The organism is Shewanella sp. FeAMO, assembly GCF_053653955.1.
In genome coordinates this window covers 2,476,224-2,532,894 of record NZ_CM132201.1, presented here as the reverse complement: position 1 = coordinate 2,532,894, position 56,671 = coordinate 2,476,224, and the positions used below count along the sequence as shown (strand labels likewise).

Below are 56,671 nucleotides of genomic sequence, written 5' to 3'. Positions count from 1 at the left end.
CGCCCATATAACCACTGGTGGCGTTTAATACCCCGGGCACTTGACGAAAGAAATACTCCACCCCCCAAAAACAACCGCCACCGAATGTTGCTACCGCCATTAAATTTACCTCTAGATGTCCAGATGGCCAAAATTATGCGTGATAAGTTTTTCCGGCGCAAGTGGTGTATTTGTCGGAGTGGCTTTTTTGCTCCTTAGTTAGATAAGAACTATCTGAAACCAGTTCGCAAGCCTGGCATTGGATAGCTTTGGTCACATAACCAATTTAATAAGCTGTGGTACTATGAAACCTTGCTCTCTGGCGCTGGTCTCAACAAGCAAACGCATTGCAACAAGTTCCCAGGAGACAGCGTTAATGGAAACAACAGCCAAATCGGCAATAAGAAGGAGTATTTCGTGTTACAAGCCCTGAAGGATAATCCTGACTTCCTGTCATTGACTCTGAATAACCCCAATTCATTGGAGAGTATTAGTGGCACGCTTGGCGACCACACCCGGATAGCGATTTGGGACACAGGAGTCTTGCTGTTTGAACCTCTGAACAACCAGAGTGATAAAGATATCGTGCTGTCATCCGGGGTACACGGCAATGAAACTGCACCTATCGAACTGTGTAATGGCATTATCAAGTCGCTGTTAAAGCAAGAAATACGGGTAGGGCAGCGAGTACTGTTCATGTTCGGTAACCCGGCGGCAATTAACCGTGGCACTCGTATTGTCGATGAAAACCTCAACCGGCTGTTCAGTGGCGAGCATTCAAATCCCCCCGGGCTGGTGAACCCGGAGCGGATCCGCGCCAAGAAATTGGAAACTTATGTCACACGTTTCTTCGAAGACGCACCACAAGGGGCAAGACAGAGGATCCATTACGATCTGCACACCGCCATTCGCGGCTCCAAGCATGAAAAGTTTGCCATCTATCCCTATCGACCGGGTAAGGCTTACAGCCGCGAACAATTGATGTTCCTGGAGGCGGCCGGAGTCGATACCGTGTTGCTGCATCACGAACCCACAACTACTTTCAGCTATTTCTCGTCAAATCAGTTTGGCGCCGACGCCTTTACCATTGAACTTGGCAAGGTTTACCCCATGGGACAAAACGATATGACACGTTTTATCGCCACCCGGGAGATGCTGAGCCGTTTGATCTGCAAGCAATCGCTCGAACTCGAGGAGCAGGCGCTTGAGCGGGTCAATATCTATCAGGTCTGTAGGGTCATCAATAAGCAGGCCGACGACTTTGAATTTACCTTCGCCAGCGATGTGGAAAACTTCACAGCTTTCCCCAAGGGATATGTGCTGGCGCGGGAAGCGGGCCGGGATATTCGAGTAGAGCAGGACTCGGAAGCCGTGGTGTTTCCCAACGCCAAGGTGCCCATTGGCCAACGTACAGTGATCTGCCTGGTTCAGGCCACAGAGGTGCCATTGGCCTGAATTGTAAACCAATATATACGCGCCGATCCCATGCTAGTTGGCAAAGCACCCAAGGCGGGAGTTGCTTGCTAGTTTACGTTAACGTAATGTTCGAGGCGCGTACTGAAAAAATCGGTAGGGCCGGTTTCGAGCCGGACAAACCCAGAGATAACAAGAGCACACTATGAGCAACGCAACAAAGATGAATGAGACGGTGCATCGGGTGAGTTTTTTGAACAAGGACTCGCTGCATATCCCTGTACTCAAAATACTTCAGGCCGACGGCACCACCTATGAAGAGGCAGTATTGCCCGTCATAGATGAAGCCCTGTCACGCAAGATATTCGATACCTGTGTCTTTACCCGTGTCCTGGACGAACGTATGTTGGGCGCCCAGCGTCAGGGAAGGATCAGTTTTTACATGACCTGTATCGGTGAAGAAGCCGCCGTTATCGGCAGTGCCGCCGCGCTGGATGACAAGGATGTGATCCTTGCCCAGTACCGCGAACATGCCGCATTGCGTTATCGCGGCTTTACCACTGAGCAGTTTATGAACCAGATGTTCAGCAATGAGAAAGATCTGGGCAAAGGCCGGCAGATGCCTATTCACTACGGCAGCCGTGAACTCAACTATCAAACCATCTCTTCACCGCTGGCGACTCAGATCCCGCAGGCATCCGGCGTAGGTTACTCGCTGAAGATGCAGGGCAAGCGTAATGTCGCTATCTGTTACTTCGGTGAAGGTGCCGCCTCTGAAGGTGATTTCCATGCCGGTCTTAATATGGCCGCAGTTCACAAAGCGCCGGTCATCTTCTTCTGTCGCAACAACGGCTACGCCATCTCAACCCCTACGGAAGAGCAGTACGCCGGTAACGGCATAGCCAGCCGCGGCGTTGGTTATGGCATGCACACCATCAGAGTCGACGGTAACGATATGCTGGCGGTTCTGGCCGCAACGCAGCAAGCCAGAGCCTACGCGCTTGAAAACAACGCGCCTGTGCTGATTGAAGCCATGACCTACCGCCTGGGTGCCCACTCATCTTCCGACGACCCATCCGGTTATCGCTCCAAAGAGGAAGAAGCCAAGTGGCAACAGCACGACCCTGTGAAACGCTTCAAGTTGTGGCTTATCAACAAAGGCTGGCTCAAGGAAAGCGACGAGACCGAGCTGTATGAGAAGTATCGCGAGGAAGTGCTGGCCGCGGTAAAAGTGGCCGAAAAGGTTCCGGCACCAGCCATAGACGCCATCATAGAAGACGTTTTTGATCAGCCGACAGCGGCGCTCAAGCAGCAATTAACCGAGCTTAAGGCCCACGTTGCCAAGTATCCGAAAGCCTATCCTAAAACAGCAGGGAGATCATAAGCGTGGCACAGATGAATATGTTACAGGCCATCAATAATGCCCTGACCATAGCGATGGAAGCCGACGAAAAAATGCTGGTTTTCGGTGAAGACGTAGGCCATTTCGGCGGTGTGTTCCGGGCAACTTCCGGTTTGCAGGAAAAGTTTGGCCGTGAGCGCTGTTTCAATACTCCACTTACAGAACAGGGGATTGCCGGCTTTGCCAACGGCCTGGCTTCCAACGGCATGACGCCGGTAGCGGAAATCCAGTTTGCCGACTACATCTTCCCGGCGTTCGATCAAATCGTCAACGAAGCGGCCAAGTTCAGATACCGCAGCGGCAACGAGTTTGATGTCGGCGGCCTGACCTTCAGAACCCCCTATGGCGGCGGCATTGCCGGCGGTCATTACCACTCCCAGTCACCGGAAGCCTACTTTACCCAAACACCCGGTCTTAAGGTGGTGGTTCCCCGTAACCCATACCAAGCCAAGGGTTTGCTGCTGGCCTCCATTCGCGATAAGAACCCAGTGGTCTTCTTCGAACCCAAGCGCCTGTACCGCGCCTCTGTCGGCGATGTGCCGGAAGGCGATTATCAACTGGAGCTGGGTAAAGCCGAAGTGGTTCGTGAAGGTAAAGATATTACTCTGCTTGCCTGGGGCGCGCAGATGGAAATCATAGAGAAAGCAGCCGATATGGCCAAAGAGGAAGGTATTGACTGTGAAGTCATCGACCTTCGTACTCTCGCGCCTTGGGATGTGGAAACCGTGGCCGAGTCGGTGAAAAAGACCGGCAGATTGCTCATCAACCACGAAGCGCCGCTGACCGGTGGTTTTGCCGGTGAAATTGCCGCTACCATCCAACAGGAATGTTTCCTGTACCTGGAGTCGCCCATCAGCCGGGTCTGTGGTCTGGATACGCCATATCCATTGATCCACGAAAAAGAATATATGCCGGATGCGCTTAAAACCTTTGAAGCCATCAAGGCCTCGGTGAATTTCTAGGAGAGCCAGGATGATTAAAGATTTTATTTTGCCCGACATAGGCGAAGGTGTTGTCGAGTGTGAACTGGTGGAATGGTTGGTGACTGAGGGCGATAGCGTCGCCGAAGATCAACCCGTTTGTGATGTGATGACAGACAAGGCACTGGTGCAAATTCCTGCGCCTTTCCCCGGTGTTATCAGTAAGCTTTATTACGCCAAGGGTGAAATTGCCAAGGTGCATGAGCCTTTGTATGCCGTGGAAGTGGACGCTGTAGACAGTGAAGCGCCAGCAGCCAATGTGGCCGGCGCCGATACCGCTGCATCGCCTAGCACTAACGCTGCGGCTAGTGTCGGTAGCCAGGTGGAAGACTTTATGCTGCCGGATATCGGCGAGGGCATAGTCGAGTGCGAACTGGTGGAGTGGCTGGTCGCAGAAGGCGACACTGTGGTTGAAGATCAACCCATCTGCGATGTAATGACAGACAAGGCACTGGTGCAAATCCCGGCGATGAAGGCCGGTAAAATCGTCAAGCTGCACTACCGTAAGGGGCAGTTGGCCCAAGTGCATCAGCCACTGTTTGCCATTGAAGTTGCCGCTGAATCCGCCAGTGCACCTGTGGCTCAAACCGCTGCAGCAAGTGCATCATCTGGCTCAACCTCTGCCGCCTCTCAAGCCCAGACTCAAGCCCATAGCGGTTCGCAAACTGCTGGCAGCAGTATGGTGCCCCAAGGTAAGGCGCTGGCGAGCCCAGCGGTAAGACGTATGGCTCGCAGCCTGGATGTCGATATCGCCAAAGTGCCTGGCAGTGGTAAAAACGGCCGGGTCTACAAAGAGGATATCGAGCGTTTCCTCAAGGGGGCGACTCCTCAGGCACAACCCCAAACTTTGCCACAGGGCCAAGTGCAAACCGGCACAGCGGCAACTGCAAACGACAGGGTAGAGCCTATCAAGGGCGTTCGCGCTGTGATGGCGCGGATGATGACGGAGTCAGTTTCCAGCATTCCGCACTTTACTTACTGCGAAGAGCTGGACTTGACCGAGCTTATCGCCCTTCGTGAAGCGATGAAGGCCAAGTACTCCAATGACGAGCTTAAGCTGACCATGATGCCTTTCTTTATGAAGGCCATGTCGCTGGCGCTGACCGAGTTTCCGGTGATCAACAGCCGAGTGAACGCCGATTGCACTGAGCTCACCTATCTTGGCCGTCATAACATAGGTATGGCCGTTGACTCCAAGGTTGGCTTGTTGGTGCCCAACGTCAAGGATGTGCAGGATAAGTCGATTCTGGATGTCGCCGCCGAAGTTACCCGTCTGACCCAGGCAGCGCGCTCGGGTAGAGTCGCACCGACCGATCTTAAAGATGGCAGCATCTCTATCTCCAACATAGGCGCTCTGGGCGGCACTGTGGCGACACCTATCATCAATAAACCTGAAGTGGCGATTGTGGCCTTGGGTAAGGTGCAAACCCTGCCGCGTTTCAATGCCAAGGGTGAGGTCGAAGCCCGTAAACTGATGCAGGTCAGTTGGTCAGGTGACCACAGAGTAATAGATGGCGGCACTATTGCCCGCTTCTGTAATCTGTGGAAACAGTATCTCGAGCAGCCGCAGGAAATGCTGCTGGCGATGAGATAATCATAAAGGCCCTGCAATGCGGGGCCTTGTTTTAGGTGTACTTCGGGAGCATCACTATTCTTGCCTTCTTAAGGCAATGGCTTTATTTGATCCCAAGCACAAAGTGGTTACGATTTGATGGCAGATTTCGTATAATCGCCAACAGTATTAGTCGCATTGGGTCTGTTATGAGTCAGGTAGCACCAAGCATAGAACACATTCAATATCCTTTCCCGCCAAAACCGGTTCCCTTGTCTGAACAGGAAAAAAGCGAATACAAAGCCAGGATCAAGCAACTGCTCAAGGAGCAGAATGCCGTGCTGGTTGCCCACTACTATACGGATCCTGAAATTCAGGCACTGGCCGAGGAAACCGGTGGCTGCGTTTCCGACTCGTTGGAAATGGCGCGTTTTGGTCGCGATCATCCTGCCAAGAAGCTCATCGTTGCCGGGGTTAAGTTTATGGGGGAAACCGCCAAGATCCTTAGCCCGGAAAAAACCATTCTGATGCCGACTCTGGAAGCCACCTGTTCTCTGGATGTTGGCTGTCCTATTGAGCAGTTCAGTGCCTTCTGTGATGCGCACCCGGATCACACTGTTGTGGTCTATGCCAACACGTCGGCTGCGGTCAAAGCCCGGGCCGATTGGGTGGTGACTTCCAGCATAGCGCTGGAAATCGTTGAACACCTGGATAGTGAAGGCAAAAAAATCATCTGGGGGCCAGACCGTCACTTGGGCAGTTATATTGCCAAGCAAACCGGTGCCGAGATGTTGATGTGGCAGGGCGAGTGTATCGTTCACGATGAATTCAAGGCCAGGGCCTTGCGTCAATTAAAGGCGCAGCACCCGAACGCCGCGATTCTGGTTCACCCTGAATCTCCGGCGAGTGTGGTGGAAATGGCCGATGCGGTAGGTTCAACCAGCCAGTTGATCAAAGCCGCCCAGACCATGGACAATGATACCTTTATCGTGGCCACTGACAGAGGCATCTTCTACAAGATGCAACAGGCAGCACCGGGCAAGACCCTGATTGAAGCCCCAACCGGCGGTGAAGGCGCCACTTGCCGCAGCTGTGCTCACTGCCCCTGGATGGCAATGAATGGCCTCAAGGCGATAGCCAGTGCGCTGGAAAGTCAGGACAACAGCCAGCATGAGATCTTTGTCGATGAAGAGCTGCGTCAAGGGGCTCTGGTGCCTCTGACCCGGATGCTGGATTTTGCCAAGACCCTCAACATGCAAGTCAAAGGCAACGCCTGATAAACCCGCAAGAGTTTGAACCAAGTCAAAGAGCCTGCAAATGCAGGCTCTTTTTCCATTTACACTCGGTTTCATCGACTATACTTGCCGACGTATGCTAAAAATTGTATTTCATAGCAATAAATTAGTAAGTTAGCTGCTTAAAGGATGCATCAATGAAATGGCAATGGATTGAAAATCTTCCTCTGAAACACAAATTTCTCTTGGTTATCCTGCCGCCTTTCATTGCGGCAACCCTGTTTGGTATTTTGTTGTTCAGCGATCGGCTGTCGCTCGCCAATGGCCTGGAAGAAGTGCTGGATCTCAGTGAACTGGCGGTGGTTAACTCGGCGCTGGTGCATGAGCTGCAAAAAGAGCGCGGCATGAGCGCCGGTTATCTCGGCTCCAAGGGCAAGAGCTTTGCCGACAAACTGCCGGGCCAGCGGCAACTCACAGATAATCAACTCCAACAATTCAATGATTTCTTGAATAATCATCAACTGCCCGCCGATTTTGCCGCTGATTTAACCGAGGCAAGGAACAGCATCGCCCGCTTGAGAGAAATTCGCAGCCAGGTTGATAGACAAGGGATAAGCGTTGCTGAAGAAGTGGCGTTTTACACTCAGCTGAATAAATTATTGTTGTCGATTGTCGATCTCAGTGTACAGAAGGGCGGCGATCAACAAATTGCCATGCAAGCTGCAGCATTCTCGGCCTTTTTGCAGATGAAGGAACGCGCCGGTATCGAGCGAGCCGTACTGAGTTCAACCTTCGGCCAAAGTGAGTTCAAACCTGGTGTCTATCGCAAATTTATCACTCTGGTTTCCGAGCAGGACGCTTATCAGGAAAGGTTTGTGGCCTTGGCTGATGAAACCGCACTCAAGAATTTACAGGTATTGCAAGCCCAAGCCGCAGTGGCTGAAGTGGCTCGCTTGAGGGAATTGGCCTTTGGTCAGAAAGCCGAAGAGCTCAAGTCTCAATCTCCCGAAACCTGGTTTGCCCAATCCACTGCCCGTATCGATCTTCTGCATAAGTTTGAGCAGCAGCTGTCAGACAAACTGCTGACAGAGACTCTGAGTAAACAGCAAAGCGCAGCCAATCAGACCTGGCTTCTACTTGGGATCATGGTGATAGGTCTGATCATTGTCAGTCTGGTCTCCAGCATCATACTCAAGTATCTGCACGGCAGCTTGAGGGAGTTACATCAGGGCGTAACCCGAGCCAGGGCTCACTATGACTTAAGCGTGCGTTTGCCCCATACGGGCAAAGATGAATTTGGCGAGCTGGCCGAGTCTTTCAACAGTATGATGACTGACTTTGAACAGGTAATACTGCGCGTCCGCTCCAGCAGCAAGACCCTGCTTGGAGTGGTGCAACAGATGGAACAACACTCGACCCAGATGCAGGCCGATGTGTCTGTTGGCTACAGTGAGACAGAACAAGTGGCTTCGGCGATGACAGAAATGAGCTCAACCGTACAGGAAATTGCCTCCAATGCGGTACGGGCTTCGGAAGCATCCAATCAAGCCAGCACTGAGGCCAGGGAAGGGAGCCTGGAAGTGGGGCGAACGGCATCGGCCATCAATGAACTGGCTGAAGAGATTAGTTATGCCGCCGATGCAATATCCAAACTGGATAAAGATATTCACGGCATTGTCAGTGTACTGGAGGTCATCAGTGGCATAGCCGAGCAGACCAATCTCCTGGCTCTGAATGCCGCCATCGAAGCCGCCCGGGCCGGCGAAATGGGCCGCGGCTTTGCCGTGGTGGCCGATGAGGTGCGCAATCTGGCGCAGCGGGCACAATCTTCCACCGAAGATATTCGTAATATGACAGTAAGGCTCAAACAGGGCGCCGAAGTGGCGGTAGCCGCCATCACCAAAGGCAAGACGCAGGCGGGTACCAGTGTCGATGAGGCCAATCGCGCCGGTGAGGAACTAAGACGCATAGTTGAGCACGTGGAGGTTATCGATAGCATGAATGAACAGATAGCTGCCGCGACCCATGAGCAATCGGCCGTATCAGAAGAGGTGAATCGCAACGCTATGAAGATTAGCGATATTTACCGTAATACTCAGGATATCGCCAATGAGCTTGGCAAACTCAATGAGCTGTTGATTAAAGACGCCAACAAGATGAGCGATGAAGTGAGTAAATTCCGCCTCAATGAACATTGATTGCAGCATTTTTCACCCGCTTTGTTCAGCAAACGCGCAAACGGATATTATGGCGGATTTTTGCTTGACCGGCATTCGCCTTTTGCGTAAAGTACCGCTCCATCAAGGGGATAGAGATATCTCTTGCTGAATGTGTTGATACGCACAGTAAATAGTATCGATGCGGTGAGGTGTCCGAGTGGCTGAAGGAGCACGCCTGGAAAGTGTGTATACGGCAACGTATCGAGGGTTCGAATCCCTCCTTCACCGCCAGATTTAGACGACGGGGTTCAGTTTAGGCTGAACCCCGTTTTCGTTTATAAAGCCCAGGGGATGATAGGGGAGTTATCTTAGGCTGTTCTGTCCTTCAAGGCTAAAAACCAAGCGAACGGATGATAATGCGTGATAAAGCATTGACCCGGCCTTTGGAGTTCTCTATAGTAGCGCCCCGTTGAGACGCAATGTCCAACGTACGGTGAGGTGTCCGAGTGGCTGAAGGAGCACGCCTGGAAAGTGTGTATACGGCAACGTATCGAGGGTTCGAATCCCTCCTTCACCGCCAGATTCTGATAACGGGACCCAGTATTAACTGGGTCCCGTTTTTCATTTCCGAACCTAACCGACATCACAAACGGGCTGCAGCCATCCGTAGCGCACTTCGTTGTCATATCCATGACAAATTTCCTTTCTGAGTGAATATCCTTCAAATAATAAATTAAATGACTCAGAATCTGCCAAGGATACTATAACCCGGGCGAGGACAATGGTATAAATGGAGCCGATTTGTCCCTACATGTCCAATTACAGGAAAGCTGTCATGATTTTTTCTCAGATTACCGCCGCGCCGGCCGATCCCATTCTTGGTTTAACCGAGGCTTTTAAAGCCGATCCCCGCACGGATAAAGTCAACCTGGGTGTTGGCATCTATAAGGATGAGGCTGGCCAGACCCCGGTACTCAAGTCGGTCAAGTTGGCAGAGGCCAAGTTGCTCGAAGAGGAAAAGACCAAGAGCTATCTCGGTATTGAAGGGGTTGCCCTGTATAACCAGGCGGTTCAACAACTGCTATTCGGTAAAGACAACGCCATAATCGCCGATGGCCGGGCAGTAACGGCTCAGGCGCCGGGTGGTACCGGCTCACTGCGGGTCGCTGCCGAGTTTGTCCTGAGCAACACAGACAGCAAAACCATTTGGATCAGCAACCCAACCTGGGCCAATCATAAGAACATCTTCGAAACCGCCGGGCTTGAGATCAAAGAGTACAGCTATTATCGGGCAGAAACCCATGATCTCGACTTCGATGCCATGATGACAGATCTGCAACAGGCGAGTGAGGGTGATCTTGTGCTGCTGCACGGCTGCTGCCACAACCCGACCGGTATCGATCTGAATATCAATCAATGGCAGCAAGTTGCCAAACTGTGTGCAGAAAAGGGCTTGGTTCCCCTGTTTGACTTTGCCTATCAGGGCTTTGGCACTGGAATTGAAGAAGATGCCCAAGGGCTCAGAGCCGTTGCCGCCTTGGTGCCGGAGCTGCTGGTTGCCAACTCTTTCTCGAAAAACTTCGGGCTCTATAATGAGCGTATCGGCGCCGTGACTCTGGTGGCCAAAGACAGTGAATCAGCTGCCAGGGCTTTCAGTCAGGTTAAGCGTACCATTCGCGCCAACTACTCAAACCCGCCGGCTCATGGTGCCATGATTGTCAGCACTATTCTCAACGACGGTGAACTAAATGCCCTGTGGCAGCAAGAGCTGACTGAAATGCGCCATCGCATAGCCAGCATGAGAACCCTGTTCGTTGAGAGCCTCAAGGCCGAAGGCGTCGATCGCGACTTCAGCTTCATATCTCGTCAAAACGGTATGTTCAGCTTCTCGGGCCTCAACAAGGAACAAGTTGCCAGGCTTAAAGATGAGTTCGGCGTCTACATTGTTGGCTCCGGCCGTATCAGTGTTGCCGGGATGACCAAGACCAATATGCCGGTTATCTGCAAGGCGATAGCCAAGGTGCTCTAAGCCTGTTGGATTTTGCCCAAGCTTAGAAAGGACAGCTGCGGCTGTCCTTTTTACTTATCCGGCCACAAAAACCTGTCTTAAAAATGCTGCTCAGGCAATGAGTTTCTTCGGCTGCAGAGCTTGCACCAGCGCGCTGACCAAGGCGTCTCTGTCGTGACAACCACTCTGGATTGGGTCGGCAAGCGGCGAGCGATAAATCAATCCTTCCTGCGCAGGCTGACCATGACACAGCACAGCATCAATACGCCCTGTGCCTATGAGTTGCTGGCACCAATCCAGTTTGGCATTGAGACTGAGTTCCCCTGCCACTGAAGCCTCGGGCTTCAGATTATCGATAAATACCACTTTAGCGGCGCTGTTTTTAATGGCGGTGGCCAACTCGGGCAACAGCAAAGGCGGCATCAAGCTGGTGAGAAAGCTTCCCGGGCTTAAAATTATCAGTTCGGCAGCCGTCAAGGCCGCCACCGCCTCCTCTGTAGCCCGAACCATAGGTTCAAGATTCATTGCCACGGGCCGCTCTGCCATGCTGTCGACTTCCAGTTCACCAAACACCTTACTGCCGGAGACATCGAGTGCCAGAAGATGTGTGGGTTGTTCCGACATGGGATACAGACGGGTCTCGATTTTGAGTAGGCCACGGATAAGATTGATAGCCTCAAGCGGCCGGACGCAGAGCTGATCCAACGCAGTCAGGATAAGATTGCCCAGGTTATGGCCGCTGAGCTCGTCCTGGCCATCAAATCTGTATTCGAACAACAAGGAGCCAACAGAAGGTTTATGGGCCAGTTGGCTGAGACAGTTACGTAGATCGCCCCAGGCGATACAGTCATTGCTGTTTCTTAACCTGCCAGTGCTGCCGCCATTGTCTGTTGTTGCTACTATGCCGGTGAGGTGGTTACCCAGAAACGCCAAGGCCGACAGGACTCTTCCCAAACCATGGCCACCGCCAATGGCAACAACTTGCCGATATTGACTGAACAACTGCGCTTGCATAGCGGATCCTTGCTGCGGTTTCAAACCCTTACATTCTACATTAGTGGGGGAAAGCTGCCAGCGGCTGATTTTGTGAAAAGAGATATCTGACATATAATGCGCGGACATTTTCCCCGTAACCTTTGGGCAACAGGCAAAAGGAAAGACTGATTGAAAACCGGAAAACTTGGCTCATTTACCCTGGCACTGGCTTTGGTGATCCTGTCGGTATTGGCACTGAGAGTGTATTTGATACCCAGCTTGAAAACCGCCGAGCATACTTCAGCGCCACTGATAAAGAACCAATTGGGCGTCAGCTTGATCCCCGATTTCAGCAGTATCAGTGTTGTCAGCGACAAGAAACAGGCGTTTTTTGACTTCCTGCGTCCGGCTGTGCAAAAACAAAACCGGATTATCGCCGAGGAACGTAAATTCCTCGAACAGGTGCAAAAACATCTGCAAAACCAGCATCAGCTCAATGATGCCGAGCAGTATCGTATTCAACGCTTGGCGGAAAAGTATCAATATGCCATGCGCGCTATTGATAGCGACAGCATCAATAAATTGTTGCGTCGGGTCGATGTGATCCCCGAATCTATGGTACTTATCCAGGCGGCCAATGAGACCGGCTGGGGCAGCTCACGCTTTGCCCGCGAAGGACTCAATTTCTTTGGCCAATGGTGTTTCAAGAAAGGCTGCGGCTTGGTGCCGCAGTCACGCACCGAGGGCATGTCCCATGAGGTTGCGGTATTTAAATCGGTCGATGATTCCGTGGCTTCCTATATGCGCAATCTTAATTCCAATGCAGCCTATTCTCTGTTTCGCTCCATTCGCGCCGATCTCCGTAGCCAGCAAGAACCGCTGACCGCTGAAAAGCTGGTCTATGGTTTGGTCAACTACTCGGAGCGCCAGGAAGCCTATATAGACGAATTGCTCGATATGCTGCGTCACAACGAAGAATATTTGGTGGATAACCATGTCGAAAAAACTGCTGTTTAGTGCACTCTTGTTGCTGTCACCCTCTTTGATGGCGAGCCAGGTATCTTTGAACTACGCCGACTTTTACGCGCGGATGAAAGTGATGAATAAGGGGAATTATCAGCTCATAGATCTGGCGTTTACAGTGCCTGAAACCCAGAACTGTCAGGTGAAAGCCGGCAGTATCAGTACAGAGACTGAGCGCTTTCCGCTGACCTTCGATGCCGGCCAACGGCTATTCATTCCCTTTGATGAAAAACTCAAGAATGCCAGGGCCTTGATTAATCTTGAGATTGCAGGTGAAGGGCAAGGCTGTGGCATTGGGATGCAGCTCAGAGTGCGTAATCCCAAGCAAGAATACAGCGGCGACGAGCTGAGAAACATCAGCAGTCAAATGAATGAAGCGCTGAAGCAGATGCAAGGCTTTCCCATGAAGTACTTCGCCAAGCCTATCTCGGGTTTGAGCATAGAGTTTAGCGGCAGTGAAAATGGTGCTTGGTTCGATGGCCGCCATCAGGCACTGGATAAGCGCTATGAACTCAGTAATGAGGAAATCGCGTTACTTGAGACTCTGAAGTTTGATGCTACACCCAAAGTGATCAGCCCTTGGGTCGCGCCAGGCAAATGACAAACGAGTAACCGCTAAACCCGCTGGGTTTATGGTCAAACAAAGCAGAGCCTCGCATTGCGGGGCTTTTTTATGTCGTATGAAGCACAGGTTCAACATGAAACCGATATATCGCCTCTCCTGCTACATATAGAATAGTGCGGTTAGCATTTTGAGATCGGAAGTAAGATGATTGAATTAAAGCAGGCAATCGCGACTGAGATTGGCCAATTCGTGGTAATGGAACAGTTGCAAAACACGGCCGGCTTTATCATGCCTTATCCGGCGGAAAAGCATCTGGCCGAAATGACGAAGGATACTGTCCACTATCTTTCGATTTATCAAAATGAGTTACTCGCGGGTTTTATGATTTTGGTCGAGGATAAGCCGAAGGAGATAGAGTTCAGAAGAATTGTTGTCGCCCATAAGGGTCAAGGTTTAGGTCAAAGGGCGATGCAATTGATGGAAGAGTATTGCCTTAATGAGTTAAATGCTTCGCGTATCTGGCTCGATGTATTTGATATTAATCAGGTTGGCCGCCATATCTATCAAAAGCTGGGCTATTGTGAATTCGATACTACTGAAATCGATACTACTAAGGTCAATGGCAAGCGTTTGCTGTTTATGCAAAAGTGGCTTTAGTTTTGATAGTGCCTTTAGTTTTGATGAAGTAAGCGGCAGTAAACAGAGCATTTCCGAACAAGCACCAAGTGCTTGTTCGGAATAGTTGTATCAAGGCTGATAGATGCCAACCACTTCGATACGTTGGCTTTGATCTGCATGTTTGGCAGCACTGTCGAGATCGATATGACCGCTGTTGCTGACATCCATAAAGTCAAAGGCGGGTAAATCGGCTTCGGCAACTTCCCCGCTGGCAGGAGCATCCGGATTGCGCTCCAATGCCATAAAGTCAAACACTGTGCGGTCAACACCCTGGGACGGCGCGGTATTTTGCATCGCAGTAAAGATGGTTTCGATGCGCCCGGGGAACTGTTTGTCCCACAATTTGAGCATATTTTTGACCTCGGCGCGTTTGAGGTTTTCCTGGGAGCCGCAAAGGTTACAAGGAATGATAGGGAAGGCTTTCAGTTTGGCGTATTCGGCAATGTCTTTTTCTCGGCAATAGGCGAGGGGACGGATCACCATATTGGCACCGTCATCCGATAACAACTTGGGTGGCATGGCCTTCATCTTGCCACCATAGAACATGTTGAGGAACAGGGTTTCTATGATGTCGTCTCTGTGGTGGCCCAGCGCTATCTTGGTGGCACCTATTCGCTGGGCAAACCCATAAAGGGTACCGCGGCGCAGCCTGGAACAAAGCGAGCAGGTGGTCTTGCCTTCGGGGATCTTATCTTTGACTATCGAATAAGTGTCTTTTTCTAGAATATGGTAGGCCACGCCTAAACTATCCAGATAGGCCGGCAGCACTTCTTCCGGGAAGCCGGGTTGTTTCTGATCCAGATTGACGGCGACAATTTCAAACTGCACAGGTGCACGCTGCTGCAGGTTCAATAAAATGTCCAGCATGGCATAGCTGTCTTTGCCGCCGGAGAGGCAGCACATCACGCGATCGCCTTCTTCAATCATGTTGTAATCAGCAATAGCACTGCCGACTTCACGGCGTAAACGCTTTTGCAGTTTGTTGAGACGAGTGATTTGTTTCTTATCCAGCTCTTGCATAACTTCAGACATAAAAAATAAGCGCCCAGTAACACTATGGTTCAGGGCGCGTATTATTCCAGCTAAAGCCGGTCGGGTAAAGGGGCGACTCAGGCCAGAGGCGACTTATAACCGTCGGGTTTTACCGCCAGCAGATCGCAGTTGACCGAATCTATCACATGTTCTGCCGTGTTGCCGATAAGCGCGGCAGAGAAACCGGTACGACCTACAGTGCCGAGAACGACCAGCTCGGCGTCCAGTTGCTCCGCCAGCTCAGGGATAACATCCTCAGGTAAACCTTCTTTCACGTGGCAGTGGGCGGTATCGACCCCGTAACTGTTGGCCAGATAATTGACTCGCTGCTCATGCTGCATACGAATGGTTTCGTTGTAGGTGTGGGCATCAAAGTCCGGCAGTTCAATCGCCAGGTTGACCGGAGTTCCGGGATAACCGTTGACAAGGTGCACCTCGGCATCGAACTTGGCCGCCAGTTCCTGGGCATGTTCAATGATCTTGCCGTTCAGGGATTGATGCTCCTCATCTTCAGAGGCAACGTTGACAGCGCAGAGAATTTTGCCTTTCACCGGCCAGTCATGCTGTTTTACCAGCAACACAGGCACTGGAGCCTTACGCAACAAGTGCCAGTCGGTGGGGGTGAAAATAACGGCCTTGAGTTTGTCGTGCTCATGGGTGCCTTTGACTATCAGGTCGTACTCTCCCTGAATGGCAAAGTTGATGATGCTCTCGAAGGGGCGGTTATGCCACAGTACTTCGCTGTCCATCTCGAGTCCGGCTTGCTGATGCGGCTTGAGCAGATCGGCAATCCAGGCTTTACGTTGATTGATAACCCCCTGACGCATGGCCTCACGTTCCTGATTGGAAAGAATAGAGGTCATTTCATAGGAGAAATCAAAGATAGACAGAAAGACAGTGATCTTGGCCTTGCTGCGAGTGGCGAGTTCCACCGCGCGGGCAAGGGCAGGCTGTTTTTCCGATGTAGGGTCGACTACGACCAATAGCTTTTGATAATCCCTCATGGCTTTTTCCTTATTCCGCAGGATATACCTATATCATGCGATATTGGCTGTGATTTGTATTGCTTGAGATCAATATATTGAATCGCTTGCTATCTTGCTATCCGGGCGGCTCCAGCCAGCCTGTCGAGCTCTTCAAGATCCAGTATAGTGATATATTTTCCTTTTACTTCAATCAGTCCGGCCTTTTGGAACCGTCCCAGCAAACGACTTATGGTTTCCACTGTGAGACCGAGATAGTTGCCTATATCACCACGGGTCATGGTGAGGCGAAATTCCCTGGGGGAGAAGCCGCGGCTACCGAATCGGGCCGCTAGGTTACTGATGAAGGCCGCCAGGCGCTCTTCGGCATTCTTTTTGCTGAGCAGCAGGATCATCCCTTGGTCACTCATGATTTCATTACTCATCAGGCGCATGATCTGCTGCCTGAGTTTGGGCATGGTGCCGGAGAGTTCGTCCAAAGTATTGAAGGGGATTTCACACACCATAGAGGTTTCCAGGGCCTGGGCAAAACTCTGGTGTGATTGGGCATGGATACCGTCAAAGCCTATGACATCACCAGCCAGGTGGAAGCCGGTGATCTGCTCATCGCCCTGTTCTGTGATGGTATAGCTTTTAATCGTTCCGGAGCGGATAGCATACAGAGATTTCAGCGGATCTCCGGACTTGAACAACTGTTCACCCTTCTGAATGGGTTTCTTGCGCTCAATAATATTGTCAAGCTGATCCAACTCATTGGTGTTGAGCGTAAAGGGAATACATAAGGTCCCCATGCTGCAATCATGACAATGAATGGTACAGCCCCCGGCAGCAGGGCGACGATGCTTGTTATTGTCTATTGTCATAGTCTTTCTCAAGTAAAGCGACTCTTCCCATGTTAAACCAATTCACCGACCCCGGCTAGTCAAGCTGAGCCAGGGCGATATAGAGTGTTTGGATCCCGAAGCCAACCAGGAGTATACCGGCAATCAAGCGTACGGCGCGCTTTTGAGCCCAGTCGGCCAGCGCCTTGGCGGCTACTCCGGCGCTGAGCAAGGCAGGTAATGTTCCCAAACCGAAACAAAGCATGATTAGCGCGCCCTGGCCGGCACTGCCACTGGCCACTGCCCAGGTGAGAGTACTGTATACCAGGCCACAGGGCAGCCAGCCCCAAACCATGCCGGCCACCAAAGCTTGCCCGGGATGAGTTACAGGTAACACTTTTTGGGACAATGGCTTAAGTAAACGCCACAATCCCTGACCAAGACGCTCAATCTGCACCAAACCTGCCCAGATTCGGGCAATGTAGAGGCCCATGGCGATCATCATCACACCGGCAATGAGCCTGAGCACCAAGAGGTAGATATCGATATCAAACAGCATGCCAAGCCCGGCGGCAGAACCGCCCACCAAAGCGCCGGCCAGGCTGTAACTGAGAATACGACCAAGGTTATAGGGAAGCAGAAACGAGAGTTGTTGCGCCAACGGATTCTGGCCTCGATGGGCTGCGGGAAGCTGGCTGGAAAAGGCGCCCACCAAACCGCCGCACATACCAAAGCAGTGTCCGGCTCCCATCAGGCCCACCAAAAAGGCGCCGGTGAGGTTATATTCCATTGCCTCTATCCTGAGGCGCTTGAGTGACTTCAGCTTCAGCCGTTTGAGATTGCTCCTGTTGCGCCTTGTTGTCCAAAGGTTCCTCATCAAACAGAATCGACACACTGTGGCGCTCGAGATCGTCAAATTGATCCGATTTTACCGCCCAGAAGAAGACACCAACAGCAATCAGCACAAACAGCATGGCGATGGGGATTAGTACGTAGATAATACTCATAAGCGAACCCTGAGAAGTCTGAGGCTGTTGCTGACAACGATCAGCGAACTGGCCGACATGCCGATGGCGGCGATATATGGTGCGACATGGCCTGTAACGGCCAGAGGCAGTATAAGAAGGTTATATCCCAAAGCCCAGGCAAGATTTTGGCGAATGATACGATTGGCTTTACGGGCAACCGCTATGGCTTGAGTAAAACGCCATAGATGATCGCCAAGCAAAATCAGATCGGCGCTGTTTTTCGCCAGCGCAGTGCCACTGCCCATGGCGATAGAGAGATCGGCGCCGGCAAGCACAGGGGCATCATTGATGCCGTCGCCGAACATGGCCACCTTATGTTGCTGTTGCAAACGGCGTACATAATCGAGTTTATCTGCCGGGCTCATGTCTGCGTGTACTTCCGCTATGCCCACTTGCCGGGCCAGGGATTCCACATGGGGGCGGGTATCACCGCTGGCAATCGCCAGACGGATATTGTTTGTCTTGAGTGCCTCGACCGTATCCTTGGCGTCTTCCCTCAGCCTGTCCTGCAAAATAAAACTGGCCACCAAGCCTTGCTCATCGGCAAGGAACACTTGTTGCTGTTCACTGGGGGCGAGCTCGATTCCAACAAACTCGGCGTTGCCTATCTTAAAATCGCGACCGTTGATCTTGCCGCTGATGCCGCGAGCCACCTGATGATGCACCTCGTTGGCTTCAAGAGCGCCGGCATAAGGGCTAAAGGCCAGGGCTATCGGGTGCAGTGAACCGGCTTCAAGCGCTGCCGCCACTTGTTGCACCTGCAACTCGCTATACTCAGGCTCACGGCCTATGGTGATGCGGGTTTCCAGCAAGGTCAGATTGCCGCAGGTAAGGGTACCTGTCTTATCAAAGACCACGGCATCAATTTGCGGCAACTTTTCAAACACTCCCGCTTTACGGGTAATCACCCCCAGGCGGGTGAACAGCGCAGTGGCGCAGGTCACAGCCGTCGGGGTTGCCAAGGCCAGCGCACAGGGGCAGGTAGCCACCAACACAGATAGAGTGACCCAGAAGGCGTCTTCGGGCGAGAACTGGTGCCATACCAGATAAGTGATGGCTGCGATGCTGAGTATGGTGCCGGAGAAATAGCGCGACAGCTTGTCGGCCGTCATGGCGACGGCAGGCTTATTATTGGAGGCCAGTTCTTGCAAACGGATGATCTCTGCCACCAGTTGGTCCTGGCCTATGGCGTTCACCCGTACTTTAAGCGGTTGATCCTGGTTGATGGTACCGGCATAAACCTGAGCTCCCGGTAGTTTGCTCTGTGGCATCTGCTCACCGGTGAGCATGGCCTCGTTGACGGCGGAATGGCCTTGCTCTACCAAGCCGTCGGCGGGGATCACTTCCCCAGGGCGCACCAGCACCAGATCGCCTATTTGCAAGCGCTTGGCGGGGATCTCTTCGCTGCTGCCATCATCCCCGATACGCTGTGCAGTCAAGGGCACCAACTTATGCAGGTTACTCGAACTGACCGAGGCTTTTTGCCGCGCCGCCTGCTCAAAATAGCGCCCAAGTAGCAGGAAAAAGGTAAACATGGACACAGACTCGAAATAGACTTCGCCTGTGCCTTGCACTGTCGCGATACAACTGGCGATATAGGCGCCGCAGATGGCAATGGAGACAGAAACGTCCATATTGAGCCTGCCGGCAAGCAGGGCCCGCAGGGCACTGAAATAGAAAGGCTGCGCCGAGTAGAACACCACTGGTGCGGCAAACATCATGCTCACCCAGCGGAAATAGTCGCGATATTCCACCTCAAGCCCGGTAAAGTAACCGGCGTACAGCGCCAGGGCGAACATCATCACCTGCATGGTGGCAAAGCCCGCCAAGCCAAGCCTCAGCAGAAACTTACGGCTGTTCTTTTTACTCTGAACTTCCTGATCATCCAGCTGGTAAGGTGCCGCCTGATAGCCGATGCGGCCGATTTGATTGAGTATTTCAGACAGTTTGATGTCGGCCGGGCGCCAACTGATGAGGGCTCGTTGAGTGGTAGAGTTGACCTGCACCGAGACTATGCCGGGCAACTGCTTGACTTTGTGCTCGATGAGCCAGGCGCAGGCGGCACAGGTAATGCCGTCAATCGATAGCGAGACCGAGGTTTGATTGCCCTGATCGTGCACAAAGTCCTGTTGCACTTCGGGAAGGTCGTAGGCACTGAAGGTCTTGAGCTCATCCGGGACCAGGGCGTTTTGCCTGCTGCCGGGTTCGGAGCGAAATTTATAGTAATTGGTCAGCCCGGCATCCATGATGGCCTGAGCCACAGCCTGACATCCAAGGCAACACATAGGCTGAGCCTGACCATCAATCACTGTACTGAACTGCATGCCCGTGGTGACAGGCTCCCCACAATGAAAACAGACTGTATGTGTCATGACAGCACTCAATTGAGCCAGTAGGTTTTATCCGCTTCTATCTGCAGTCTTTGCTGCAAACGCCATTTACGGTCAAATCCTTCGACTCGTACAACCCAGGCGCCATCTAGCGACTCATTGGGAATATAGCGATATACCTTGGAGGCATCGGCAGTCAGCATTTGGGTAAAATCCTTTTCTGCCAGAGTAGGGTGGTAAAACTCCAGGTTCAGTGCCGCCAGATACTCTGGGCCGCCGTGCTGGGTTATCAGGAGTTCGCCATTGTGCCATTCAAGGGAAAACTGCATTCCCAATTGACGGGCATATTGAATTTTGTGGATGTCCTGGTTAATTGCCTTGCCGTTTTTGTAGTAGTCATCGGCAACCAGGGAGTCTGAGTTGGTGAGGGCAATACGCAGAGTGGCAAAACTGGCTATAACGGCGCACATGGGCAAAACGATAAGAAACCAAGGCCAGAACTGCTTATACCAGGCTTGTGGAGCGCTCATACTGTTTACCTACTATTCTATTTGGGCGGCTATTCTATCGCGAAAGCGGTTTTTTAAAAACAAAGGCCCCGAAATTATCGAGGCCTTTGAAAAGTCAAACGAACTTACTTCTCAGCCTGATGTGACAAGCTATATACGTAAGCTGCAATAACGTGAACTTTCTCTTCACCGAGAACGTCTTTCCACGCCGGCATAACACCGCTGCGGCCGTTCTTGATGGATTCCATAATCACGCCACGGCTGCCGCCGTAAAGCCAGACATTGTCGGTCAGGTTAGGGGCGCCCATCAGCTTGTTACCTTTGGCATCCATACCGTGACAGGCAAAACAGCCCTTCATGAATGAACCTTGGCCCTTGGCGGCCAACGCGGCATCATGTTCACGACCGGACAGGCTCACTACGTATTCAGCCAGACCAGCAATTTCGCTGTCATCGATAGGCAGACCACCTTTAGGCGGCATCATACCGTGACGACCGTTCATTATGGTGGTCTTGATAGTTTCCAGCTCGCCGCCGTACAACCAGTCACCGTCGGTCAGGTTGGGGAAGCCTTTGCCACCGCGACCAGCTGAGCCGTGACACTGGGCACAGTTCTGCAGGAACAGACGGCCACCGACTTTCAGGGCTTCTTCGTTCTTGACCAGCTCGGCCAGTGGCGTTGCTTTGTAAGCTTCGAAGATAGGGCCGTACTTTTCATCGGCCAGCTTCACTTCCTGATCGTACTGAACCCAACGGCCTTCTTCCGTTGCGTCAGCAATCGCCTTGGCGGAGTCGGCCTTGATGCCTTTTTCGGTGCCTATGCTCTGGTTGGAACTGCTCCAGCCAAGCAGGCCTTTGTAGTTACCCAGGCCAGGGTAGAGCACCAGGTAGAGCAGACCAAAGACGATGGTGATATAAAAGAGATAGCTCCACCACTTAGGCAGTGGGTTATTGATCTCCTGAATACCATCATAGCTGTGGTCCATCAGGTCGCCTTCTTTAATCTCCGGCGTGGTGTTTTTGGAGCAGAGCCGTAGCAGAATAAAACATCCTGCGATCACCAGTAAGCTGAGTACGGTGATCCAGATACTCCAGAAGTTACTCATTAACATTATTTGTGTTCTCCTGAGTCCTTCGCATTCTGGTGTTGTTCCTCATCGGAAAACACCAGATTAGCTGCTTCGTCGAATTGCTTTTGACGACGCGAGCTATATGCCCAAGCAAATATCCCGACAAAAACCAGGATCAAAACCAGCGTAATAATCCCTTGCATTGTGCCGTAGTCCATATTTGCCTCCTTATTTCAGTGCGTGTCCCAGCGACTGCAGATAGGCTATCAGCGCCTGCAGTTCTGTCTTGCCTTCAACGGCTTTTTGGGCGCCTTCGATATCTTTATCTTCGTATGGCACACCAAAACCACGCATCACTCCCATTTTCTTGGCTGTGTATTCACCTGAAAGGGTGTTTTCAGCAAGCCAAGGGAAGGCAGGCATGTTGGACTGAGGAACAACGGCACGGGGATCGATCAGGTGAACTTCATGCCATTTGTCACTGTAACGACCACCCACACGGGCCAAGTCGGGACCGGTACGCTTGGAACCCCACAGGAAGGGGTGATCCCAAACAGACTCACCGGCAACCGAGTAGTGACCGTAACGCTCGGTTTCGGCACGCAGCGGACGGATCATCTGGCTGTGACAGTTGTTACATCCTTCACGGATATAGATATCACGGCCTTCCAGCTGCAGGGCTGTGTAAGGCTTGAGACCGGCAACCGGCTCAGTGGTATCTTTTTGGAAGATAAGCGGCGTGATCTGCACCAGGCCACCAATACTGATGGCAATCACAGTGAAGATACCCAGCAGGCCGACGTTCTTCTCAACTATTTCATGATTGAATTTCATCGTTACTGCTCCTTATGCGGCTTTGGCTTCTGCGATGGCAGGCAGAGAGTCTTTAGGGGCATATACAGTGCGCAGCACGTTGTAAGCCATGATCAGCATACCCGTTACGAAGAAACAACCACCCAGGAAGCGGACGAAGTAGAACGGATAAGAGGCTTCCAGACTTTCAACAAAGCTGTAAGTCAGGGTGCCGTCTGCGTTTACTGCGCGCCACATCAGACCTTGCATTACACCGGAGATCCACATGGCAACGATATAAAGTACGGTACCGATAGTCGCCAGCCAGAAGTGCAGGTTCACCAGCTTGGTGGAGTACATGCGGCCATGACCAAACAGCACAGGGATCAGGTGGTACAGAGAACCGATAGACACCATGGCAACCCAGCCAAGTGCACCAGAGTGAACGTGACCAATGGTCCAGTCAGTGTAGTGAGACAGAGCGTTTACTGTCTTGATAGCCATCATAGGACCTTCGAAGGTAGACATACCGTAGAAGGACAGAGACACCACCAGGAAGCGCAGAACCGGATCGGTACGCAGTTTATGCCAGGCACCGGACAGGGTCATGATACCATTGATCATACCGCCCCATGAAGGAGCGAACAGGATCAGTGACATCACCATACCCAGAGACTGAGTCCAGTCGGGCAGGGCAGTGTAATGCAGATGGTGAGGACCGGCCCAGATATACAGGGCAATCAGTGCCCAGAAGTGGACAATCGACAGACGATAAGAGTAAACGGGACGCCCGGCTTGCTTGGGAACGAAGTAATACATCATTCCGAGGAAACCGGCAGTCAGCAGGAAGCCTACCGCGTTATGACCGTACCACCATTGCACCATGGCATCGACAGCACCGCTATACAGTGAATAAGACTTCCACAGGCTGACAGGAACAGCCATGGAGTTCACTATGTGCAGTACGGCGACTGTGATAATGAAGGCGCCAAAGAACCAGTTGGCCACATAGATGTGGGAAGTGGTTCGTTTGATAATGGTACCGAAGAACACGGTCGCATAAGCGATCCAGACTACGGCGATGGCGATATCAATAGGCCATTCCAGTTCGGCGTATTCTTTACTGCTGGTGATACCCAGCGGCAGAGTGATTACGGCCGAGAGAATGATGGCTTGCCATCCCCAGAAGGTGAATGCAGCCAGTTTAGGTGCAAACAGACGGGTCTGACAGGTGCGTTGAACGACATAATAGGATGTGGCGAAAAGGGCTGAAGTGCCGAACGCAAAGATCACAGCATTGGTATGTAACGGTCTTAAACGACTGAAAGTTAACCAAGGAGTCTCAAAGTTCAGCTGTGGCCAGATTAACTGAGCCGCGATAAGTACACCTAATGACATACCAATAATGCCCCACAAAACTGTGGTTAAGGCAAATTGGCGGACAACGGTGTAATTGTAATCAGCGCCTGTTGGCTGGGAATGGTTCATCATATTGCTTCCACTGCTTATTACTTTTACTTGTTGTTCAGTAAAGGACAGGCCTTTACCTGTTATAAAATGACTCGAGTGAAGGCGTCCCCTATGAGAGTCACACTCTTGTGTCAATGGCTTAGCCTGCATATTTGTGACAAAACGTCAGGCGATGCAATGATACTTGAGCTACGTCAAAAAAGATACCAATCTGCCGGACACATTGTTGATCCAGATCAAACTTGGCCATAGAATGTTAACACCTTGCAGCATAAGGTGAAATTTTATGCATAGTGCGACTATCCCCAAGCTATTTGGCGCCGTTTTCAGCCTGCTTTTGCTCCTGGGTTGTGACCAGGCTCAAACTCCCCGGGCGCCCCAAACTGTCGCAGATCCCGGTTTATGTGATTTTTCCGTTGCCGATTGTGTTAAGAAATTGGGTGAGCAGCAGATCTCCTTGATGCTAAACCCAAGCTTTGCCCCCAGCGAAAAGCCTATTCACTGGCAGCTTGGCTTTAATCGCCCGGTATCCAATCTCAAACTTCGTGTCGAGGGCAGAGATATGTTTATGGGGGTCATTCCTATGACGCCGTCTGCCACCGAAGGGGAAACATTCGAGGGCCAACTGATTTTTGGTTCCTGCAGCAGTGGTTATATGGTATGGCGGGTGTTTGTCAGTTGGCAGCAGGGCACAGAGCAGTACTCAACTTGGTTCGACTTTCTCGCCGACAGCCATAAGCAGAAATAGCCATAAGTTGAAATCGGACATTTTGCCTGAAAACCACTGCAAGACTAAAAATCTCGTATACCACGGGCCTGCTCAAATGGCTCGCATCTCAATTTTCACTATGCAGAACCATTCCCTGGTGTGCAAACAGCTTAAGGCTCGGCGTCATCGCGCCAATTGTTTTTTATTTTGATAAAGATATCTATGTTATCAATAAACAGCCTTAGAAAGTCCGGGTCAAAATGGCTGCCGCTGCAGGACTGCATCTCGCTCAGTACCTCATCGAGCGGCCAGGCCGGCTTATAACAGCGGGCGTGTGACAGGGCATCGAACACATCGGCAATGGCAACGATTCTGGCGAAGGGATGTATCTCTTTACCCGAGAGGCCCCTGGGATAGCCACTGCCATCATACTTCTCATGGTGTTGCAGGGCGATTGTGCCGGCGGCCTTTAAAATGGGCCGCTCTGAATTAGCCAGGATCTGATGGCCGATTATCGGGTGTTGCCGCATCACATCCCACTCAATATCGTCCAGTTTCCCCGGTTTGAGCAGCACATTGTCGGGAATGGCTATTTTCCCTATGTCATGCATGGGCGCAGCGCGCTTGAGCAGATCGGCCTGCGTTTCCGGCAGGCCGGCAAGCAGCGCCAGTTCATGGCAATACTCAGCCATACGCTTAACATGATTGGCCGCTTCCTTGGAGCGGCTCTCCACCACATCACCGAGACGTAAAATAAGCTCCGACTGAGTATCTTCCACTTCCTGATTCAGCAGCAGGTTTTCGAACGCCACCCCGACATTGATGGCAAAAATGTCGATAAGCTGTTTATCCAGATCGGTCAACTGGCTGACCGAATCCATATAAAGCAGGTTGACCCAGTTATTTTGGGCCGGAAAGTAGCCCACAAAGCAATCATCCCGATAAAGACAACGCTGCTCTTTCAAGGCTTCTTCCATCAGCGACTGAATATGAGAAGGCAAGGGCTTCTCATGGTGGTTGGTAAACTCACCAGTGGCGGCCAATATCTGAATTTTGTTGCCGTTACCCGGCTCTGTTACCGCATCCATGGCATTACAGCCGAGTATGGTGGTGGCGTCTTTGAGCTCAAGCAAGTTGGCCACCTGAGTCAGCAAACCATCAGCAAATTTGTGCAGGGTACGCAATTCAAACAGGCCGGAAGTGGCCTCCAAAACCCGCTCCAGCCCCTGGCGATGGTTGAGCTGCATCTGCCGCGCCTGCTCAATTTCGGTAATGTCCCTGAAAGAGCGCAGGGCAGAGTAGACACTGGTTGTCAGCTTACGGGAGTCCAACTCGGCCTTGGCTTTATAGTCATTGATGTCATAGTTAACGATCACATCCTCTTCCGGCGCCTGCCCGGGTTGGCCGGTACGCAGAATCAGCCTGATGGCTTTATTTTGTTGGTTTTCACGGATCCACCGCACCAACTCAAGCCCGGCATGATCGCTTTCCATCACCACATCAATAAAGGCGACGGCGACATCTTCTTCACCTTGCAGTAGCTCTTTGGCCTGTTCGCCGCTATAAGCATTGATAAAGCTCAATCCGCGGCCGTCGAGTTTGAAGCGGGAGAGGGCAAGTTTAGTGACTGTATGTACATCAGGCTCATCATCCACCACCAGAACTTTCCAGGGGGGCAGGGTATCTGTCGTTGTTGAAGCTTTCTTTGAGCCAAATAGCGGGCCTTTCTTGGCCATGTCGATCAGCATCTGTCGGACTCCAATCAATTGAATAGTTTTGATTTACCTTTCAAAAGTGTAGTCCAAGCATCGAGAAGGGCTAGCAATAGCTCACAAATTTGACAACGGCCGGTATAGGGGGATTTTCAGCAGCGCCAGGATCTACTATATTGAGAACCATTCTCATTAAGTGGGTGGCAGAATGGAAACCAAAAGCAAAACAATATCGTATAAAACCGATCAGGAAGTTTGCATGGCGATACCCGTCGGCAAACTGGCTGAGTTGATCCACAAGGGCGAATTATGTGCGGCGGATTTTCGTTGTCTCGACAGCCAATCCAAAAAGCAGGTTTGGCAATTGTGCCTTTGGTGCTGTAAGCAAAGAGTCCATTGCGATCGTCAGTGCAGCCAATGTGAGACTGGGATTAGTGCCGATAAATAACATTATCGGCATCAGTCAAAAAGGAGTAAAATCTATAGTAATCATTGCTATAGAATAGGTTTTACCTTGGAAGACTATCAAGCGTTATCTGCCATGCCGCTGTTTGACAGCGCAGACTTGCTTTTGCAGGGTAACCCTGTGGTCAACAGCTATATTACCCAATTAAGCTTGGGTAAAGTGGCCGATGCCGGCCTCTTGCTTGAGCATGCAACAGACTGGCTTTACGAACAAAGAGACAGTGAAAACAACTACAAGGCGTACCGCAGCGAGTTGACAACCTTTTTTCACTGGTGTTTCGATGTCGCAGGCATATCCGCCGCCAATGTGGGCCGACGGGAAATGGGACGTTACGTGGCTTATTGCCAGGCGCCACCAACAGAGTTAGTGGGTTATTTCAACGTCCCGCAATTCAAGACGGATAAGTTCAATCAGAGTCGGGAACCCAATCCCAACTGGCGGCCGTTTATTGGTCGCAAGGCGCTCGGCAAACCCTTGCCATACAGCCTGAGCGATAATGCCTTGAAGACAAAAATAGCCATACTTTCATCATTTTATACTTATCTTATGAGCGAAGAATATTGTGAGCGCAACCCGGCGCAGCTCTGGCTCAATCACAGTCGCTTTGCCAATAAGAGTAAGTTCAGGTTGGATCCGGCCGAAGAGCAACTCAAGGTGTTCAGTGAGCTGCAATGGTCTTATCTTGTAGCTTGCGTGCAGCGCCTGGCTGAAGCCGAGCCGGCACAACATCAACGCAGTCTGTTCTTGATTAACCTGATGTACGGCTGTTATCTGCGGATCTCGGAAATTGCCGCTCGTGCCGGTTATGCGCCAACCATGAGTCAATTCAAGCGCCATAATCACAGCGGCATCTGGTATTTTCATATTCCCAGGAGTAAAGGCGGCAAGGCCAGAAACGTGGCGGTATCCAAAGCGTTGCTGCAATCACTGCAAAGTTACCGGCGCCATTTGGGATTGAGTGACTATCCACAATCCAATGAAACCACGCCGCTGTTTATACGGCATCGCGCCGCCGGCCGAGGTCGGGAAAGTGGCGTGCTCAATGCCAACCTCGGCATACGTCAACTGCGGGATGAAATTCAGTTTCTGATAAACTGCGCCGCCGATGATGCCGAGAAAGATGGCTTTATCCAGGAAGCCAATGAAATGCGACAGCTTACTGCGCACAGTATTCGCCATACAGGTATCACTCATGACATCAATCTCAATGGTCGGCCTTTATCCCATGTGCAGGCGGACGCCGGTCATGAAAGCATAGACACCACGTCGCAGTATCTGCACACCAGCCAGGAAGAAAGGCACCAGAGTGCATCCGCCAAACCATTGGATAGACTGCAAGGAATTGAGAGTTAATCCAAGAAAACTATTGCTAGAGGTTTAAGGTGAATCACGGAGGAAGTTAGTTGCCTTAAACCTGGGATTACCGGTAATAACTCTCTAGATTTCAAATAGCTGCACATATAAATGCGCACAATATATATTATGTTAAATTAGATCTGATATGGCTTACATGCTCCCTTCATCGTGGCGGTTTGCGTTTTCCAAGAACGTCCTGAATTGAGTTAAGCTCTCTGATGTTGTTTGCTCCATCGTATTGCTCCGATTGCGATTACTCCAAGCTGTTGTCGGCACCAATTGCTCCATCTAATGGTTTTTCCACATGACCCTAGCCTCGATTAGCCGCGACAGTGTCTATCTTTTGTAAAGTGTCGGGTCTGCAATTTTGACTCGAAATTGCCCCGGTAATTGCAGTGATTACAACAACACCTTGAGCAGAGAAAGGCATCCAAGAATTGGATTCGCTATTGGCTTTTTAATGTTCCCAATACACGGTCTTTAAAAAAACGGCTGTCAATCAAAAATGAAATGTTTCTTTACATTGCAGCTTTGCCTCCTTTCCGGGATCACACCTGGATTACATCCGCGGTCTCATTTCCTCAGATTTATGTGAAGTAACACATAAAATCCTCATAGGTTTGAATAGAGTTAATGATTGATATCAGTAACTTGTATTTAAGTTGGCCCTAATTGTAAATAGGAATAAATATCATTTAATAGATTTAATACTTGTGCTATGTTGCGATTCTTTATCAAACCAATTCTTCGGACATCGCAACTCATGTGGTACCTCCTGTTGATCCTGACGATGACCCTGGGTTCACTGCTTATCTATTTAGGCAGTAAACACCAGGCATTGCTTGCCAAACCTTTGCCCTGGCAGGCCAAACTGCTGGGCACTTTATTCCTGCTGCTGGCTCTGCTCGGCTGGGGTTTACTGTTGACGGCCTCGGCCGCGTTGTTTTTTTGGCTCATGCTGCTTTCCATGCTGCTGGGCTCCCTGCCCTTTATTTCCCTGCTCAAGGGAGACAACAGATGACAACCATTAAGAAAGATAAAATCCGCCCTGACTTGCTGGGGAAAACCCTTGCCGGCGCCTTGCTGGGCTTTGCCCTGGCAGTCGCACTCAGTGGCATCTTTGCCTGGGTGGGGCCTGGTGGCATAGATGCCAAAGATAAGGTGCAATTCAATATGTGGCTGATAGCGCCACTCTGGCTTTCATTCTTCAGTTTCAGCTATTTGTTCTACAGTGCCCGCCGCGCCATTTTCTGGCTAATGGCGGCCAACGTGCTTGCATGGCTGCTGCTATGGTGGGTTAAGTAAATGCAGATCCGCAGCGATATTCTCAGAATTTATCAAACACTTCATACCTGGGTGGGCATACTCGCCGGGATTTTACTGTTTATCGGTTTTTATGCCGGCGCCCTGACCATGTTCAAGGAAGAGATTGCCGCCTGGTCATCACCGCCGCAAACCATTTTGCCACAGGTGAAACTGGAACAGATGGACAAACTACTCAGTGAAGCCAGAGCGCAACACCCTGAGTTAAGTAAGGGCTTCAGCCTTCATCTTGCCAGCGACAAGCATTCGCCTTTGAGTTGGTACGCCTCCGGCAGTGAGCGGCAATGGGGTCTGGGCGATGAGCTTTGGCATGCCAGTTTAAACAATCAAGGTGAGCTCATCTCCCATAAGGAACCCAAGAGCCAACTGGCACGCTTGATAGATGAGCTGCACCGCACCGGCGGTATTCCTGGCGATATGGGACACGAGCAGCTCGGTGCTTATTTTATGGGGGTTGCCGGCATTCTCTATTTTTTGGCGTTGGTTTCCGGGGTGATCTTCCTGCTGCCAACACTGGTGAAAACGCTGTTTGCCTTAAGGCGCAAGAAAGGCCCCAATCGTTTTTGGCTCGACAGCCACAACCTGCTTGGCATCACAGCACTGCCATTTCATATCATTATCAGTTTGACCGTGGTGGTGTTTGTCTTTCACGATCAATTGTACGGCGCCTTGGGGCAGTTTGTTTATGGCGATAAGCCGATGTTCAATCGCGAAGCACCCAAGGGCGAAGTGCGCTCACTGAGCACCCTGCCCCCGGTAACCGAACTGGTTGCTCGGGCCGAAAGCTTCGCGCCCGGTTATCAGGCACTCAGTTTGACCTATATGGGCATGGATACTCCGGCTCCCATGGTCCGGATGGCCATGTATAACGAAGAAGCGTTGATGCGCGGCCCGATAGGAGACTTCCTTTATATGAACCCCTACACCCTTGAGGTGGGCAACAGCACCTTTACTCCGGGGGAAGAAGGCGTTTGGGGCCGGATGGTTTCGGTATTCTTTGGACTTCACTTTGGTTCCTACGGCGGCTATCCCGGTCGCTGGCTCTACTTTTTCCTCGGAATGAGTGGTGCCATGCTGTTTTACAGCGGTAATCTGCTATGGCTGGAAAAGCGCCGCAGCAAACAGCGCAAGGGGGAGCCCATTCCAGAGCAACCGAGAAGAGTCAGGATCCTTGGAGCCGCTACTGTAGGAATTTGCTTGGGTTCAATGTTAGGCGTTGCGCTGGCCATGTTGCTGGGTAAATGGGGATATGCTCATGTAGAAAATATCAATCATCTGTATCTGTGGAGCTACTACGCCAGTTTCCTTATCGCCCTGGCTTATGCTTTCTGGCGTGGTGCTGCCAGAGCTGCGGTAACACTGCAAGCGCTATCGGCGCTGGTCTGTCTGGCAATGCCGCTGACATCCATCCTGGCGTTGCTGGCACCCGGTCTTGGAATCTGGGCACCGGAAACCCCAGGCACCTGGGCGGTGGATCTCACCGCATTCGCTTTTGCCGCCATCTTTGCTTTTGGCGCGCTCAAAACCTTTAAACGAGCGACCCAGGGGCCGGCTGACAGTATCTGGGCCATGCCGCAAAAACAGCCTATTGCGGCGCTGCAAACCAGCGTTCAGTCTTAAGCTGTTAGTTTGAATCATTCCACAAAGCCCCGTTCGCGGGGCTTTGCTTTGCAAGTCATGCCATCGAGCTCACAAGTTGCACAACAGTATCGCCATTGCCCGGCGCCATTATTGCTTAATCTGCCAACGGCTTTTATAGTAGCCGCTGATTTTATGGAAGAAAACCAAGGAGCTGGAATGTCCACCAATACGTTGTCTCTCCATCAGATCTGGTGGCTTACACTCACCTCGCCACAGATCAGTTTCCAAACCCAGGCCAGAGGTTATCTTAACCCTACTTCCCTGCATGCCGGGCTCGAAGAACCCAATACACTGGAAGAAGACTGGGGTATTACCGATAGATTATCCCTTCATCAGCAGATTGCCAGTCTGGTTAACGACGGCACCCATGGTCATTATCTGGTCAGTGATTATAGTCAATATGCCTGTGGTACCAGCTTGAACTGGCGATATCTTATTGATTTCGAACAATCCCCGCGTAGGCAGGCCGAAATGCGCTATGTCGCCGCGACTTATTCCATTCTCGGAGTCGGCGGCACCCGTGCCTATGATTTCGGGCGCGCCTCTTATCTCACCCGGGAAGGATTGCGCTTGGGTTGGGTAAGCAAGGAAGAGTTCGATTTTCTCCACAGCTTTATCGCAGCCAAAAGCCGCTATTTTTACCGCTCTTGGGAGCAATATACCCAAGCCTGGTTTGCCGGGCGTGCGATATGGATGTTTTTAATCAACGAGCCGGACACAGAAGAGGCAGCAGAGGCATTACTCAATGGCTGGATAGCCAGACGACAACGGATAGACTATCGCCGTGCTATCAACGACAGGGATAACCCCATTCATCAATGCGACTGGGACATGGAATTGCCGCAACTTAGCGCCCCGCAAAGCCTGCTCGATCTTCTCAACCAAACACAGGATTAGTCGCCATGGATATCTGGCAAATACTCGGTATCACCGCCACCCAAGATGAAGCAGCCATCAAGCAGGCTTACCGCACCCAGCTCCGCGACTGTCACCCAGAGGATAACCCGGAAGGCTTCAGAGCACTGCGCAGCGCCTACGAACAAGCCTTGGCTGCGGCCCACCCGGCAACCCAGCCCAAACCGCTGGAGCTGAATACGCCCTCGCCCGCAGCGGCCAAAGCACAACCATTGCCGCAACAGGAGTCTAAGCCGCAAGATTACAGCTACCGGGCCCAGCAAACAGCTGCCAAAGCCCAGGTTGGAACCCCGGAGAGTCTGTTCCAGCAGCTGATGAGCATGTTGGGCAATGAGCGCCTGCGCTTTGACAATGAACACTGGAATCAGTGGGCCGAGCGTGTCGGCCAAAGCTCTCTTTCCTGCCAAGCCCAGCTGTCGCAGTGGGTTCAGGCGGAGATACTCAATTGGCGCTGGCTGCCCGGACAAATTATCAGTCATTTGTGGCATGCACTGGAGTGGAGCTCACTTGAGCGGGGCGATAAGGCGCAGCAACAAAGAGCGGCTTTTTTCGATTGGTGGATTTCGCGGCCGAGCCCTGCGCCGCTGGACTGGTTGGCGACGCAGGATAATGCGACTCAAATCGCCATCCAAAGCTATTACCAACCATTGCAAAATGCACTGCTTGACTGTGATTTCCCACAGATCCGCATGTTGTTCTTTAGCGGTCATGTCTGCGGCGTGCTGCACCCTGCGCTTGCGATTGTCCAACTCAGGGTTATCAGGGCGTTAAACCTGAATTGGCCCGTGGAACAGTTGCTTGAGTTATGTGACTTTGTGTTGCAGCAAGGCGAACTCTGGGGCGAAGATTTGGTGCTGCTGGCCGAGATCAGCCGCCGCTGCGGTAAGGAATCCTTAGCACTCAAACTCGCCGATGAGCTCAAGCAAGCCGAGCTGCCTCAGCTATTGGCCGAACATCTGGAAAAATGGTATCTGCCGAGCACGCCGCGTTTGGCACTTTGGTTTAAGGCATTGGCCTGTCAGCAAGGCGGGAACTGGCGAATATCGGCCGCCTTTGAAGAGTGCTGGTTTGATGAACCCCAAGAGGCGGATTTCATCGAGCAACTGCTGTACAAGACTGTATTCAACGAAGGCGCTATGCCCCACACCATATTGCCGCTGAAGTCCTTGCCCGGTTATGAAGGCGCGTTGGCGAGATTGTTCTGGGCATGTCAGCTGGGCAGTTGGCAACAGATTGAACAGTTCGCTCAATTGCCGGCTTGCGATCGCGTGGAAGCCGGTTGGCATTATCTCGGCGAATTACTTTGCGACATTGCAACAGAGATCCTCGCCAATAGACCCAAGCATGCCGTGTTTGAAGCGCTGGCGGCAGGTTATGGCCAGCCCAACTGGTTTACTATGCCTGCGCCCGATGCCCAGGCCTTCAGCCAACCCACGCCCGAGGAATGGCTGCAAGTTGGCCAGCGCCATCCCCTGCTGCCGGATAGCTGGCTGCAGGCCTTGTGTCAAAGAGCCGAAGCTGAAGAATGGCTGTCACTGCTGACGGAAGATCCCAGTCTGTTTGGCATGCTGATCTGGCAGCGTGAGGGGGTACGTCAGCCATTGCTGTCGGCATTTGAGCATTCATCGGACGCTGAAAACGGCGAGCAAGCCGCCAAGGAGCAAAGTTCTCAAGCGGATATCGCCCTGGAGTGGGCAGAGTTCTACTATTCATTGCCATGGAGCAAAATCAGCCATCGCTTGGCGATGCGTCAGGCACTTTCACTGACGCAGTTGCCGCAGCCAATCAAGGACACTCCCTTTGCCTTGGCTTGGCAGATGTGTGCGGATCCGCAAAGCATCTCGCCGCTGATTGCCGAAGCCGTCATGCGTTGGCCCAAGCAGTTTGTGTTTTGCATAGAGCTGCGCAACCAGGTTGAGCGCTTGGCGCAATCAAGCTTAAGCGATGAAGAGCTCTGGCAACAGATTGATGCCGAGCAACTGACGGCACTCGGTGCCTTGATCAATCGCAGGGTTGAAACCACTGACGATATACACAATACCCTGATACTCTGGGCGGCACTGAGATATCACCCCAACGCCAGTAATAGCTGGCGCTATGTCACCACGCCACAACTGGAGAAGCTTCAGGGACAGCTGAAAGAGCAAAATATCAATTTCGAAGAGTATTATTACGACGACAATACCCTGGCCTATGGTCTGCTGAATGATGATTGGGAACGGGGCATCCATCCGGAAGCCATTGATGCCTGTGCGGCGAAAAAAGAAGCCAAAGACTATGTCTATCCGGCCTGTTACTGCATAGCCTTGCTGGCCAATGACATCTCACGTGCAGGGTTTAATGGCACCTTGGTAGAGGACTTTCACAAGTCGCAACCCAAACTTGCCGGTGACAGACAAAACACCGCCAAGCTATTGTGCCAACTGCTGGAAGATAAGCTCAACCAGGTCATCAGTGACGACCGAGAGAAATCGCCGCAACGCTTTAATCTGCACAGCGGCAAGCGCCTTTTTGTCTGGGCACTACTGGTGGCACTGCACGGCTTTTTCGTATTCCCCATCTATCCCGACAGCGCAGCCTCACTGCTCGACCCTATGTCCATAGTGCAGCAACTCGAGGCTCATAAAGGAAAACTCTTGGTGTTCCTGGCCTTTAACCTGTTTATGGTATTCAGGATCTGCAGTACCCGCCAGACATCTAAAGGCGCCCGCAACTATGGGGTGTGGAGCACCTTTGCCATAGTGTTGGCCTTGGTGGGTAACAGCTTCTGGTGGGCGCTGCCACTGCTTCTCGGCCACCTGCTGGCTGCCTCAGGCACACAAGCCGCGTCTTCAATGCGTCACGGCTGGCCGAAGAGTTTTAAAGAACCCAGAAGAATTACCCTGGAGGAAATTGTTTATTGATCCCAGTGCGCCAGTGCATTTTGAATTGCCTGGCGCATATCACGAATATAGTGTTCATCCTGGGAGGCCAGAGCCTGTTCAAAACTCAGCAACCAGTGTTCTATCTGACGCCGCTCGCCTCCCAGGCATTCCTCATACATGCGATGTAGCTTTTCCGTCAGGTTGAGGTTGGGTAATTGCTCGCGGGGATGCACTTTCAATCTGGCAAGCCTTTGCCTGCTGGCTTGTCTATCGTCTTCCGATACCCCGGTCGGGCTGCGATCTATCACTTTCTGGTGTACCTCTCCTGTGCTGGTGATGGTGACATCCACTTCAAGCATGCCGTTGATATCGTAGCTGAATCTGACATCCACCGACTGCAACCCTTGTCCGGTTGGAATATCGATATCGAGATCGTCAATGTGCAGATTATTGGCAACCCAAAGGCTCTCTCCCTGATAGATGGCGATACACACCTGGCTTTGCTCTTCATGACCGGCGTAATAGCGTTGCTCCAGCGATACCGGCACCACAGTGTTGCGTTCTATGATAGGACTGAACACCCCGGACTGGCCATTGCTCTCTACCCGGATCCCCAGGCTGAAGGGACAAACATCGGTGAGGATCAGCTCCTCTACCGCTTCATCGCGCAAACGACAGGCGGCCTGAATGGCAGCGCCTATGGCCACCACCCGATCGGGATCCAGCTCCTGGCGGCCAAAGCGGCCCAGTAACCTGGTAGCGACCTGCTTTACATGATGCTGACGGCTGGCACCACCCACCAAAATGAGTTCATCTATCTCTTCAGGCTGTAATCTGGCGTCGGCAAGTGCCTGGCTCAGCGGTTTTCGCAGCCGGTTCAGCGTCTGTTGCCAAATCTTTTCCAGCTCATGGCCGTCGAACTCGAGGTTGATATTCTGCTCGCCGCTCAAACAGACCCGGGTTCCCTGGCCATTACTGTAACGCTTGGCATTTTCACAGGCGTAATAGAGCTGACTGAGGTACTTGAGAGATTGGCTTTCACGCTCCAGCTGTAGCTTTTGCAACACGCCATCGAGCAGGTCTTGAGTGAAGTCTTCACCACCGAGACGGTTATCACCGGCCGAAGCGCGAACTTCTATGATGCCATCCTGAAACTCGACAATGGTGACATCGAAGGTACCACCACCTATATCAAACACCAGGAAACGTCGGCTATGGGACTCGTGTAAGCTGTAAGCCATGGCGGCAGCAGTGGGTTCATTGATAAGGCGTACCGCTTCCAGCTCGGCCAGCTCCGCAGCCGTATGCACTTGTTTGCGCTGCTGATCATTGAAGTAAGCTGGCACAGAAATCACCACTTGCTTAATGGCGTGCCCAAGATAGGCTTCAGCATCGGCCTTGAGGGTACTGAGTATGATGGCGCAAAGCTCAGTGGAGCTGAACTCCTGACCACCGAGGCGATAGCGTTTCTCACTACCCAAAAAACGTTTGAATATGGCGGCAGTATTACGTGGATGAGTCATTAAACGTTCGGCGGCCGGACGACCAACCAATAGGTGCATATCCTCATCAATACTGACGACCGACGGGGTTAAATCCTCTCCCAGGGCATTGGGGATCATCTGCACCTTACCATCGCGCCAAAGCGCAATGGCGCTGTTGGTGGTGCCCAAATCTATGCCGATTGCGGGTACTTCAGGCTTATCCATCACCTAACTCCTTCCTTTTCCTGCTTATCCATCTTCGCCGGGGGGAATTTCCAGCGCCCACACTATGCCTAAAGTTCGACAAAGCAACAAGTTAAATACTGAAAAACCAACAAAGTCGAAGGATTATTTATCCACCTGTCCCAGATGCAGACAACCAGGGTAATACCATAGAGTTCTTTGTGGGAAAACCAAGATATAAGGCTGAGAACTGCGATAAGCCTAACGGTCTTATGAATACGACCAACTTGGATAGATATGGAGATCCGACATGAAAAGACCGGCCAGTTTACAAAAGCTGTTCTCTTTGAATATGGCAAAGGAGCAGGAATCTGCATCCTGCATAACGGCGCGATAAACCCACCATCCTCTAACCGCCTATACCAGGCTAATAGCAATATCAAAACTAAGATACGAAAAAGCCCGCCTGTTTTCACAGGCGGGCTTCTCTGAATATGGCGGAGGAGCAGGGATTTGAACCCTGGATGGGCTATAAACCCATGCCGGTTTTCAAGACCGGTGCATTCAACCACTCTGCCACCCCTCCGAACGCTGCAAATACTATAGCGAGGATATGAGACTGTAAAGCAGAAAATGTCATGGCCTTATCTATTTGCTCAATCTGCACTCAGTCTTTGGGCGTTTCTTCTGCATGTAGCGCCAAACGAGCAGGATCCGGCTTGGTAAAACCTGCCCTCACCTGCGACCAGCCGGCAAACTGACGCAGTTTATAGCCGGCAAATACCAGCACACTACAACCCAGGATCCCCCAGGCAATAGCGGTTTCCCCGGCCGTGGCCCACACAGCAACCAGGCTTGATGCTCCGAATGCCAAAGTTATCTGTAAAAAGTTTTGCAGCCCAGCCGCTTTGGAGGCGCACTGACTGAAATGTTGCAGCGCACTGTTAACCACTATCGGATAAATGGCACCATTGGCCGCGGCCAGCACAGAAAATGCAATAAGCAATGGATAGATGGTTTGCGCCTTGAATACCAAAGTCGCCAAAGCAATCGCCAACACACACAAACCAAACAGGGCCAGCAACAGTTTAAGCGTCATCTCACTGCCTACCCTGCGGATAAGCAACTTACTGGCATAGCCACCGACAATAAACATGATGGTTTGCGGAATAAAGCTTAAACCTATGGCATCTGCCTCATAACCGTGCTGTTCCATCACTATCGGCCAGAGTGTCAGATAGGCAAAGAAAGCGCCTGAGCAAGCACCATAGATGAGCACATTGCCCAAATAACCTGTGTTGTTGAAAAAGGTCTTGTAGGCCACTTTTTCTTCAGCTTTGGAAGCGCCTTCATTTGCCGGCTTCACCAACACCATAGTCAGCGCCATCAATGCCGTTGCCGTCGCCGCCAAAATGAAAAAAATCGCTTCCCAGCCCATATACTTAAGCACCTTGGCGCCGAGAATAGGCGCCAAGGCCGGTGACAAGGCCACCAAGGGCATGATGTTGGAGAAGATACGCTGCGAATCTTTGGCATCATACTGCTCTACCACCAAAGCCTGCCAAATGACGGCAGCACTGCAAACGCCAATCGCCTGAAAGAAACGGGCACAGTTGAGCATGATGATATTGTCACTGAAACCTATACTGACTGTCGCCAGGGAAAACAGTGCCAAACCACCGAGCAGTGAATTACGTTTACCGAAACGCTGCACCAGAGGGCCGTAAAGCAGTTGCCCCAAGGCCAATCCGGCCAGGAAAGAGGTCAAGGACATGGCCACCTGAGATGAGCTGGCGCCAAGCGAGCCTTCAATTGCTTTGAATGCTGGGAGATACATGTCGGTCGCGATGAAAGCCAACATGCTCAGGAGCGCGAGATAGCATAAAAACATGAAATATTTAAGAGTCATATACAACCTGATTACAACTTAAGACAAAAGTAATATGAATGCCGGAGCAGTCTAAAGCCTTGCTCAATCGAGGTGAAACGTTTATTTTTGACCTAAGCTTTCAAATAATCTCACAGCAAGGAATCGCCATGCTTTCTGAACAATCGTTGCAACTTATCGATATTGTTTCTCACCTTGGCAGTTTCACCGCCGCAGCCAACAAGTTGCACAAGGTGCCATCCGCCGTGAGTTATGCCATTAAGCAGATTGAAGAAGAACTGGGAGTCGTGCTGTTTGAGCGTCATCACCGCAGCGTCAGTTTGACGCCGGCCGGGGCTCACTTTGTCAAGGAAGCCAGGATTATGCTCAAGCAACTGGACGACCTGAAACGGGAAACCCAGCGGGTAGCCAATGGTTGGCAGCCGACGTTATCCATCGCTTTGGACAATATCGTCAGGGCAGACAGGATCAGTGTGCTGATTGCCGACTTCTATCGTCACTTCACCGATGTGGAGCTGATCATCCGCATTGAGGTGTTCAACGGTGTCTGGGAGGCCTTGTCTACCGGTCGCAGCGATGTTGCCATTGGCGCCACCACTGCCATCCCGGTCGGCGGCGCCTACCATCACAGAGACATGGGCGATATCGAGTGGGCATTTCTGGTGAGCAAGTCCCACCCTTTGGCCGCTATCGACCGGCCACTGGAAGATGAAGAGCTCAGGCCCTTTCCTTCTATTTGCCTGGACGATACTTCAAGAGAGATCCCCAAGCGCCACACCTGGTTACTGGACAATCAGCGCCGCTTGGTGGTGCCGGATTGGATCCGCGCCATCAACTGCTTCCGTGAAGGCTTGGGGATAGGTTATATGCCGGTACACCTGGCCAGCCCCTTTATTCGCACCGGTGCCCTGGTGGAAAAGCAGCTGGCCACTCCTCTGGCTGCAAGCTCCTGCTGCCTGGCGTGGAATGCCAACAAGATGTCGCCGGCGCTCAAATGGGTACTGGATTATCTGGGCGATACCGAAAAACTGCACAGAGAGTGGCTCGCCTGACTTTAATTCATAAAAGATTCAGTGTTTAATGGCACAATCTATAACAGGAAACCTGCAGCGGAACCATATACGGTTTAAACTGCTCTAACATGGAAACTAGCCGGGCCGCCAACCCGGGCTATGTCAGTAAACCTTCGGAGAAGCAAATGACTCAGCAAACCCTTTATTCGAGCCAAACTTCCACTATGGAAGTGAACAAAATGCTCAGAAACACCTACATGCTGCTGGCAATGACCATAGGGTTTTCAGCCGTATGTGCCGCCATCGCCATGGCGATGGGTATCGGCCCCATGATGTCACTGGGACTTTCCATCGGTGGCTTGGTGTTGCTGTTCGTCACCCTGAGAAAAGCGGAATCTGCCGCCGGGATCTTTTGGGTATTTGCCTTTACCGGTATGGAAGGCGCGTCTCTGGGTTATATCCTCAATCATTACGCCGGTATGAGTAACGGCCCAGAGCTGATTATTCAGGCCTTTGGTCTGACATCTGCCATCTTCGTTGCCCTGTCGGCCTATGCCGTGACCACCAAGAAAGATTTTTCCTTTATGCGTGGTTTTTTGATTGCCGGTCTGGTGGTCGTCATAGCCGCTGCGGTGATCAATATCTTTGTCGGTAACGGCGCGGTATTCATGGCGGTAAACGCAGGTATCGCCCTGTTGATGACAGGCTTTATCCTGTTTGACACCAGCCGCATCGTCAATGGTGGTGAGACCAACTATATTCGCGCCACCATTGCCTTGTACCTGGATTTTCTCAACCTGTTTATCAGCCTGCTGCACCTGATGGGTGCCGGTGGTGATGACTGATCCCCACGGGACGGAAAATAGGTTAAAATGGCCCTAATTCAGGGTCATTTTTTTTGGTATGAGCAAACTTATTATTATGGTGAATGGCAGTGTCTACGGCCCTGCGGCCGGCTTCCATGCACTCAAGTATACCCGGGCTGCCCTGCAAGCAGGCCATGAGGTTCACTGCGTATTCTTCTATCAGGATGGGGTGAGCCAGTCCAATGCGCTATGCGCGCCGGCATCTGACGAATTGGACTTAACTGCCGCCTGGCAGCAGCTGGCAAAGGAGTGGCAGCTTAATCTGGTGAATTGCGTCTCTGCCGCCCTACGCCGCGGTGTGCTTTCAGCACAGGATGCCAAGGATAACGCCAAAGCGAGTGCCAATCTCGCCGCTGGATTTACCATGGGGGGGCTTGGCGAGTTGGTCACCGGGCTTGAAAAGAGTGATCGTCTGGTGAGTTTTTAATGAAGAAATTAGCCATTATCTTTCGCCGAGCACCGCATGGGTCGGCTTCCGGCCGCGAAGGCCTGGATCTGGCGCTGCTGAGCGCCAGTTTCGAGCAAGAGGTGAGCCTGATATTTACCGATGAAGGCGTGCTTACGCTGCTGAAGCAACAGCAACCTGAGCTTATCGGCTGCAAGGATTATATCGCCACCTTGGGTGCGCTGCCCCTCTATGACATAGACACTGTACTGGTCTGTAAACAATCGCTGCAGGAGCTGGGACTTGGCCGCACCGAACTGGTTATTCCTGCCACCATTTGTGATAACGAGCAGATCCGCCAGGCCCTGCTGGATGCCGATGAGGTTATGGTTTTCTGATGATATTACACCAAATACAAACATCGGCAGCGCGCGACACTGCGCTGTCCTGCGCACTGAGATATGCCGGCAAGACAGACGTGTTTCTGCTGGCCGGCGATGCAGTAAGCGCCCTGCTGAAACGTCAATGGGCCATGGCACTGTCCCCTTTTAAAGTGGTGCTGGTGGCCGATGACGTCAAAGCCCGCGGGCTCGAGGACTTTCTTGGTAATTATGAACAGTTGGATTATCCGGCGCAGGTAGCGCTGACATTGGCTCATACAAAGGTTATTTCGTGGTAGATTTCATTCAATTCAATGACAAGCAGATAGCGACCGATCCTCAAGGGTACTTGAAGCAGGTTTCCGATTGGACGCCCGAGCTGGCGCCTGTCATCGCCGCAGGCGAAGAGATAGAGCTGACCGATGCCCACTGGGAAGTGGTTAACTTTGTGCGGAACTTTTATCTTGAATACAAGACCAGCCCGGCTATTCGGGTTTTGGTTAAGGCAATCGGCCAGGCACTGGGGCCGGAGAAAGGTAACTCCAAGTACCTCTACACTCTGTTCCCGATGGGGCCGGCCAAGCAGGCAACCAAGATTGCCGGGCTGCCCAAACCGGCCAAGTGTATTTAAAGCGACTCGATTCTGCACACAAAAAAGCCCCGGTTCTCGGGGCTTCTTACTATTTGCATAACTATTTTAAATTCTCATATACCAGCATGGCTGCCTTGCCGAGCGTGGCTAAAAACAGGGCAGAAAAAACTGCGATGACGGCCACGTAGGCAAGCCAGCGCAGGTAGCGCTGACCTTTATCCATATGACCTCACCCATCAACCTATTTTTTCAATGCCACCCATATAGCTGCGCAAGGCTTCAGGTACTGTGACACTGCCATCGGCATTTTGGTAGTTTTCCAAAATGGCTACCAGAGTACGACCAACCGCCAGTCCTGAGCCATTCAGAGTGTGGATAAGCTTGGGCTTGTTGTCGTCTTTGGCGCGATAACGGGCCTGCATGCGCCGCGCCTGGAAGTCACGCACGTTGGAGCAGGAAGAGATCTCACGATAGGTTTTTTGAGCCGGAACCCAGACTTCAACGTCGTAGGTCTTGGCGGCACCAAAGCCCATATCACCGGTACACAGGACGATAGTTCTGTGCGGCAGCCCCAGCTTCTTCAGTACGTTTTCGGCGTGACCAACCAACTCTTCCAATGCAGCTTCAGAATCCTGCGGCTTCACCAACTGCACCATTTCGACCTTGTCAAACTGGTGTTGGCGGATAAGGCCGCGGGTATCTTTACCGTAAGAGCCAGCTTCACTGCGGAAGCATGGTGTGTGAGCAGTCAACTTGATTGGCAGCTCGGCTTCATCCAGTATGGTATCGCGGGCCAGGTTGGTCAGCGGCACTTCTGCAGTTGGGATCAGGCTAAGCCCCTGACCTTCCTCTGTGGCCGGTTTGGTGTGAAACAGGTCTTCACCAAACTTGGGCAGTTGGCCTGTGCCCTTGAGGCTGGCTTCGTTGACCAGTAAAGGCACATAGCATTCCGTGTAGCCGTGCTCCTGGGTATGCAAATCCAGCATGAACTGCGCCAGAGCGCGGTGCATACGGGCAATTTGGCCCTGCATAAAGATAAAGCGCGAACCTGTTACCTTAACAGCACTCTTGAAATCCAGTCCTTTGAGCAGTTCACCGAGATCCACATGATCTCTTACCGGAAAGTCAAACTCTCTTGGCGTGCCCCAGCGGCGGATTTCCACGTTGTCGTTTTCGTCTGCGCCCACGGGAGCAGATTCATCCGGCAAGTTGGGAATGCTCATGGCAATAGCGTCCAGCTCTTGAAGCAGTGCACTCAGCTCTTGTTTTTTGCTGTCCAACTGGCTGCCGAGATCACCTACCTGCGCCATGATAGGGGCAACGTCCTCACCGCGGGACTTGGCTTGACCTATGGACTTGGAGATGGCATTGCGACTGGCCTGCAGCTCTTCGGTTTCCACCTGCAGCGACTTGCGCTTTTCTTCCAGCTTGGTCAGCCTGTCTACATCGAGGATAAAACCGCGGGTCGCCAAACGCTCCGCAGTTGTTGCGAGTTCATTACGCAGATATTTTGGATCTAACATGTCTACTTGTCTTATCAGTTATACACGTGAAAAAATCAGCTGTTGTCCCAGGTAAACCATGGCCAGGCACAGTCCCAGGTTCAACGCCACATTCAGAAATGCCTTTAGCAACTCACCTCCCTGTATCAGCAGTAAGGTTTCATTTGAGAAAGTTGAGAAGGTTGTCAGTGCACCAAGAAATCCGACACCGACCAGCGCCTTGATCTCAGGGCTGATATGACTGAGTTCCCCCAGTGCATATATCATCCCCATCAGAAATGAGCCAAGTACATTAACAGCCAGTGTACCAAAAGGAAAACCACTGCCAAATAGCTGGAGCACAAATATCGATATCAGGTAGCGCAAAACTGCGCCGGTTGCACCACCAAGGGCGACAACAGTCAGATTAATCATACCTTTTGTTCTCACTTTGGCTGTCGAGTTGGCTCAGCTGCGCCAACTTATCGCGGATCCGTTTCTCAAACCCCCGCTCGGTCGGATAATAAAAACGACTCTCGGCCAAGGCTTCGGGGAAATAACATTCGCCGGCAGCGTAGGCATTGGCCTCATCATGAGCATAACGATAGCCTTCTCCGGCACCAATGGATTTCATCAGCTCGGTCGGCGCGTTTCTCAAGTGCATGGGCACAGGCTGCTGGCCGGTTTCCCGAGCCAGTTGTCTGGCCGCTTTAAAGGCTGTATACACCGCATTGCTCTTGGGCGCCGAGGCCAGATAAACAATCGCCTGCGCTATGGCGCGCTCGCCCTCTGCCGGGCCGACCCGGTGGAAACAGTCCCAAGCGTTGAGAGCAACGGTCATCGCGGTAGGATCGGCATTCCCCACATCTTCAGAAGCTATCGCCAGCAGGCGTCTTGCGACATACAGAGGATCGCAGCCCCCTTCCAGCATGCGACAAAACCAATAGAGCGCCGCATCCGGCGCCGAGCCGCGAATCGATTTGTGCACGGCTGAGATCAGGTCGTAGTACTGATCGCCATTCTTATCGAACCCCGCCAACTGCTCACCGGCCACCTGCACCAGCATGGCTTCGGTAAAACTACCGCCATCCGGCAGCATGTCACTCATCAGCTCTACCAGGTTGAGAACCTTGCGGGCATCGCCATCGGCGAGAGTCGCCAACTTGGCCATCAGCTCAGGTGGCATCTGCAACCGGCGTTTGCCTAGGCCACGCTCTTCATCAGCAAGCGCCTGGGTCACTATGGTAGCAATCTCGGCTTCATCGAGACGCTTAATCAGATATACCCGCACTCTGGAGAGCAAAGCGTTATTGATTTCAAACGAAGGGTTTTCTGTGGTGGCGCCGATAAAAATTACTGTGCCATCTTCAATAAAAGGCAGAAAGGCATCCTGCTGGCTCTTGTTGAATCTGTGTACCTCATCGACAAACAGCAAGGTGCGCTGGCCGCGCGATTGCGCCACGTTTTTGGCGTGTTCTATCGCCGAGCGGATCTCTTTCACCCCGGATGTGACCGCAGATATTCGCTCCACATGGGCGTTGGCATAATGAGCAACCAGCTCTGCCAGCGTAGTCTTGCCGGTACCCGGCGGCCCCCAGAACATCATGGAATGGGCCTTGCCGGCCTCCAATGCCAGTCTCAGCGGTTGCCCAGGTCCCAACAGATGCTGCTGACCGACATATTGCTCCAGCGTCGCCGGACGCATTCTTGCAGCCAGGGGCCGAAAGTCGGGGGCAAAATCAAAGCTCAGGCTGGACAAGGTTAACCTTCCTGCCCCGGGCGCTGATCGTCAATGGAAACGCCTTCGGGAACCTCAAATTGGAACAATCTCTTGTCGCTATCTGTCAGCGGCTGTTGCTCGCTCAGGTTGAACTGACTGAAATTACCCTGAGTGTCTTTCAGTGCCAGTCGGGTCAAAGTGTCATCGTTGAAACAGACGCTGACCTGTTGTACTCCGGCCTCTTCTGTTTTGGGTGCTATCTGGAAACACTCTTTATCCAGAGTGATGTTATAGCGAGCCCAACTGGCCTCGTCGCGGCGCACCAAAAGCGTCATGGGCGAAGCGGCAATGGCATTTTCCAGCGCCAGTACGCTCACTTCCTCGGCGAACGGGTTATAAATCCAAACGTCTTTGCCATCTGCGACAATCACAGATTCATCCGGCTGCTGCAGATGCCAGTAAAACTGATTCGGCTGCGCCAAGGCGAGCTCGCCACTGCCTTGCTGAATAAGCTTGCCATTGATATCTGTGACTTGCTGTTGGAAGTCGGCTTTCAAGCCGGCGATGGCATCCAGCTTTTCTCTGAGCACACCGGCATCATCGGCCATTACAGGTAGGCTGACGGCCAGAGCAAGAAACATAATGCTTTTATTCATCTATACCTCAAATCTGTCTTATCTTGGCGGTGGTGGAGCCAATACTTCGCGGTTACCATTATGCCCCTGGGCACTAACAACCCCTTGAAGCTCCATCTGCTCTATGATGCGGGCGGCGCGGTTATAGCCTATCTTGAACTTGCGCTGCACACTGGAGATAGAGCCGCGGCGGGTTTCGGTAACAAAAGCAACGGCTTCATCGTAGAGCGCATCCAGCTCATCATCGCCGCCTTCAGGTGCTTCACCGGGCAGTAACACCTGCTCGCCGTCGCTGGCACCCTGCAGTATTTCATCAATATACTGAGGCTTACCGCGGGCATGCCAATCGGCAACCACGGCATGCACTTCGTGATCGTCCACAAAGGCGCCGTGAACTCGGTTAGGCACGCCGGTACCCGGGGGCAGATAGAGCATATCACCCATCCCCAGCAAGGTTTCGGCGCCCTGCTGATCCAAAATGGTGCGCGAGTCGATACGGGAAGAAACCTGGAAAGCGATTCGAGTGGGGATGTTGGCCTTGATAAGGCCTGTTATCACATCCACAGACGGGCGCTGGGTTGCCAGAATAAGGTGAATACCGGCGGCGCGGGCTTTCTGGGCGATACGGGCAATCAGCTCTTCCACCTTCTTGCCGACTATCATCATCATGTCGGCAAATTCGTCCACGACAACGACGATCGAGGGCAACTTGTCGAGCTCAGGTGCCGTATCTTCCATGCTTTCATTGGACTTCCACATAGGATCGTAAATCGGCTCGCCGGCAGCCTTGGCCTCGGCGATTTTGGCGTTGAAGCCCTTGAGGTTACGTACCCCGAGCGCCGACATCAGTTTGTAACGCCGCTCCATCTCGCCAACACACCAGCGTAGCGCATTGGCGGCCTCTTTCATATCCGTGACCACTTCACACAAGAGGTGCGGAATACCTTCATAGACAGAAAGCTCCAGCATCTTGGGATCTATCATAATAAAGCGCACATCTTCAGGGCCGGACTTATACAGCAGACTGGTGATCATCACGTTGACCCCAACCGACTTACCCGAGCCTGTGGTACCTGCAACCAAAAGGTGCGGCATCTTGGCCAAATCCACCACGACCGGATCGCCGGCAATGTCTTGTCCCAGCACCATGGTGAGATTGGATTTACTGTCCTTGAACGCCTGACAATCGAGCACATCACGCATGAATACGGTTTCGCGGAACTTGTTGGGCAGTTCCAGCCCCACATAGGCCTTACCCGGAATAACCTCAACCACCCGCACGCTTTCAGCCAGCAGCGAACGCGCCAAATCTTTGGATAGGTTAGAGATTTTTGAAGCCTTGACCCCAGGGGCCAAGTCCAGCTCAAAGCGGGTAATCACAGGACCTGGATAGACACCAACCACTTGCGCGGTAATGTTGAAGTCTGCAAGTTTGCTTTCCACCAAACGCGCTACCTGATCCAGCTCTTCTTCACTGATAGGGTTTTTCTTGCGGTTGGGCACATCCAGTAGTGAGATACTCGGCAAAGGATCCATGGGTTGCTTACTCTCCTTTGCAGCTCCCTCTTCACCGGGCAAAATGATAATGCCGTTTTCGACTCTGGCCTTCTGGGCCTTCAATTGCCGCTCTTTATGGCTGATGGCACCGGTTGAGACCCGCTTATCAAAGTCGATAGTCTCGCTTCCTTCTGCTTCATCTTGCCAAGGTGGCGTGTCTTCGGCATTGTCCGAAGAAATGCCCGCAGCCTTGGCAGTCGCACTTCCGGCAACACCTGCAGAAAGCACCGGCTCTACCCTGCCCTGACGCTTAGGCTCTATGTCGACTTTGTCATCGGCAATCGCCGCTTCACTCTCTTGAACTTGCTTATCCTTTTTACGGAAACGACTCAGCAGCCCGGGTTTCTTAACGGGGGCTTCAATAACCTCTTCATCGTCATCCTCCTCGAGCACTTCTTCCGGTTCAACTTCATCGCGCTCGCGACGGAACTTGTCCACTACCGACATAAAACCGCGGGTATCTTCGGTTTCTTTCGGGCCTGACAGACGTGCAGGCAACTGCTTGAGCTTGCGAAAACACCAGATAGTTGCCAAGCCGGTGAGCTCGACTATAGTAAGCCAGCTTATTCCCGTCAGCAGGGTAAAACCCGCGCCGACAAAGCAAAGCAGCAGCAGTGTGGTGCCCAACTGGTTGAAGTAAGGCAGCATCGCCTGAGCTATTACATCCCCGGCCACACCACCGGCCGAAAATTCATAGATATCGCCGGCATTCATACTGGCCAAGGCAGCAAGGCTCAGCACCATCAATAGAAAGCCAATCAGGCGCAAGCCGACCGAGAAGTAATCCACTTCCAGCAGTCTGTGGGCACGCCTGAAGATCAACCAACCGGTTCCGGCAATGATGATCGGAATAAGATAGGCGGTATAGCCAAAGAAATAGAACAGGACATCGGCCAGCCAGGCACCTACGGCACCGGTGACATTTTCGATCTCCCCTTGATAGTTAGACTGACTCCAGCCCGGATCACCGGGATGAAAGCTGCCAAGCGCCAACAATATATAGATGGCGACCATGCAGCACAGAATAAGCCCCCCTTCCAGCAGACGTTGCAGGCCGCTGAGGGTTCTGACGCTATTTCCCTGAGACAAATGCGATTTCCATAAGCAAACGAAAAACAGATGGATTTAAGATACCAGAATCAACCTGAATGTGCAGCGAATAAGCCTTCGAAAGCCTCTAAAAGCAAGTGGATAGCGGCATTTTTTTATGCTGCCTCGCCGCCTGGGATAAAAAGTAAACAACCGAGATCAAAAAAGGAGCCATTGTGGCTCCCTTTTACCCTCGTTAACAATCGAGGTTTAGGCTTCAGCAGAAATACTGATGGCCACTTTGCTGGTCTGCTTCACCTCTTCCATCACCACGTAGGTACGGGTGTCGGACACTGAAGGCAGCTTCAGCAAGGTTTCGCCCAGCAATTTACGATAGGCAGACATATCGGATACCCGTGTCTTCAGCAGATAATCGAAATCGCCCGATACCAGGTGGCACTCCTGAATATCATCCAAAAGCTGCACGGCGCGATTAAACTTATCGAAGACTTCCGGAGTGTCCCGGTTGAGGGTGATCTCGACAAATACCAACAAGGATGCGCCCAAAAAGTGCGGGTTAACCAGTGCGGTATAGCCGTTAATGTAACCTTGTTTTTCGAGACGCTTGACGCGTTCAAGGCAGGGAGTTGGACTCAAACCAACACGTTTGGAAAGCTCAACGTTGGAAATGCGACCGTCAATTTGCAGTTCATTAAGAATGTTACGATCGATACGATCCAAGTCTTTTACAGGACTCTTTTTATTATTTACCATATTTTTAACCTTGTTTTATCACTAAAACAACATTTAATTTTGCGTATGTCGGAAGTTTAGCAGCATAATCTGCCCGGGCAATACTATACTAGACTTTCCTGAATTGATCACGTTCAGGTCACTATAAAATAACAATTATGCCCATTAAAAGTGGGTTTTTTAGTATATTGAGGCTCGAAAATGATAATTGGTGTTCCAAAGGAAATCAAAAACCATGAGTATCGCGTGGGTATGGTACCTTCCAGCGTACGCGAATTGACTATGCATGGTCATCAGGTTTTTATCGAAACGAATGCTGGTAATGGGATTGGGTTTACCGATCAGGACTATATCGATGCCGGGGCGTCTATTTTGGACACGGCCGCCGAGGTTTTTGCCAAGGCTGAGATGATAGTCAAAGTCAAAGAGCCACAGGCCGTAGAACGTGCCATGCTGCGCCATGACCAGCTCCTCTTTACCTATCTGCACCTTGCCCCCGATCTGCCCCAAACTGAAGAACTGGTCAACAGCGGCGCTGTTTGTATCGCTTATGAAACGGTTACTGATGACCGTGGTGGCTTGCCTTTACTGGCCCCCATGTCAGAAGTGGCCGGACGCATGTCCATCCAAGCCGGTGCCATGGCGCTGGAAAAATCTATGGGCGGCCTGGGCATGTTGCTCGGCGGTGTCCCTGGGGTTGAACCGGCTAAAGTTGTGATTATCGGCGGCGGCATGGTAGGTACCAATGCGGCGCAAATGGCGGTGGGCATGGGTGCCGATGTAGTGGTGCTTGATCGCTCCATCGACGCGCTGCGTCGTTTGAATGTTCAGTTTGGCTCCAAGGTCAAGGCTATCTACTCGACGGCCGATGCCATTGAAAAGCATGTATTGCAGGCCGATCTGGTCATAGGTGGCGTGTTGATCCCCGGCGCGGCAGCGCCCAAGCTGGTTACCCGTGAGCACATCAGGAAGATGAAGCCTGGGGCCGCCATAGTGGATGTCGCCATAGATCAGGGTGGCTGTGTGGAAACCTCTCATGCCACAACTCACCAGGATCCTACCTATATCGTCGATGATGTCGTGCATTACTGTGTAGCCAATATGCCGGGCGCCGTGGCACGTACTTCCACCTTTGCCCTGAACAACGCTACCCTGCCCTACATTCTCAAGCTGGCCCGTCTGGGTTACCGCGACGCGCTCTTGTCTGACAAGCACTTGCTGAATGGTCTTAACGTGATGCACGGTAAGATCACCTGTAAAGAAGTCGCCGAAGCCCACAATATGGCTTATACCGCTGCCAGCGAACTGTTACAGTAAGCAAATTAGCTAATCGCTTTAAAGGAGCCTCTGGGCTCCTTTTTTTCGATTAAGTCAATCTTGAAGATTCTATTCCTGGCGCTTTACCCTTAGGGGTAAATTACCTACAATCGCTGCAATTTGCCAAGGCACGGAGAATAAAATGAGCCAAGCCAAACATTGTAATCTTTTGATCCTGGGATCAGGCCCCGCAGGCTATACCGCAGCCGTTTATGCTGCCCGCGCCAATCTCAAGCCCGTGATGATCACGGGTATCCAGCAGGGTGGCCAGTTAACCACTACGACCGAAGTCGAAAATTGGCCCGGCGATGCCGAAGGCCTGACTGGTCCTGCGCTGATGGAACGGATGCAAAAGCATGCCGAGAAATTCGATACCGAAATTATCTTCGACCATATCAATGAAGTGGATCTGCAACAGCGCCCTTTCACCTTGAAAGGTGACAACGGTGAGTACACCTGTGATGCGCTGATCATAGCCACAGGCGCATCCGCCAAGTACCTCGGTCTGCCATCTGAAGAAGCCTTCAAGGGCCGTGGTGTATCTGCTTGTGCCACCTGTGACGGTTTCTTCTATCGCAATCAGAAAGTGGCCGTTATCGGCGGTGGTAACACGGCTGTTGAAGAAGCACTCTATCTTTCCAACATAGCTGCCGAAGTGCACCTGATCCATCGCCGCGATACCTTCCGCTCTGAGAAGATTCTTATCGATCGTCTGATGGACAAAGTCGAAAACGGCAACATAGTTTTGCACCTGGACAAGACATTGGATGAAGTGACCGGCGATGCCATGGGCGTGACCGGACTCAAGATGAAGAGCACCAAAGACGGCAGTATTTCCGATTTGGAAGTGGCCGGGGTGTTTGTCGCCATTGGCCACAGCCCCAACACAGGTATTTTCGAAGGCCAGTTGGAGATGAATGGCGGTTATATCAAGGTCGAAAGCGGCCTCAACGGCAATGCCACCCAGACCAGTGTCAAAGGCGTATTCGCCGCCGGCGATGTGATGGATCAGCACTACCGTCAGGCCATCACCTCAGCCGGAACCGGTTGTATGGCGGCTCTGGATGCCGAGCGCTTCCTGGATGCCCAGAAATAAGCTCTGCCGATATACTGAAAAGCCAGTCATCATTGATGACTGGCTTTTTTGTCTGAGGCATTGAAGCATAGGCAAATCACAGGTATGAAAAAAGGGACCTTAGGTCCCTTTTTAACAGCAACTACAACTTATCTCCTGAGAGATTAGTTTGCCAGTGCTTCCTTCGCTTTTTCTACCAGAGTAGCAAACACTACTTTGTCGAATACAGCGATGTCTGCCAAAATCTTACGATCGATTTCGATAGACGCCTTTTTCAGACCGTTGATGAAACGGCTGTATGAAAGACCATTCTGACGAGAAGCCGCATTGATACGTGCAATCCACAGTTGACGGAATTGACGTTTCTTCTGGCGACGGTCACGGTAAGCATATTGACCTGCTTTGGTTACGGCCTGTACCGCTACACGGAAAGTACGTGAACGGGCACCGTAGTAACCTTTGGCAAGTTTAAGAACTTTCTTGTGACGAGCTCGTGCAGTTACACCACGCTTAACTCTTGGCATTTTTCAATTCCTCCTAATTAAGCGTATGGCAGTTGGCGTGCGATCATAGGCACGTCAGCTTTGGCAACTAAACACTTGGCGCGCAGATGACGCTTACGCTTGGTGCTCTTCTTGGTCAGGATGTGACGCAGATGGGCTTGCTTACGCTTGAAACCATTGGCGGTTTTCTTAAAACGCTTCGCTACACCCTTGTCGGTTTTCATTTTAGGCATTACTAAAACTCCGCATTGGGACATTAATAAAACGCAAGGCGAGCAAAGGCCCGTAGACCTTTGCTACTTTTCAGGATTGCCCTGCTATTTCTTCTTGGGCGCCAGCACCATGATGGCTTGTCGACCTTCCATTTTCGGGAAAGATTCAACAACCGCATACTCTTCCAGATCGCCCTTGATACGGTTCAAAAGATCCATACCCAGGTTCTGGTGTGCCATTTCGCGTCCGCGGAAACGCAGCGTAACTTTCGCTTTGTCTCCATCTTCCAGAAAACGAATCAGGTTGCGTAGTTTTACCTGATAGTCGTTTTCATCAGTACCAGGGCGGAATTTAACTTCCTTCACCTGGATCTGTTTCTGCTTCTTCTTCTGTTCTTTCTGGGCTTTTGCCTTGTCGAACAGATATTTACCGTAGTCCATGATACGGCATACAGGCGGCTCAGCATTAGGACTGATCTCAACCAGATCCAGACCTGCCTCATCGGCTACTTCCTGAGCCTCTTTGATGCTGACGATACCAATGGCTTCACCATCCACGCCATTCAAACGTACCTCAGGTACGCCGGTAATTTCTTCATTGATTCTATTCGGGGCCGCCTGACGGCCTGCTGATTTTTTGATCTTTATGACCTAATCCTCCAACAATTCAAGACTACGGAGTGAAATTTGTTGCTTGACCTTAGCGGCGAAATCATCGATTCGCATCTTGCCTAAGTCCACCCCGTCTCGGGTACGCACAGCGACTTCCCGATTTTCCATCTCCTGATCACCTATGACCAGCAAATAAGGAACCCGCCTCAAAGTGTGCTCGCGTATTTTAAAGCCTATTTTTTCATTCCTCAAGTCTTTAGAGGCGCGTATGCCCTGTTCCTTGAAGAATTCGACTACTTCTTCAACATAATCAGCTTGTTTGTCTGTTATGTTCATAACAACAACCTGCATAGGAGCCAGCCAGGTTGGGAAGCGGCCCGCGAACTCTTCGATGAGGATACCGAGGAATCGCTCCAAAGAGCCCAAAATCGCACGGTGGATCATCACAGGAGTCTGACGGCTGTTGTCTTCGGCGACATAAGTCGCGCCCAGGCGTCCCGGTAAGGCGTAATCGAGCTGCACTGTACCGCACTGCCAGGCGCGATCCAGGCAGTCATGCAGAGTGAATTCGATTTTAGGGCCGTAGAAGGCACCTTCACCTGGCAGTATTTCAAATTCGATATCGTTGCTGCGCAGCGCTTGTTTCAGAGCTTCTTCTGCCCTGTCCCACATGGCATCGTCACCGATACGCTTCTCTGGACGGGTAGAAAGTTTAACTACGATATTGCTGAAGCCGAAAGTGGAATAGGTGTCGTACACCATCTTGATACACTTGCTGACTTCGGATTGCACCTGCTCTTCAGTACAGAATACGTGCGCATCGTCCTGGGTAAAACCACGAACCCGCATCAGACCGTGCAAGGCACCCGAAGGCTCGTTACGGTGACAACAGCCGAACTCGGCCATCCGCAGCGGCAGATCGCGATAGGACTTGAGGCCCTGATTGAAAATCTGTACGTGGCCGGGGCAGTTCATCGGCTTGATGGCGTATTCGCGGTTCTCACTGCTGGTTGTAAACATCGCCTCGGCGTATTTATCCCAGTGACCGGAACGTTCCCACAACACGCGGTCCATCATCAGTGGACCTTTCACTTCCTGATAGTCGTACTGGCTCAGCTTCTGGCGAATAAAACGCTCAAGCTCAAGGAATACGCTCCAGCCGTCGTTGTGCCAGAACACCATACCAGGAGCTTCTTCCTGCATGTGGTACAGATCCAGCTGCTTGCCGATTTTACGGTGATCACGCTTGGCCGCTTCTTCGAGACGGGTCAGGTGAGTCTTGAGCGCTTTCTTGTCGGCCCAGGCAGTACCATAGATACGCTGCAACATCTTGTTGTCTGAGTTACCGCGCCAGTAGGCACCGGCAACATTCATCAGCTTAAAGAAATGACAGAAACGCATGTTGGGCACATGGGGACCGCGACACATATCTGTGTATTCTTCGTGGTGATACAGCGCCGGCGTGGCATCACGGCTGATGTTCTCATCCAGGATCGCCATCTTGTAAGGCTCGCCGCGAGACTCGAAAGTATCACGGGCTTCCTGCCAGCTGACCACACGCTTGACCACGTCATAGTTGGTCTTGGCCAGTTCCAGCATGCGTTTTTCCAGCTTCTCCAGATCTTCCTGGGTCAGTTTATGTTCCAGGTCGATGTCATAGTAGAAGCCGTTATCGATAACAGGACCAATCGCCATCTTGGTTTCAGGCCACAGCTGTTTGATCGCATGACCCAACAAGTGTGCGCAAGAGTGACGAAGGATTTCCAGCCCTTCTTCATCTTTGGCTGTGATGATCGACAGTTCTGCATCTGTTTCGATCAGATCACAGGCATCTTTTAACTCGCCGTTGACTCGTCCGGCAATACAGGCTTTCGCCAGACCGGGACCAATATCAGCAGCAACATCGAGTGTAGAGACTGGGTTGGCAAACTCGCGTTTGCTCCCATCGGGAAGTGTAATTACAGGCATGAAAATTCCTTGTCCAGTGGTGACCCACACGTAGGGCCACTTGGTTATCAATTAAAAAGAGTGTTTAGCCCTTGGGTTAAGGCAGTACAGGAGCCTTAAGGTCTCCGCCGGGCAGGCTGGCAATTTTACGGGATAAGCCCTTGCCTGCGCAACCCAAAAACACTCAAGGGACAAGCTTTTGCTCACAGCCTGGGGCTATACTTGAACTGTGTTGTGATATGAGGTTCTATCGTCCAAAGGGCATAGCGCTACCGGACAAAGGAGGAAGCCATGCAACTCAAGAGTCAAACTATCTGCTGCCCCCATTGCGGCCACCATCAAAAGGTGGAGCTCGACGCCAGCGGCGGCGATCAGGAGTTCTATAATGATTGCCGGGTATGTTGCAACCCTATCCATATGCGGATGCACATCAATGACCAGAGGCACATGATAGAGCTGTACGTCGATGGCGATGACGAACAGCTCTACTGAAAACCCCGTTTCAGGCTGCTTATATAGGACGAGTGCGGCCGCGAATTAAGTGTATCGGCGACAATTAAGCCAGGTGTCGTTGAGCTAGTACGCGCTCGACCGTATCCACTATCGTTTGGGTTTGACTGTCAATTTCGATATTCAGCCTATCCCCTTCCCGATAGTCCTCTAGATTGGTCAGTCTGAGAGTCTCAGGAATGAGATGCAGCATAAAGCGATTGCCTTTGACCTCGCCAACGGTGAGGCTACAACCATTGATACCGATAAAGCCCTTATAGAAGATGTACTTCAACCACTCTTCGGCCACTTCAAGCTGCATATTGTAATGGCTGTCACTGATATCCAGATGCACCAATTGCGCCTGGGTATGCACATGGCCAGAAAGAATGTGACCCCCAAGCTCGGTACCAAACTTGAGTGACCTCTCTATGTTAACCTTGTCACCAACCCTTAGTCCGACCAGATTAGTCACCGCCAGAGTCTCTTCCATTACGTCGAAAAACGCCCTATCATCAGCAAGCTGGGTTACCGTCAGGCAAACACCGTTGTTGGCAACACTCGCTCCTATTTCCAATCCCTCGCGCAAGGCGGGAGGCAGAGCGACTTCGAGGGTATTTAGCCCGGGCTTTTTCTCGATCGCCAAGATTTCACACTTGGCTTGAACAATACCTGTAAACATTTTCTCACTCGCTTAGTTGTTAGGGCTGCTTTCATGAATCACACCGGCTTTCAGGCCAAACGCTTAGTTCAACTGGCTTTGCCTGTGCTTATTGCACAACTTACCCAGACAATGATGGGGTTTATCGATACCCTGATGGCCGGCAGAGTCAGTGCTGTCGACATGGCAGCCGTCGCTGTCGGAACCAGTCTCTGGCTACCGGCCATTCTGTTCGTTCAAGGCCTATTGCTGGCATTTACTCCCATGTTTGCCCATCATCACGGTGCAAACAACCAAAAGGCGATTCAACCGCTTGCCTTTCAGGCTGCCTATATTGCCATAACCGGCGCCTTGGGTGTGATGCTGTTTCTGGCATCTGCGCCACATATTTTGGATTGGATGGAACTGGAGCCCGAGCTCAAGCGCCTGACCATAGGTTATCTTGACGGCATTCTCTGGGGGGCGCCGGCCTTTGTGCTCTACCAAGTGCTCAGGGGCTGCAGCGAAGGGATCTCCTATACGCTGCCGACCATGATCATAGGTTTTGTCGGCCTGGCGGTGAATATCCCGGCCAACTATATCTTTATCAATGGTCACTTTGGCATGCCCGCCATGGGCGGCGCCGGCTGTGGTGTCGCTACCGCTTTGGTGTTTTGGGCCATGCTACTGGCCATGGCCATCTATATGCAGTGGCATAAACGCTTTAGCGAGTTGGCTCCCTTCAAAGCGTTTCACAAACCCCATTTGCACACCATTATGGAGATGACCAAGCTGGGCATGCCTATTGCCATGGCGCTGTTCTTTGAAGTCAGTCTGTTTGCGGTGATCGCCTTGTTACTGGCGCCTCTCGGTGCCACTGTCGTGGCCGGGCACCAAATTGCGCTGAATTTCTCCTCGAT

55 protein-coding genes and 3 tRNA genes (2 of these 58 only partly in view) are annotated in these 56,671 nt (G+C 51.9%); 29 read left to right on the top strand and 29 right to left on the bottom strand.

The genetic code is table 11. The features are described from left to right. Positions 1–100, bottom strand: partial view of a peptide-methionine (S)-S-oxide reductase MsrA gene (gene msrA, locus ACWAU4_RS11310; protein ID WP_025010399.1) — the beginning only. Its footprint begins 380 nt before the window's first position; the window shows 100 of its 480 coding nt (coding positions 1–100); it begins with the start codon at positions 98–100; its stop codon lies beyond the left edge, outside the window. 296 nt (positions 101–396) lie between these two features. Between msrA and astE the strand changes: the two genes are divergently transcribed. The 9 genes from astE (at position 397) to ACWAU4_RS11265 (ending at position 10,749) form a co-directional block, all read left to right on the top strand. After that, a complete protein-coding gene (gene astE, locus ACWAU4_RS11305; protein WP_144131005.1) occupies positions 397–1,434 on the top strand; it encodes a succinylglutamate desuccinylase in 1,038 nt (345 codons plus the stop codon). A 163-nt stretch (positions 1,435–1,597) separates the two neighbouring features. Beyond that, on the top strand, positions 1,598–2,776 hold the full coding sequence (locus ACWAU4_RS11300; protein WP_028779909.1) for a thiamine pyrophosphate-dependent dehydrogenase E1 component subunit alpha: 1,179 nt from the start codon (positions 1,598–1,600) through the stop codon (positions 2,774–2,776). A 2-nt stretch (positions 2,777–2,778) separates the two neighbouring features. Then, positions 2,779–3,756, top strand: a complete 978-nt coding sequence (locus tag ACWAU4_RS11295; RefSeq protein WP_025887401.1) for an alpha-ketoacid dehydrogenase subunit beta — start codon at positions 2,779–2,781, stop codon at positions 3,754–3,756. 10 nt (positions 3,757–3,766) lie between these two features. Then, positions 3,767–5,368, top strand: a complete 1,602-nt coding sequence (locus ACWAU4_RS11290) for a dihydrolipoyllysine-residue acetyltransferase (protein WP_144131003.1) — start codon at positions 3,767–3,769, stop codon at positions 5,366–5,368. Positions 5,369–5,535: 167 nt separating this feature from the next. After that, positions 5,536–6,603: a quinolinate synthase NadA gene (nadA, locus tag ACWAU4_RS11285; RefSeq protein WP_025010396.1), complete on the top strand. Its 1,068-nt coding sequence runs from the start codon at positions 5,536–5,538 to the stop codon at positions 6,601–6,603. Positions 6,604–6,758: 155 nt separating this feature from the next. Next, the gene (locus tag ACWAU4_RS11280; RefSeq protein ID WP_208126060.1) at positions 6,759–8,759 is read left to right on the top strand and encodes a methyl-accepting chemotaxis protein; all 2,001 of its coding nucleotides are present in this window, start codon (positions 6,759–6,761) and stop codon (positions 8,757–8,759) included. A gap of 164 nt (positions 8,760–8,923) precedes the next feature. Continuing rightward, positions 8,924–9,011 (top strand) — tRNA-Ser (locus tag ACWAU4_RS11275). A gap of 201 nt (positions 9,012–9,212) precedes the next feature. Then, positions 9,213–9,300 (top strand) — tRNA-Ser (locus ACWAU4_RS11270). A 255-nt stretch (positions 9,301–9,555) separates the two neighbouring features. Beyond that, positions 9,556–10,749 (top strand): amino acid aminotransferase, encoded by a 1,194-nt coding sequence (locus tag ACWAU4_RS11265; RefSeq protein WP_208126059.1) that lies wholly within the window; start codon positions 9,556–9,558, stop codon positions 10,747–10,749. A 90-nt stretch (positions 10,750–10,839) separates the two neighbouring features. Here ACWAU4_RS11265 and yvcK read toward each other — a convergent pair whose 3' ends face one another. Continuing rightward, positions 10,840–11,742: a uridine diphosphate-N-acetylglucosamine-binding protein YvcK gene (yvcK, locus tag ACWAU4_RS11260; RefSeq protein WP_025887406.1), complete on the bottom strand. Its 903-nt coding sequence runs from the start codon at positions 11,740–11,742 to the stop codon at positions 10,840–10,842. 150 nt (positions 11,743–11,892) lie between these two features. On the opposite strand from yvcK, the gene ACWAU4_RS11255 reads away from it, so the two are divergent. The 3 genes from ACWAU4_RS11255 (at position 11,893) to ACWAU4_RS11245 (ending at position 13,948) form a co-directional block, all read left to right on the top strand. Further along, positions 11,893–12,720: a glucosaminidase domain-containing protein gene (locus ACWAU4_RS11255; RefSeq protein WP_208126057.1), complete on the top strand. Its 828-nt coding sequence runs from the start codon at positions 11,893–11,895 to the stop codon at positions 12,718–12,720. Then, entirely contained in the window at positions 12,698–13,327 is a 630-nt protein-coding gene (locus tag ACWAU4_RS11250; RefSeq protein WP_025010393.1) for a DUF2987 domain-containing protein, read from the top strand. The genes ACWAU4_RS11255 and ACWAU4_RS11250 overlap by 23 nt, the downstream gene beginning before the upstream one ends. Positions 13,328–13,495: 168 nt before the next feature. Next, positions 13,496–13,948 (top strand): GNAT family N-acetyltransferase, encoded by a 453-nt coding sequence (locus tag ACWAU4_RS11245; protein ID WP_208126055.1) that lies wholly within the window; start codon positions 13,496–13,498, stop codon positions 13,946–13,948. A gap of 90 nt (positions 13,949–14,038) precedes the next feature. Here ACWAU4_RS11245 and ttcA read toward each other — a convergent pair whose 3' ends face one another. From ttcA to ccoN, 11 genes are all read right to left on the bottom strand, one after another. Continuing rightward, positions 14,039–15,001, bottom strand: coding sequence for a tRNA 2-thiocytidine(32) synthetase TtcA (ttcA, locus tag ACWAU4_RS11240; RefSeq protein WP_045282778.1), 963 nt, complete (start codon positions 14,999–15,001; stop codon positions 14,039–14,041). 77 nt (positions 15,002–15,078) lie between these two features. Beyond that, the gene (uspE, locus tag ACWAU4_RS11235; RefSeq protein WP_025010390.1) at positions 15,079–16,005 is read right to left on the bottom strand and encodes a universal stress protein UspE; all 927 of its coding nucleotides are present in this window, start codon (positions 16,003–16,005) and stop codon (positions 15,079–15,081) included. Positions 16,006–16,094: 89 nt separating this feature from the next. After that, on the bottom strand, positions 16,095–16,847 hold the full coding sequence (gene etrA / locus ACWAU4_RS11230) for an electron transport transcriptional regulator EtrA (protein ID WP_025010389.1): 753 nt from the start codon (positions 16,845–16,847) through the stop codon (positions 16,095–16,097). Positions 16,848–16,902: 55 nt separating this feature from the next. Next, positions 16,903–17,595, bottom strand: a complete 693-nt coding sequence (locus ACWAU4_RS11225; protein ID WP_208126053.1) for a sulfite exporter TauE/SafE family protein — start codon at positions 17,593–17,595, stop codon at positions 16,903–16,905. Further along, a complete protein-coding gene (ccoS, locus tag ACWAU4_RS11220) occupies positions 17,585–17,812 on the bottom strand; it encodes a cbb3-type cytochrome oxidase assembly protein CcoS (protein ID WP_044734483.1) in 228 nt (75 codons plus the stop codon). Before ccoS ends, ACWAU4_RS11225 begins: the two co-directional genes overlap by 11 nt. Continuing rightward, positions 17,809–20,205, bottom strand: coding sequence for a heavy metal translocating P-type ATPase (locus tag ACWAU4_RS11215; RefSeq protein WP_208126051.1), 2,397 nt, complete (start codon positions 20,203–20,205; stop codon positions 17,809–17,811). Before ACWAU4_RS11215 ends, ccoS begins: the two co-directional genes overlap by 4 nt. An 8-nt stretch (positions 20,206–20,213) precedes the next feature. After that, entirely contained in the window at positions 20,214–20,693 is a 480-nt protein-coding gene (locus tag ACWAU4_RS11210; RefSeq protein WP_025010384.1) for a FixH family protein, read from the bottom strand. Between the two features lie 104 nt (positions 20,694–20,797). Beyond that, positions 20,798–21,778, bottom strand: coding sequence for a cytochrome-c oxidase, cbb3-type subunit III (gene ccoP, locus ACWAU4_RS11205; RefSeq protein WP_025890018.1), 981 nt, complete (start codon positions 21,776–21,778; stop codon positions 20,798–20,800). A gap of 5 nt (positions 21,779–21,783) precedes the next feature. Further along, positions 21,784–21,960, bottom strand: a complete 177-nt coding sequence (locus ACWAU4_RS11200) for a CcoQ/FixQ family Cbb3-type cytochrome c oxidase assembly chaperone (protein WP_025010383.1) — start codon at positions 21,958–21,960, stop codon at positions 21,784–21,786. A 10-nt stretch (positions 21,961–21,970) separates the two neighbouring features. Continuing rightward, the gene (ccoO, locus tag ACWAU4_RS11195; RefSeq protein WP_454290272.1) at positions 21,971–22,576 is read right to left on the bottom strand and encodes a cytochrome-c oxidase, cbb3-type subunit II; all 606 of its coding nucleotides are present in this window, start codon (positions 22,574–22,576) and stop codon (positions 21,971–21,973) included. A 12-nt stretch (positions 22,577–22,588) separates the two neighbouring features. Further along, positions 22,589–24,025 carry a cytochrome-c oxidase, cbb3-type subunit I gene (gene ccoN, locus ACWAU4_RS11190; protein ID WP_028779894.1) on the bottom strand — a complete coding sequence of 479 codons (1,437 nt, stop codon included), beginning with the start codon at positions 24,023–24,025 and terminating at the stop codon, positions 22,589–22,591. Between the two features lie 265 nt (positions 24,026–24,290). On the opposite strand from ccoN, the gene ACWAU4_RS11185 reads away from it, so the two are divergent. Next, entirely contained in the window at positions 24,291–24,752 is a 462-nt protein-coding gene (locus ACWAU4_RS11185; protein WP_208126049.1) for a hypothetical protein, read from the top strand. Positions 24,753–24,883: 131 nt separating this feature from the next. Here the strand turns inward: ACWAU4_RS11185 and ACWAU4_RS11180 are convergent, their stop codons facing one another. Then, positions 24,884–26,461: a DUF3369 domain-containing protein gene (locus ACWAU4_RS11180; RefSeq protein WP_107352115.1), complete on the bottom strand. Its 1,578-nt coding sequence runs from the start codon at positions 26,459–26,461 to the stop codon at positions 24,884–24,886. A 505-nt stretch (positions 26,462–26,966) separates the two neighbouring features. Here ACWAU4_RS11180 and ACWAU4_RS11175 point away from each other — a divergent pair. The 6 genes from ACWAU4_RS11175 (at position 26,967) to ACWAU4_RS11150 (ending at position 35,029) form a co-directional block, all read left to right on the top strand. Continuing rightward, a complete protein-coding gene (locus ACWAU4_RS11175; RefSeq protein WP_144216391.1) occupies positions 26,967–28,244 on the top strand; it encodes a tyrosine-type recombinase/integrase in 1,278 nt (425 codons plus the stop codon). A gap of 766 nt (positions 28,245–29,010) precedes the next feature. Then, a complete protein-coding gene (locus ACWAU4_RS11170; protein ID WP_208126047.1) occupies positions 29,011–29,268 on the top strand; it encodes a hypothetical protein in 258 nt (85 codons plus the stop codon). Continuing rightward, positions 29,265–29,552, top strand: coding sequence for a hypothetical protein (locus ACWAU4_RS11165; protein WP_208126046.1), 288 nt, complete (start codon positions 29,265–29,267; stop codon positions 29,550–29,552). The genes ACWAU4_RS11170 and ACWAU4_RS11165 overlap by 4 nt, the downstream gene beginning before the upstream one ends. Beyond that, a complete protein-coding gene (locus ACWAU4_RS11160) occupies positions 29,553–31,190 on the top strand; it encodes a PepSY-associated TM helix domain-containing protein (RefSeq protein WP_447078565.1) in 1,638 nt (545 codons plus the stop codon). It begins immediately after the preceding gene. A gap of 177 nt (positions 31,191–31,367) precedes the next feature. Continuing rightward, complete coding sequence (locus ACWAU4_RS11155; protein WP_454290271.1) at positions 31,368–32,108, top strand: DUF1266 domain-containing protein; 741 nt, start codon at positions 31,368–31,370, stop codon at positions 32,106–32,108. 5 nt (positions 32,109–32,113) lie between these two features. After that, positions 32,114–35,029 (top strand): J domain-containing protein, encoded by a 2,916-nt coding sequence (locus ACWAU4_RS11150; protein ID WP_208126040.1) that lies wholly within the window; start codon positions 32,114–32,116, stop codon positions 35,027–35,029. On the opposite strand, the gene ACWAU4_RS11145 is transcribed toward ACWAU4_RS11150, so the two are convergent. From ACWAU4_RS11145 to punC, 3 genes are all read right to left on the bottom strand, one after another. Next, positions 35,023–36,699, bottom strand: coding sequence for an Hsp70 family protein (locus ACWAU4_RS11145; protein WP_045282769.1), 1,677 nt, complete (start codon positions 36,697–36,699; stop codon positions 35,023–35,025). The genes ACWAU4_RS11150 and ACWAU4_RS11145 overlap by 7 nt on opposite strands. 453 nt (positions 36,700–37,152) lie before the next feature. Next, a tRNA-Ser gene (locus ACWAU4_RS11140) sits at positions 37,153–37,243 on the bottom strand. A gap of 81 nt (positions 37,244–37,324) precedes the next feature. Further along, positions 37,325–38,566, bottom strand: coding sequence for a purine nucleoside transporter PunC (punC, locus tag ACWAU4_RS11135; protein ID WP_454290270.1), 1,242 nt, complete (start codon positions 38,564–38,566; stop codon positions 37,325–37,327). Positions 38,567–38,694: 128 nt separating this feature from the next. On the opposite strand from punC, the gene punR reads away from it, so the two are divergent. From punR to ACWAU4_RS11105, 6 genes are all read left to right on the top strand, one after another. Continuing rightward, positions 38,695–39,597 (top strand): DNA-binding transcriptional activator PunR, encoded by a 903-nt coding sequence (gene punR, locus ACWAU4_RS11130; protein WP_109247772.1) that lies wholly within the window; start codon positions 38,695–38,697, stop codon positions 39,595–39,597. A gap of 146 nt (positions 39,598–39,743) precedes the next feature. Further along, positions 39,744–40,403 carry a Bax inhibitor-1/YccA family protein gene (locus tag ACWAU4_RS11125; RefSeq protein WP_025009742.1) on the top strand — a complete coding sequence of 220 codons (660 nt, stop codon included), beginning with the start codon at positions 39,744–39,746 and terminating at the stop codon, positions 40,401–40,403. 58 nt (positions 40,404–40,461) lie between these two features. Next, positions 40,462–40,851, top strand: a complete 390-nt coding sequence (gene tusD, locus ACWAU4_RS11120) for a sulfurtransferase complex subunit TusD (protein WP_039032967.1) — start codon at positions 40,462–40,464, stop codon at positions 40,849–40,851. Beyond that, entirely contained in the window at positions 40,851–41,207 is a 357-nt protein-coding gene (tusC, locus tag ACWAU4_RS11115; protein ID WP_028779873.1) for a sulfurtransferase complex subunit TusC, read from the top strand. The genes tusD and tusC overlap by 1 nt, the downstream gene beginning before the upstream one ends. Beyond that, positions 41,207–41,488 carry a sulfurtransferase complex subunit TusB gene (tusB, locus tag ACWAU4_RS11110; protein WP_208126038.1) on the top strand — a complete coding sequence of 94 codons (282 nt, stop codon included), beginning with the start codon at positions 41,207–41,209 and terminating at the stop codon, positions 41,486–41,488. Before tusC ends, tusB begins: the two co-directional genes overlap by 1 nt. Next, positions 41,482–41,820: a TusE/DsrC/DsvC family sulfur relay protein gene (locus ACWAU4_RS11105; protein ID WP_025009738.1), complete on the top strand. Its 339-nt coding sequence runs from the start codon at positions 41,482–41,484 to the stop codon at positions 41,818–41,820. The genes tusB and ACWAU4_RS11105 overlap by 7 nt, the downstream gene beginning before the upstream one ends. Before the next feature lie 61 nt (positions 41,821–41,881). On the opposite strand, the gene ACWAU4_RS11100 is transcribed toward ACWAU4_RS11105, so the two are convergent. From ACWAU4_RS11100 to lrp, 7 genes are all read right to left on the bottom strand, one after another. Further along, positions 41,882–42,004 carry a hypothetical protein gene (locus tag ACWAU4_RS11100; protein ID WP_025009737.1) on the bottom strand — a complete coding sequence of 41 codons (123 nt, stop codon included), beginning with the start codon at positions 42,002–42,004 and terminating at the stop codon, positions 41,882–41,884. 13 nt (positions 42,005–42,017) lie between these two features. Continuing rightward, positions 42,018–43,304, bottom strand: coding sequence for a serine--tRNA ligase (serS, locus tag ACWAU4_RS11095; protein WP_208126028.1), 1,287 nt, complete (start codon positions 43,302–43,304; stop codon positions 42,018–42,020). An 18-nt stretch (positions 43,305–43,322) separates the two neighbouring features. After that, positions 43,323–43,697 (bottom strand): fluoride efflux transporter CrcB, encoded by a 375-nt coding sequence (crcB, locus tag ACWAU4_RS11090; protein ID WP_025009735.1) that lies wholly within the window; start codon positions 43,695–43,697, stop codon positions 43,323–43,325. Beyond that, positions 43,690–45,021: a replication-associated recombination protein A gene (locus ACWAU4_RS11085; RefSeq protein WP_208126026.1), complete on the bottom strand. Its 1,332-nt coding sequence runs from the start codon at positions 45,019–45,021 to the stop codon at positions 43,690–43,692. Before ACWAU4_RS11085 ends, crcB begins: the two co-directional genes overlap by 8 nt. A gap of 2 nt (positions 45,022–45,023) precedes the next feature. After that, entirely contained in the window at positions 45,024–45,638 is a 615-nt protein-coding gene (gene lolA, locus ACWAU4_RS11080) for an outer membrane lipoprotein chaperone LolA (protein ID WP_071238143.1), read from the bottom strand. An 18-nt stretch (positions 45,639–45,656) separates the two neighbouring features. Further along, positions 45,657–48,263 (bottom strand): DNA translocase FtsK, encoded by a 2,607-nt coding sequence (locus ACWAU4_RS11075; RefSeq protein WP_208126024.1) that lies wholly within the window; start codon positions 48,261–48,263, stop codon positions 45,657–45,659. Between the two features lie 210 nt (positions 48,264–48,473). Continuing rightward, a complete protein-coding gene (lrp, locus tag ACWAU4_RS11070; RefSeq protein WP_025009731.1) occupies positions 48,474–48,977 on the bottom strand; it encodes a leucine-responsive transcriptional regulator Lrp in 504 nt (167 codons plus the stop codon). A 180-nt stretch (positions 48,978–49,157) separates the two neighbouring features. Between lrp and ald the strand changes: the two genes are divergently transcribed. Both ald and trxB read left to right on the top strand, forming a co-directional pair. Continuing rightward, on the top strand, positions 49,158–50,273 hold the full coding sequence (gene ald / locus ACWAU4_RS11065) for an alanine dehydrogenase (protein WP_335919559.1): 1,116 nt from the start codon (positions 49,158–49,160) through the stop codon (positions 50,271–50,273). 142 nt (positions 50,274–50,415) lie between these two features. Beyond that, positions 50,416–51,369 carry a thioredoxin-disulfide reductase gene (gene trxB, locus ACWAU4_RS11060; protein WP_044734469.1) on the top strand — a complete coding sequence of 318 codons (954 nt, stop codon included), beginning with the start codon at positions 50,416–50,418 and terminating at the stop codon, positions 51,367–51,369. Between the two features lie 143 nt (positions 51,370–51,512). On the opposite strand, the gene rplT is transcribed toward trxB, so the two are convergent. The 4 genes from rplT to thrS form a co-directional block, all read right to left on the bottom strand. Next, positions 51,513–51,872, bottom strand: coding sequence for a 50S ribosomal protein L20 (rplT, locus tag ACWAU4_RS11055; protein ID WP_025009729.1), 360 nt, complete (start codon positions 51,870–51,872; stop codon positions 51,513–51,515). A gap of 17 nt (positions 51,873–51,889) precedes the next feature. Then, positions 51,890–52,084 (bottom strand): 50S ribosomal protein L35, encoded by a 195-nt coding sequence (gene rpmI / locus ACWAU4_RS11050; RefSeq protein WP_025009728.1) that lies wholly within the window; start codon positions 52,082–52,084, stop codon positions 51,890–51,892. An 84-nt stretch (positions 52,085–52,168) separates the two neighbouring features. Further along, on the bottom strand, positions 52,169–52,711 hold the full coding sequence (gene infC / locus ACWAU4_RS11045) for a translation initiation factor IF-3 (protein WP_037436578.1): 543 nt from the start codon (positions 52,709–52,711) through the stop codon (positions 52,169–52,171). A gap of 3 nt (positions 52,712–52,714) precedes the next feature. Continuing rightward, positions 52,715–54,643, bottom strand: a complete 1,929-nt coding sequence (thrS, locus tag ACWAU4_RS11040) for a threonine--tRNA ligase (protein ID WP_044734468.1) — start codon at positions 54,641–54,643, stop codon at positions 52,715–52,717. Between the two features lie 270 nt (positions 54,644–54,913). On the opposite strand from thrS, the gene ACWAU4_RS11035 reads away from it, so the two are divergent. Continuing rightward, entirely contained in the window at positions 54,914–55,114 is a 201-nt protein-coding gene (locus ACWAU4_RS11035) for a CPXCG motif-containing cysteine-rich protein (protein WP_025009725.1), read from the top strand. A gap of 64 nt (positions 55,115–55,178) precedes the next feature. On the opposite strand, the gene ACWAU4_RS11030 is transcribed toward ACWAU4_RS11035, so the two are convergent. Next, positions 55,179–55,793, bottom strand: coding sequence for a riboflavin synthase subunit alpha (locus ACWAU4_RS11030; RefSeq protein WP_109247778.1), 615 nt, complete (start codon positions 55,791–55,793; stop codon positions 55,179–55,181). A 33-nt stretch (positions 55,794–55,826) separates the two neighbouring features. Between ACWAU4_RS11030 and ACWAU4_RS11025 the strand changes: the two genes are divergently transcribed. Beyond that, on the top strand, positions 55,827–56,671 hold the 5' portion of the coding sequence (locus ACWAU4_RS11025; RefSeq protein ID WP_045282764.1) for an MATE family efflux transporter. Its footprint extends 532 nt past the window's final position; only the first 845 of its 1,377 coding nucleotides appear in the window; the start codon lies at positions 55,827–55,829; its stop codon lies off the right edge, out of view.

What these genes read in the sequence shown, in the direction of transcription:
- ACWAU4_RS11210 (WP_025010384.1), bottom strand. Translation starts at nt 20,693, where the DNA reads ATGAGCGCTCCACAAGCCTGGTATAAGCAGTTCTGGCCTTGGTTTCTT.
- ACWAU4_RS11300 (WP_028779909.1), top strand. Translation starts at nt 1,598, where the DNA reads ATGAGCAACGCAACAAAGATGAATGAGACGGTGCATCGGGTGAGTTTT.
- ACWAU4_RS11125 (WP_025009742.1), top strand. Translation starts at nt 39,744, where the DNA reads ATGACTCAGCAAACCCTTTATTCGAGCCAAACTTCCACTATGGAAGTG.
- ACWAU4_RS11035 (WP_025009725.1), top strand. Translation starts at nt 54,914, where the DNA reads ATGCAACTCAAGAGTCAAACTATCTGCTGCCCCCATTGCGGCCACCAT.
- ACWAU4_RS11170 (WP_208126047.1), top strand. Translation starts at nt 29,011, where the DNA reads ATGTGGTACCTCCTGTTGATCCTGACGATGACCCTGGGTTCACTGCTT.
- ACWAU4_RS11185 (WP_208126049.1), top strand. Translation starts at nt 24,291, where the DNA reads ATGCATAGTGCGACTATCCCCAAGCTATTTGGCGCCGTTTTCAGCCTG.
- ACWAU4_RS11175 (WP_144216391.1), top strand. Translation starts at nt 26,967, where the DNA reads ATGCCGCTGTTTGACAGCGCAGACTTGCTTTTGCAGGGTAACCCTGTG.
- ACWAU4_RS11150 (WP_208126040.1), top strand. Translation starts at nt 32,114, where the DNA reads ATGGATATCTGGCAAATACTCGGTATCACCGCCACCCAAGATGAAGCA.
- trxB (WP_044734469.1), top strand. Translation starts at nt 50,416, where the DNA reads ATGAGCCAAGCCAAACATTGTAATCTTTTGATCCTGGGATCAGGCCCC.
- ald (WP_335919559.1), top strand. Translation starts at nt 49,158, where the DNA reads ATGATAATTGGTGTTCCAAAGGAAATCAAAAACCATGAGTATCGCGTG.
- ACWAU4_RS11180 (WP_107352115.1), bottom strand. Translation starts at nt 26,461, where the DNA reads ATGCTGATCGACATGGCCAAGAAAGGCCCGCTATTTGGCTCAAAGAAA.
- ccoN (WP_028779894.1), bottom strand. Translation starts at nt 24,025, where the DNA reads ATGATGAACCATTCCCAGCCAACAGGCGCTGATTACAATTACACCGTT.
- ccoO (WP_454290272.1), bottom strand. Translation starts at nt 22,576, where the DNA reads ATGAAATTCAATCATGAAATAGTTGAGAAGAACGTCGGCCTGCTGGGT.
- ACWAU4_RS11215 (WP_208126051.1), bottom strand. Translation starts at nt 20,205, where the DNA reads ATGACACATACAGTCTGTTTTCATTGTGGGGAGCCTGTCACCACGGGC.
- uspE (WP_025010390.1), bottom strand. Translation starts at nt 16,005, where the DNA reads ATGAGGGATTATCAAAAGCTATTGGTCGTAGTCGACCCTACATCGGAA.
- ACWAU4_RS11245 (WP_208126055.1), top strand. Translation starts at nt 13,496, where the DNA reads ATGATTGAATTAAAGCAGGCAATCGCGACTGAGATTGGCCAATTCGTG.
- thrS (WP_044734468.1), bottom strand. Translation starts at nt 54,643, where the DNA reads ATGCCTGTAATTACACTTCCCGATGGGAGCAAACGCGAGTTTGCCAAC.
- yvcK (WP_025887406.1), bottom strand. Translation starts at nt 11,742, where the DNA reads ATGCAAGCGCAGTTGTTCAGTCAATATCGGCAAGTTGTTGCCATTGGC.
- lolA (WP_071238143.1), bottom strand. Translation starts at nt 45,638, where the DNA reads ATGAATAAAAGCATTATGTTTCTTGCTCTGGCCGTCAGCCTACCTGTA.
- tusC (WP_028779873.1), top strand. Translation starts at nt 40,851, where the DNA reads ATGAAGAAATTAGCCATTATCTTTCGCCGAGCACCGCATGGGTCGGCT.
- serS (WP_208126028.1), bottom strand. Translation starts at nt 43,304, where the DNA reads ATGTTAGATCCAAAATATCTGCGTAATGAACTCGCAACAACTGCGGAG.
- ACWAU4_RS11265 (WP_208126059.1), top strand. Translation starts at nt 9,556, where the DNA reads ATGATTTTTTCTCAGATTACCGCCGCGCCGGCCGATCCCATTCTTGGT.
- ACWAU4_RS11145 (WP_045282769.1), bottom strand. Translation starts at nt 36,699, where the DNA reads ATGGATAAGCCTGAAGTACCCGCAATCGGCATAGATTTGGGCACCACC.
- nadA (WP_025010396.1), top strand. Translation starts at nt 5,536, where the DNA reads ATGAGTCAGGTAGCACCAAGCATAGAACACATTCAATATCCTTTCCCG.
- ACWAU4_RS11160 (WP_447078565.1), top strand. Translation starts at nt 29,553, where the DNA reads ATGCAGATCCGCAGCGATATTCTCAGAATTTATCAAACACTTCATACC.
- tusD (WP_039032967.1), top strand. Translation starts at nt 40,462, where the DNA reads ATGAGCAAACTTATTATTATGGTGAATGGCAGTGTCTACGGCCCTGCG.
- punR (WP_109247772.1), top strand. Translation starts at nt 38,695, where the DNA reads ATGCTTTCTGAACAATCGTTGCAACTTATCGATATTGTTTCTCACCTT.
- punC (WP_454290270.1), bottom strand. Translation starts at nt 38,566, where the DNA reads ATGACTCTTAAATATTTCATGTTTTTATGCTATCTCGCGCTCCTGAGC.
- ACWAU4_RS11225 (WP_208126053.1), bottom strand. Translation starts at nt 17,595, where the DNA reads ATGGAATATAACCTCACCGGCGCCTTTTTGGTGGGCCTGATGGGAGCC.
- ACWAU4_RS11165 (WP_208126046.1), top strand. Translation starts at nt 29,265, where the DNA reads ATGACAACCATTAAGAAAGATAAAATCCGCCCTGACTTGCTGGGGAAA.
- ACWAU4_RS11200 (WP_025010383.1), bottom strand. Translation starts at nt 21,960, where the DNA reads ATGGACTACGGCACAATGCAAGGGATTATTACGCTGGTTTTGATCCTG.
- tusB (WP_208126038.1), top strand. Translation starts at nt 41,207, where the DNA reads ATGATATTACACCAAATACAAACATCGGCAGCGCGCGACACTGCGCTG.
- ACWAU4_RS11100 (WP_025009737.1), bottom strand. Translation starts at nt 42,004, where the DNA reads ATGGATAAAGGTCAGCGCTACCTGCGCTGGCTTGCCTACGTGGCCGTC.
- rplT (WP_025009729.1), bottom strand. Translation starts at nt 51,872, where the DNA reads ATGCCAAGAGTTAAGCGTGGTGTAACTGCACGAGCTCGTCACAAGAAA.
- crcB (WP_025009735.1), bottom strand. Translation starts at nt 43,697, where the DNA reads ATGATTAATCTGACTGTTGTCGCCCTTGGTGGTGCAACCGGCGCAGTT.
- ttcA (WP_045282778.1), bottom strand. Translation starts at nt 15,001, where the DNA reads ATGTCTGAAGTTATGCAAGAGCTGGATAAGAAACAAATCACTCGTCTC.
- ACWAU4_RS11290 (WP_144131003.1), top strand. Translation starts at nt 3,767, where the DNA reads ATGATTAAAGATTTTATTTTGCCCGACATAGGCGAAGGTGTTGTCGAG.
- ccoP (WP_025890018.1), bottom strand. Translation starts at nt 21,778, where the DNA reads ATGAGTAACTTCTGGAGTATCTGGATCACCGTACTCAGCTTACTGGTG.
- ACWAU4_RS11250 (WP_025010393.1), top strand. Translation starts at nt 12,698, where the DNA reads ATGTCGAAAAAACTGCTGTTTAGTGCACTCTTGTTGCTGTCACCCTCT.
- ACWAU4_RS11155 (WP_454290271.1), top strand. Translation starts at nt 31,368, where the DNA reads ATGTCCACCAATACGTTGTCTCTCCATCAGATCTGGTGGCTTACACTC.
- ACWAU4_RS11280 (WP_208126060.1), top strand. Translation starts at nt 6,759, where the DNA reads ATGAAATGGCAATGGATTGAAAATCTTCCTCTGAAACACAAATTTCTC.
- lrp (WP_025009731.1), bottom strand. Translation starts at nt 48,977, where the DNA reads ATGGTAAATAATAAAAAGAGTCCTGTAAAAGACTTGGATCGTATCGAT.
- ccoS (WP_044734483.1), bottom strand. Translation starts at nt 17,812, where the DNA reads ATGAGTATTATCTACGTACTAATCCCCATCGCCATGCTGTTTGTGCTG.
- ACWAU4_RS11030 (WP_109247778.1), bottom strand. Translation starts at nt 55,793, where the DNA reads ATGTTTACAGGTATTGTTCAAGCCAAGTGTGAAATCTTGGCGATCGAG.
- etrA (WP_025010389.1), bottom strand. Translation starts at nt 16,847, where the DNA reads ATGACAATAGACAATAACAAGCATCGTCGCCCTGCTGCCGGGGGCTGT.
- rpmI (WP_025009728.1), bottom strand. Translation starts at nt 52,084, where the DNA reads ATGCCTAAAATGAAAACCGACAAGGGTGTAGCGAAGCGTTTTAAGAAA.